46 protein-coding genes and 1 riboswitch (1 of these 47 running past the window's edge) are annotated in these 57,671 nt (G+C 66.8%); of the genes, 22 read left to right on the top strand and 24 right to left on the bottom strand.

Features of this window, described 5'->3' with window-relative positions:
- The 3 genes from acs to truA form a co-directional block, all read right to left on the bottom strand.
- Positions 1–1,387, bottom strand: the 5' portion of a protein-coding gene (gene acs / locus GV832_RS15365) for an acetate--CoA ligase (RefSeq protein WP_168775778.1). Its footprint begins 575 nt before the window's first position; 1,387 of the gene's 1,962 nt are visible here — the first part of the coding sequence; its start codon is at positions 1,385–1,387; its stop codon lies beyond the left edge, outside the window.
- A 249-nt stretch (positions 1,388–1,636) separates the two neighbouring features.
- Positions 1,637–3,250 (bottom strand): SulP family inorganic anion transporter, encoded by a 1,614-nt coding sequence (locus GV832_RS15360; RefSeq protein ID WP_168775777.1) that lies wholly within the window; start codon positions 3,248–3,250, stop codon positions 1,637–1,639.
- Between the two features lie 84 nt (positions 3,251–3,334).
- Positions 3,335–4,099, bottom strand: a complete 765-nt coding sequence (gene truA, locus GV832_RS15355; protein ID WP_168775776.1) for a tRNA pseudouridine(38-40) synthase TruA — start codon at positions 4,097–4,099, stop codon at positions 3,335–3,337.
- A 504-nt stretch (positions 4,100–4,603) separates the two neighbouring features.
- Here truA and GV832_RS15350 point away from each other — a divergent pair.
- The 3 genes from GV832_RS15350 to GV832_RS15340 are packed head-to-tail and all read left to right on the top strand — an operon-like array spanning position 4,604 to position 7,364.
- A complete protein-coding gene (locus tag GV832_RS15350) occupies positions 4,604–5,983 on the top strand; it encodes a YcjX family GTP-binding protein (RefSeq protein WP_354001971.1) in 1,380 nt (459 codons plus the stop codon).
- Positions 5,980–6,417: a GNAT family N-acetyltransferase gene (locus GV832_RS15345; protein ID WP_168775774.1), complete on the top strand. Its 438-nt coding sequence runs from the start codon at positions 5,980–5,982 to the stop codon at positions 6,415–6,417. Before GV832_RS15350 ends, GV832_RS15345 begins: the two co-directional genes overlap by 4 nt.
- Positions 6,405–7,364, top strand: a complete 960-nt coding sequence (locus GV832_RS15340) for a YcjF family protein (RefSeq protein ID WP_168775773.1) — start codon at positions 6,405–6,407, stop codon at positions 7,362–7,364. The genes GV832_RS15345 and GV832_RS15340 overlap by 13 nt, the downstream gene beginning before the upstream one ends.
- 472 nt (positions 7,365–7,836) lie before the next feature.
- Here the strand turns inward: GV832_RS15340 and pth are convergent, their stop codons facing one another.
- Both pth and GV832_RS15330 read right to left on the bottom strand, forming a co-directional pair.
- Complete coding sequence (pth, locus tag GV832_RS15335; RefSeq protein ID WP_168775772.1) at positions 7,837–8,538, bottom strand: aminoacyl-tRNA hydrolase; 702 nt, start codon at positions 8,536–8,538, stop codon at positions 7,837–7,839.
- Positions 8,539–8,599: 61 nt separating this feature from the next.
- Entirely contained in the window at positions 8,600–9,190 is a 591-nt protein-coding gene (locus GV832_RS15330) for a 50S ribosomal protein L25/general stress protein Ctc (RefSeq protein ID WP_168775771.1), read from the bottom strand.
- 111 nt (positions 9,191–9,301) lie between these two features.
- On the opposite strand from GV832_RS15330, the gene GV832_RS15325 reads away from it, so the two are divergent.
- The 4 genes from GV832_RS15325 (at position 9,302) to GV832_RS15310 (ending at position 14,372) form a co-directional block, all read left to right on the top strand.
- Positions 9,302–9,691: a cytidine deaminase family protein gene (locus GV832_RS15325; protein ID WP_168775770.1), complete on the top strand. Its 390-nt coding sequence runs from the start codon at positions 9,302–9,304 to the stop codon at positions 9,689–9,691.
- A gap of 309 nt (positions 9,692–10,000) precedes the next feature.
- Positions 10,001–11,035 carry a cysteine synthase A gene (locus GV832_RS15320; protein WP_168775769.1) on the top strand — a complete coding sequence of 345 codons (1,035 nt, stop codon included), beginning with the start codon at positions 10,001–10,003 and terminating at the stop codon, positions 11,033–11,035.
- Positions 11,032–13,659 carry a DUF3772 domain-containing protein gene (locus GV832_RS15315; protein WP_168775768.1) on the top strand — a complete coding sequence of 876 codons (2,628 nt, stop codon included), beginning with the start codon at positions 11,032–11,034 and terminating at the stop codon, positions 13,657–13,659. Before GV832_RS15320 ends, GV832_RS15315 begins: the two co-directional genes overlap by 4 nt.
- On the top strand, positions 13,656–14,372 hold the full coding sequence (locus GV832_RS15310) for an alanyl-tRNA editing protein (RefSeq protein ID WP_168775767.1): 717 nt from the start codon (positions 13,656–13,658) through the stop codon (positions 14,370–14,372). The genes GV832_RS15315 and GV832_RS15310 overlap by 4 nt, the downstream gene beginning before the upstream one ends.
- A gap of 113 nt (positions 14,373–14,485) precedes the next feature.
- On the opposite strand, the gene GV832_RS15305 is transcribed toward GV832_RS15310, so the two are convergent.
- Entirely contained in the window at positions 14,486–16,843 is a 2,358-nt protein-coding gene (locus GV832_RS15305; RefSeq protein WP_168775766.1) for a glycoside hydrolase family 3 N-terminal domain-containing protein, read from the bottom strand.
- A 134-nt stretch (positions 16,844–16,977) separates the two neighbouring features.
- On the opposite strand from GV832_RS15305, the gene trxC reads away from it, so the two are divergent.
- The 7 genes from trxC to folE2 all read left to right on the top strand — a co-directional run bounded on the left by trxC (position 16,978) and on the right by folE2 (position 23,347).
- A complete protein-coding gene (trxC, locus tag GV832_RS15300; protein ID WP_168775765.1) occupies positions 16,978–17,391 on the top strand; it encodes a thioredoxin TrxC in 414 nt (137 codons plus the stop codon).
- 52 nt (positions 17,392–17,443) lie between these two features.
- A complete protein-coding gene (gene ftsY / locus GV832_RS15295) occupies positions 17,444–18,427 on the top strand; it encodes a signal recognition particle-docking protein FtsY (RefSeq protein ID WP_168775764.1) in 984 nt (327 codons plus the stop codon).
- Entirely contained in the window at positions 18,428–19,324 is an 897-nt protein-coding gene (locus tag GV832_RS15290) for an EamA family transporter (RefSeq protein WP_168775763.1), read from the top strand.
- Positions 19,321–19,899 (top strand): inner membrane-spanning protein YciB, encoded by a 579-nt coding sequence (locus GV832_RS15285; protein WP_168775762.1) that lies wholly within the window; start codon positions 19,321–19,323, stop codon positions 19,897–19,899. Before GV832_RS15290 ends, GV832_RS15285 begins: the two co-directional genes overlap by 4 nt.
- A gap of 66 nt (positions 19,900–19,965) precedes the next feature.
- On the top strand, positions 19,966–20,595 hold the full coding sequence (locus GV832_RS15280) for a hypothetical protein (RefSeq protein WP_168775761.1): 630 nt from the start codon (positions 19,966–19,968) through the stop codon (positions 20,593–20,595).
- Between the two features lie 106 nt (positions 20,596–20,701).
- Positions 20,702–20,777, top strand: a riboswitch (SAM riboswitch).
- Between the two features lie 44 nt (positions 20,778–20,821).
- Positions 20,822–22,000 (top strand): O-succinylhomoserine sulfhydrylase, encoded by a 1,179-nt coding sequence (gene metZ, locus GV832_RS15275; protein ID WP_168775760.1) that lies wholly within the window; start codon positions 20,822–20,824, stop codon positions 21,998–22,000.
- Between the two features lie 264 nt (positions 22,001–22,264).
- Positions 22,265–23,347, top strand: a complete 1,083-nt coding sequence (gene folE2 / locus GV832_RS15270; RefSeq protein ID WP_168775759.1) for a GTP cyclohydrolase FolE2 — start codon at positions 22,265–22,267, stop codon at positions 23,345–23,347.
- Positions 23,348–23,555: 208 nt separating this feature from the next.
- Here the strand turns inward: folE2 and glmM are convergent, their stop codons facing one another.
- The 8 genes from glmM to GV832_RS15230 form a co-directional block, all read right to left on the bottom strand.
- The gene (glmM, locus tag GV832_RS15265; RefSeq protein ID WP_168775758.1) at positions 23,556–24,899 is read right to left on the bottom strand and encodes a phosphoglucosamine mutase; all 1,344 of its coding nucleotides are present in this window, start codon (positions 24,897–24,899) and stop codon (positions 23,556–23,558) included.
- A complete protein-coding gene (folP, locus tag GV832_RS15260; RefSeq protein WP_227754454.1) occupies positions 24,896–25,873 on the bottom strand; it encodes a dihydropteroate synthase in 978 nt (325 codons plus the stop codon). Before folP ends, glmM begins: the two co-directional genes overlap by 4 nt.
- Before the next feature lie 148 nt (positions 25,874–26,021).
- The gene (locus GV832_RS15255) at positions 26,022–26,930 is read right to left on the bottom strand and encodes a dihydroneopterin aldolase (protein ID WP_168775756.1); all 909 of its coding nucleotides are present in this window, start codon (positions 26,928–26,930) and stop codon (positions 26,022–26,024) included.
- Between the two features lie 110 nt (positions 26,931–27,040).
- A complete protein-coding gene (locus tag GV832_RS15250) occupies positions 27,041–27,709 on the bottom strand; it encodes a cell wall hydrolase (protein WP_168775755.1) in 669 nt (222 codons plus the stop codon).
- A 200-nt stretch (positions 27,710–27,909) separates the two neighbouring features.
- Positions 27,910–30,486 carry a putative PEP-binding protein gene (locus GV832_RS15245; protein ID WP_168775754.1) on the bottom strand — a complete coding sequence of 859 codons (2,577 nt, stop codon included), beginning with the start codon at positions 30,484–30,486 and terminating at the stop codon, positions 27,910–27,912.
- Positions 30,487–30,721: 235 nt separating this feature from the next.
- On the bottom strand, positions 30,722–33,088 hold the full coding sequence (gene glyS / locus GV832_RS15240) for a glycine--tRNA ligase subunit beta (RefSeq protein WP_168775753.1): 2,367 nt from the start codon (positions 33,086–33,088) through the stop codon (positions 30,722–30,724).
- A complete protein-coding gene (locus GV832_RS15235) occupies positions 33,089–33,574 on the bottom strand; it encodes a DUF6446 family protein (protein ID WP_168775752.1) in 486 nt (161 codons plus the stop codon). It lies immediately after the preceding gene.
- On the bottom strand, positions 33,571–34,497 hold the full coding sequence (locus tag GV832_RS15230) for a glycine--tRNA ligase subunit alpha (RefSeq protein ID WP_168775751.1): 927 nt from the start codon (positions 34,495–34,497) through the stop codon (positions 33,571–33,573). Before GV832_RS15230 ends, GV832_RS15235 begins: the two co-directional genes overlap by 4 nt.
- A 181-nt stretch (positions 34,498–34,678) precedes the next feature.
- Here GV832_RS15230 and GV832_RS15225 point away from each other — a divergent pair, with 181 nt between their 5' ends.
- On the top strand, positions 34,679–36,430 hold the full coding sequence (locus GV832_RS15225; protein ID WP_168775750.1) for a serine protease: 1,752 nt from the start codon (positions 34,679–34,681) through the stop codon (positions 36,428–36,430).
- 790 nt (positions 36,431–37,220) lie between these two features.
- On the opposite strand, the gene ilvC is transcribed toward GV832_RS15225, so the two are convergent.
- A complete protein-coding gene (gene ilvC, locus GV832_RS15220; protein ID WP_168775749.1) occupies positions 37,221–38,243 on the bottom strand; it encodes a ketol-acid reductoisomerase in 1,023 nt (340 codons plus the stop codon).
- 123 nt (positions 38,244–38,366) lie between these two features.
- Between ilvC and GV832_RS15215 the strand changes: the two genes are divergently transcribed.
- The gene (locus tag GV832_RS15215) at positions 38,367–38,822 is read left to right on the top strand and encodes an Lrp/AsnC family transcriptional regulator (RefSeq protein ID WP_168775748.1); all 456 of its coding nucleotides are present in this window, start codon (positions 38,367–38,369) and stop codon (positions 38,820–38,822) included.
- Positions 38,819–39,277: an Lrp/AsnC family transcriptional regulator gene (locus tag GV832_RS15210; RefSeq protein WP_168775747.1), complete on the top strand. Its 459-nt coding sequence runs from the start codon at positions 38,819–38,821 to the stop codon at positions 39,275–39,277. The genes GV832_RS15215 and GV832_RS15210 overlap by 4 nt, the downstream gene beginning before the upstream one ends.
- 59 nt (positions 39,278–39,336) lie before the next feature.
- Here GV832_RS15210 and GV832_RS15205 read toward each other — a convergent pair whose 3' ends face one another.
- The 4 genes from GV832_RS15205 to GV832_RS15190 form a co-directional block, all read right to left on the bottom strand.
- Positions 39,337–39,789: an RbsD/FucU family protein gene (locus tag GV832_RS15205; RefSeq protein ID WP_168775746.1), complete on the bottom strand. Its 453-nt coding sequence runs from the start codon at positions 39,787–39,789 to the stop codon at positions 39,337–39,339.
- Positions 39,789–40,703: a carbohydrate ABC transporter permease gene (locus GV832_RS15200; protein WP_168775745.1), complete on the bottom strand. Its 915-nt coding sequence runs from the start codon at positions 40,701–40,703 to the stop codon at positions 39,789–39,791. The genes GV832_RS15205 and GV832_RS15200 overlap by 1 nt, the downstream gene beginning before the upstream one ends.
- 15 nt (positions 40,704–40,718) lie before the next feature.
- Positions 40,719–41,825 (bottom strand): carbohydrate ABC transporter permease, encoded by a 1,107-nt coding sequence (locus GV832_RS15195; RefSeq protein ID WP_168775744.1) that lies wholly within the window; start codon positions 41,823–41,825, stop codon positions 40,719–40,721.
- A 149-nt stretch (positions 41,826–41,974) separates the two neighbouring features.
- On the bottom strand, positions 41,975–43,609 hold the full coding sequence (locus GV832_RS15190; RefSeq protein ID WP_168775743.1) for an extracellular solute-binding protein: 1,635 nt from the start codon (positions 43,607–43,609) through the stop codon (positions 41,975–41,977).
- Between the two features lie 216 nt (positions 43,610–43,825).
- Here GV832_RS15190 and GV832_RS15185 point away from each other — a divergent pair, with 216 nt between their 5' ends.
- The 4 genes from GV832_RS15185 to GV832_RS15170 all read left to right on the top strand — a co-directional run bounded on the left by GV832_RS15185 (position 43,826) and on the right by GV832_RS15170 (position 46,955).
- Entirely contained in the window at positions 43,826–44,872 is a 1,047-nt protein-coding gene (locus tag GV832_RS15185) for an ABC transporter ATP-binding protein (RefSeq protein WP_168775742.1), read from the top strand.
- A complete protein-coding gene (locus GV832_RS15180) occupies positions 44,869–45,486 on the top strand; it encodes an SGNH/GDSL hydrolase family protein (RefSeq protein WP_168775741.1) in 618 nt (205 codons plus the stop codon). Before GV832_RS15185 ends, GV832_RS15180 begins: the two co-directional genes overlap by 4 nt.
- Before the next feature lie 81 nt (positions 45,487–45,567).
- Positions 45,568–46,038, top strand: a complete 471-nt coding sequence (locus GV832_RS15175; protein ID WP_168775740.1) for an RbsD/FucU family protein — start codon at positions 45,568–45,570, stop codon at positions 46,036–46,038.
- On the top strand, positions 46,035–46,955 hold the full coding sequence (locus GV832_RS15170; RefSeq protein ID WP_168775739.1) for a ribokinase: 921 nt from the start codon (positions 46,035–46,037) through the stop codon (positions 46,953–46,955). Before GV832_RS15175 ends, GV832_RS15170 begins: the two co-directional genes overlap by 4 nt.
- A gap of 344 nt (positions 46,956–47,299) precedes the next feature.
- Here GV832_RS15170 and GV832_RS15165 read toward each other — a convergent pair whose 3' ends face one another.
- Positions 47,300–53,281: a calcium-binding protein gene (locus GV832_RS15165; protein ID WP_168775738.1), complete on the bottom strand. Its 5,982-nt coding sequence runs from the start codon at positions 53,279–53,281 to the stop codon at positions 47,300–47,302.
- 253 nt (positions 53,282–53,534) lie between these two features.
- Here GV832_RS15165 and GV832_RS15160 point away from each other — a divergent pair, with 253 nt between their 5' ends.
- Positions 53,535–53,984 carry an RrF2 family transcriptional regulator gene (locus tag GV832_RS15160; protein WP_168775737.1) on the top strand — a complete coding sequence of 150 codons (450 nt, stop codon included), beginning with the start codon at positions 53,535–53,537 and terminating at the stop codon, positions 53,982–53,984.
- Positions 53,985–54,294: 310 nt separating this feature from the next.
- On the opposite strand, the gene GV832_RS15155 is transcribed toward GV832_RS15160, so the two are convergent.
- The 4 genes from GV832_RS15155 to GV832_RS15140 form a co-directional block, all read right to left on the bottom strand.
- Complete coding sequence (locus tag GV832_RS15155) at positions 54,295–55,572, bottom strand: NAD(P)/FAD-dependent oxidoreductase (RefSeq protein ID WP_168775736.1); 1,278 nt, start codon at positions 55,570–55,572, stop codon at positions 54,295–54,297.
- A complete protein-coding gene (gene xth / locus GV832_RS15150; RefSeq protein WP_168775735.1) occupies positions 55,569–56,348 on the bottom strand; it encodes an exodeoxyribonuclease III in 780 nt (259 codons plus the stop codon). The genes GV832_RS15155 and xth overlap by 4 nt, the downstream gene beginning before the upstream one ends.
- Positions 56,345–57,064, bottom strand: coding sequence for a hypothetical protein (locus GV832_RS15145; protein ID WP_168775734.1), 720 nt, complete (start codon positions 57,062–57,064; stop codon positions 56,345–56,347). Before GV832_RS15145 ends, xth begins: the two co-directional genes overlap by 4 nt.
- A gap of 190 nt (positions 57,065–57,254) precedes the next feature.
- Positions 57,255–57,590, bottom strand: coding sequence for a HesB/IscA family protein (locus tag GV832_RS15140; RefSeq protein ID WP_168775733.1), 336 nt, complete (start codon positions 57,588–57,590; stop codon positions 57,255–57,257).
- Positions 57,591–57,671 lie beyond the last annotated feature (81 nt).

Here is a 57,671-nt window from a genome sequence, read left to right as displayed (position 1 = left end):
CGGTCTCTTCCTGCACCTTGCCGGTCGCGGCATCGAGCACCACGGGCTTGACGCCAAAGAAGGGCTTGGTTGCGGAACCCGGCTTTTGCGGGATCGCGCCGGGCAGGGGGGTGATGATATGCCCACCGGTCTCGGTCTGCCAGAAGGTGTCGACGATGGGGCAATTGCCCTTGCCGATGTTCTTGAAATACCAGTTCCAGGCCTCGGGGTTGATGGGCTCGCCCACAGAACCCAAAAGGCGAAGGCTGGACAGGTCGTGCTTTTCGACCAGCTCGGTCCCCATGCCCATCAAGGACCGGATCGCGGTCGGAGCCGTGTAGAACTGCGTCACCTTGTGCTTGGCGATGACCTCCCAGAAGCGGCCCGCGTCCGGGTAGGTCGGCACGCCCTCGAACATCAGCGTCGTCGCGCCATTGGCCAGGGGGCCATAGACGATGTAGCTGTGGCCCGTGACCCAACCCACATCGGCGGTGCACCAGAAGACATCGCCCGGCTTGTAGTCGAAGGTCATCTCATGGGTCATGGCCGCATAGACCAGGTAGCCGCCCGTGGTATGAACGACGCCCTTGGGCTTGCCGGTCGAGCCCGAGGTATAGAGGATGAAGAGCGGATCTTCCGCGCCGACCTCGGCATAGGGGCAATAGGGCGAGGCCTGCTCCATCTCGGCCTTGAGGTCGAAGTCGCGGCCCTCGACCCAATGGGTCTCATCGCCGGTGTGCTTGACCACCAGGCATTTGACATTGTCCTTGCAGTGCAGAAGCGCCTGGTCGGTGTTCGACTTCAAGGGCGTCTTCTTGCCGCCACGCGGGCCGTAGTCGGCGGTGATCACCACCTTGGCCTCGCAGTCGTTGATCCGGTTGGCCAAGGCGTCGGGAGAGAAGCCGCCGAAGACCACGGAATGGACCGCGCCGATGCGGGTGCAGGCCAGCATGGCATAGGCCGCCTCGGGGATCATCGGCAGATAGAGGACGACGCGGTCGCCCTTCTTCACCCCATGCTCGCGCAGCACATTGGCCAGGCGCGAGACCTGCTCCAGAAGCTCGCGATAGGTGATGTGGCGGGCGGGGGTGGCGGGGCTGTCGGGCTCCCAGATGATCGCGGTCTGCTCACCGCGCGTCACCATGTGGCGGTCGATGCAATTGGCGCTGACATTGGTCGTGCCATCCTCGAACCACTTGATCGAGACATTGCCGCGCTCGAACGAGGTGTTCTTGACCTTGGTGAAGGGCTTGATCCAGTCGATCCGCCGCCCCTCGGCGCCCCAGAAGGCATCCGGGTTGGACATCGACGCGCCATAGCGCTGGGCATAGCCCGCAGGCGTCACATGGGCCTTGGCCGTGAAATCTTCGGTTGCGGTATAAACCGTGGGCGCACGTTCCGTCATCATCCCTCCCTGAGCCCGATGGCACCGCTCCTCCAGTGCCGCCGGGCTTCCCTCGCTTGAAGCCTCTATCGCAGCTTTGGCATTCCGAAAGCTACAATTCTTTTGGCTATACTGGCGCGCGGAAATCTCAAAGCGCCAGATTGCCGCAGGGGAATGTTTCGCGCAAACCTGCGTGGGGGAAAGATAATTTCGCAAGGCCCCGCTTGTGTCGCAGGGGATTGCGACACTTTGCCCCAGCGGGGCCCCAGGGTTTCAGACCCGGTCCAGTGTTGCCAGATCGGGGATGAAATCGACGGCTTGCGGGGTCAGACCCGCCTGTTCCAGGACGATCCGCTGCGCAGGCTTGACCCCCGACAGCACCATCCGCCCGCCCTTTCGCGTGACACGTCGGGCCAAAAGCTCCAGCGCGCGGGCGCCGGAGGAATCAAGGTAATCGAGGTCCTTCATGTCGAGGACGAAGTGCCTGGGATGCTCGGCCAGCTGCTCCAGCAGAGCCCCGGTCTGGGCGGCCGCGCCAAAGAACCAGGGGCCGGAGAGATGGACCACGACGCGGTCGGGGTCGTCGCCGATATCGGTCTCCAGCGCCACGGCTTTCGACATGCGGTGCAGGAAGACGAGGCCCGCCAGGGCAAAGCCCATGACGATCCCTTCGGTCAGGTCGCGGAAGACGACGAGGCCGAAGGTGGTCAGCAGGATCAGACCGTCACTGCGTGAGGCGCGCAAGAGCATGACGAATTGCGCCCGCGCCGCCATGTTCCAGGCCACGACGCAGAGGATGCCCGCGAAGACCGCCATGGGGACAAAGGCGATGAGCGGGGCGAGGACCGCCAGGAAGCCCAGGACAAAAAGCGCATGCAGCATCCCCGAGATGGGCCCTCGCGACCCCGCCGCATGGTTGGTGACGGTCCGCGCCACGGCCCCGGTCGCATAGACCCCGCCGAAGAAGGACACCGCGATATTGGCCGTCCCCTCGGCGAAAAGCTCGATCGAGGGGCGGTGGCGGTTGCCGGAAATCCCGTCCGCCACCTGCGCCGACAAGAGCCCGGTGATGGCGCCGAGCAGGGTGAATTGCAGGGCAAAGGGCAGGGCGGCCCAAAGGCTGCCAGCCGAGAGGTCCGGCATCTGCGGCGCGGGCAGGAAATGCGGCAGCGCCCCGAAGCGGTCTCCCACCAGATGCACCGGAAGCCCCAAGCCCCAGACCGCAAAAGTCATCCCGCAGGTGACGAGCAAGAGGTTCGGCCAATGCGGCCGCAGCCGCTTGATCCCCTGCAAGAGCGCGATGGTGATCAGCGAAACCCCCAAAGCCTCGGGCGAGAACCCTTCCCGCGCCTGCCACAAGGCCATCAGTTTCGGCAGGACCGAAGCAGGCTCGGCCTGGGGGGAGAGGCCCAGCACCTCCTTGATCTGGCTGACGAAAATGATGACCGCGATGCCCGCGCTGAAGCCGATGGTGACCGGATAGGGCAGGAAGCGCACGTAATGTCCCAGCCGCAGCGCCCCGGCCGCGATCAGCAGAACGCCCGAGATCAGGGTGGCCACCATCAGCCCCTGCACCCCGATCTCCGCCACGCAGGCCGAGACGCCGACGATGAAAGCCCCCGCAGGCCCCCCGATCTGATAGCGCGAGCCCCCCAGCGCCGAGATCAGGAAGCCGCCGAGGATCGTGGTGAAAAGCCCGCGCTCGGGCCCGAGGCCGCTGGCGATGGCGATGGCCATCGAAAGCGGCAGGGCCACGATGGCCACGGTCAGCCCCGCCATGGCATCGGCGCGCAAGGCAGCCAGCCCATAGCCCTCCCGCAGCACGGTGAGGAGCTTGGGCATGAAGTCGTTCTCGCCCCTCGGGGCGGGCGGGGTCAGGTCCGTCATGATGCGTCCCCGGTCCCGGGGCCTTTGCCAGCGCGGCGAAATGGCCGCTATCAAGGGCGTAATGCAGGAAGCCCGAAGAAATCCTTAACCAAGATCAGCGAAAGGATCATCCGGATAGGACACGCCTGTCAAGCAGAGCCCCTGGGGCGGCGCCACCGGCCCGCAGGCGCGGCGGTCCCGCGCGGCCAGGGCTCTGGCCATGTCATCGGGGCTCCAGGTCGCGTGGCCGACCTGCACGAGCGAGCCCATGATCGACCGCACCTGGTTGTGCAGGAAGGACCGCGCGCGAAGCCGGACGTGGATTTCCTCTCCGATGGTGGAAAAGCTGATTTCGTCCAGGGTCTTGACCGGGGAATTGGCCTGGCAATAGGTCGAGCGGAAGGTGGTGAAGTCGTGGTTGCCCACCAGATGCGTTGCCGCCTCCTCCATGGCAGCGAGGTCGAGCCGGGATTTCACATGCCAGACCCGGCCGCGCTCCAGCACGGGCGGCGCGCGGCGGTTGAGGATGCGGTAGAGATACCGCCGCTCCAACGCGGAAAACCGCGCGTGGAAGTCGTCCGCCACCTGGGCCACCGCCCGGATCGCCACCGGGGCGGGGCGCAGATGGGCATTCAGCGCCTCGAGCAGCCGGAACGGGTCCCAATCGCGGGAGAGGTCGATATGGGCGACCTGGCCCGTGCCATGAACCCCGGTATCGGTGCGCCCGGCTGCGGCCAGGAGATGCTCGCCCGGCTCCAGCCTGGCCAGGGCCGCCTCGATCGCACCCTGGACCGAGGGCCCGTTGACCTGCCGCTGCCAGCCCGCAAAGGGCGAGCCGTCATATTCGATGAGCAGGGCGAAGCGGGGCATCTTTTCCTTCCAGGGGCGCTTTTGCGGCGGCGGGCAGAGCGGGGGTTTCACACCCCCGCACCCCCGTGGGATATTTGAGCCAAGGTGAAAGGGAAAGAGGGCGCGGTGGACAGGGGCGCGCTTCATGCTTTCAACTGGCCCAAATACTCCCGGGTGCGGAAAGTCCAGTGGCCCTGGGCACAGCCTGCCACCAACGGATTTTCTCCCCGTGGTCTTTCATACTTGCGCAAATATCCCGGGGGAGGTCTGGAGGGGCCCCGCGGGTCCCTCCAGCTTTCTTGCCCGCTCAAATGGCACGCCGCTTCAGCGCCCATAGCCCCCCGCGACTCCCCTTCGTTCCTTTCAATTTGGCCCAAATACTCCCGGGGAAGGTCTGGAGGGGGCCCGCGGCTCCCTCCAGCTCTTGCTGCGGTTTGCCGAATTTTCCCATGGATTTGGCCTGTTGCGGGGCGGTTTTCCTGCCTATGTTCAGGGGAAAGGCGAAAAGGGCAGGAATTGGGCGGCATCGGCGATCTGGCGGAGGGGTTCCTGCGCGGCTTGGGGGGGCTGGCGCTGCCCGATCCGGTCGTGCGGCTCGGGGTCACGGGGCTGTCGCGGGCGGGCAAGACGGTCTTCATCACCTCTCTGGTGGCCAATCTTCTCGAACGCGGGCGGATGGTGCAGTTCGCGCCTTCGGGGCGGATCGACTCTGTCCTCTTGCAGCCGCAGCCCGACATGACCCTGCCGCGCTTTGCCTATGAGGACCACCTCGCCGCCCTGACCGGGGATGCGCCGCATTGGCCGGAGAGCACGCGGGCGGTGTCGGAGCTGCGGCTTTCGTTCCGCTACAGGGCGGAGGGGATGGCCTCGGTCCTGGGGCCCCGGACGCTGCATCTGGATATCGTGGATTACCCGGGGGAATGGCTTCTGGACCTCTCGCTTCTGGACAAGAGCTATGAGGACTGGGCCGAGGCCACGCTTTCCCGCATCGCCACGCGGGCCGAGGCGCGGGATTACCTGGCGCTGGCCCGGGCCGAGGATGGGGCCCTGGACCTTGACGAGCCCAAGGCCATGGAGCTGGCGGCGCGCTTCACCGCCTATCTCCAGGCCGCGCGGCGGGCGGGCTGGTCGGATTGCACACCGGGGCGGTTTTTGTTGCCGGGCGACCTTGCGGGCTCTCCGGTCCTGACCTTTGCGCCCTTGCCCAGGCCTGCCATGGCAGGGCGGGGCTCGCTTTACGCGGCGATGGAGGCGCGGTTCCAGGCCTATCAGGCCAAGGTGATCCGGCCCTTCTTCCAGACCCATTTCGCCAGGATCGACCGGCAGCTCGTGCTGATCGACCTTCTCGGCGCGCTCGACCGGGGGCCGCAGGCGGTCGAGGACCTGCGCCGGACGCTGGCGGAAGTCCTCGGCGCCTTCCGCCCCGGGCGGCGGGGCTGGCTCGACCTGATCCTGGGCGGCAAGCGGGTGGAGAAGATCCTTTTCGCCGCCACCAAGGCCGATCACCTGCACCATGGCCAGCACGCAAGGATGACCGCGATCACCGAGGCGCTTTTGGCCGATGCAAGGGCGCGTGCCGATTTCGCGGGGGCCGAGACCCAGGCGCTGGCCCTGGCCTCTTACCGCGCCACGGTCGAGGAGGAGATCGCCCGCGCAGGCGCCGTCCTGCCCGCCGTCAAGGGGCGGCTTTCGGATGGGCGGCTGGTCGCGGCCTATGCGGGGGAACTGCCCGAGGACCCGTCCCGCATCCTCGCCCCCGCCCGCCAGGGGGCCGAGGGCTGGATGGGGGCCGAATACCGGATGATGGACTTCCTGCCCGCCCGCATGACCCGCCGCCCCGGCGAGGGGCCCGCCCATATCCGCCTCGACCGGGCGGCTGACTTTCTGATCGGAGACCTGATGTGATCCTGCGCGATGCCGACGAAGCCGACCTGCCCGTGGTTGCGCGTATCCTGGGGGAATGGGTGGCGGAAACCCCCTGGATGCCCAAGCTCCATACGGCGGAGGAGGATCTGTGGTTCGTGACCAAGCTGCGCCACGAGGGCCGGATGCGGGTGGCGGCCCTGGGGCCACGGGCCATCGACGTAATGGGATTCCTCGTGCGGCAGGGCGGCGAGGTCCTGGCGCTTTACGTGGCCTCGGGCGCGCGGGGGCGGGGGATCGGGCGGGCGCTGATGGCCGATGCCATGCAGGCCAGCCCCGAGGGCGGGCTTTGGACCTTCCAGGCCAATGCGCAGGCGCGGGGGTTTTACGCTGCCATGGGGCTGAATGAGGTCATGATGACCGATGGCGAGAACGAGGAAGGTTTGCCGGATGTGAGGCTGGAATGGAGCCGCTGAAACAACCCCTGGTGATCGAGGCCGAGGGCGAGGCCGATCCGGGGCTGGCGGCGCCGGTCGATCTCGTGCCGATTCTGCCCCGGCTGGCGCGGCGGCCCTCGGTTCTGGGACGGCTCGCGGCCTGGGTCTTCGGGCTCTTGTTCGGGCTGGTCCTTGCGGTCTCGGGCTGGAATTTCGTGACCGGGCTTTTGGTCTCCGTCCCGGCGCTGGGCTGGGTGGCGGCGGGTCTGGTGGCAGTGGCGGGGGTTCTGCTCCTGGTCTGGCTGATCGGTGAGGCCAGGGCCTGGGCGCGGCTCGCCCGGGTCGAGGCGATCCGGGAGGCGGCGCTTGGGGCGAAAGACCTGGCCTCGGCCCGGGCGGTCTTGGGGCGGCTTATGGGGCTCTATGCGGGGAGGGCCGACCTGGCCGAGGCGCGGGCGCGGCTTGACCGGCGCGGGGCGGAGGTCTTTGACGCCGATGCCCTGGTCTCTTTGGCCGAGGTCGAGCTTCTGGCGCCGCTCGATGCCTTGGCGCGCGCCGAGGTCGAGGCGGCGGCGCGGCAGGTGGCCCTGGTGACGGCGCTGGTGCCCCTGGCCTTGGCCGATGTGGCGACGGCGCTGGTAGTCAATGTGCGGATGATCCGGCGCCTTGCCGAGATCTACGGCGGGCGGGCGGGGACGCTGGGCTCCTGGCGGCTCATGCGCCGGGTGATGGGGGCGCTGATGGCGGCGGGGGCCCTGGCCTTGACCGATGACCTGATCGGCTCGGTCGCGGGGGGAGGGATCCTCGCCAAGGTCTCGCGCCGGTTCGGCGAGGGGGTGGTGAACGGCGCCCTGACGGTGCGGGTGGGTCTCGCCGCGATGGAGGTCTGCCGCCCCTTGCCCTTCGTCGCGGTGTCGAAGCCCGGGGTGAGCGCCACGGTGAGCCGGGCGCTTGCGGGGCTCTTTGGCGGGGGCTCTGCCGACTGAGAGCTTGTGCGGTCAGGCCCGGGGGCGGCCCTGCCGACTGGGGGACGGGTCTGGCGGGGCGGTCTTCGGGGGCGGGCTTGCAAGAACGCACGAGGCGTTGCGCAGCCCGGGGCTTGGCTCGGGGCCGCATGAGCCCCGTCGGTTGGCGAGCCGCGCTGATCCGACCCCGGACCTTCAAGAGCTTTGATGACGCCGCGTAGCCCGGGGGACACCCAGGGGCATGGCTCGGGGGCGCATGAGACCTGTCGGTTAGCGGGTCGCGCTGATCCGACCCCGGCACTTCAAGCGCTTTGGTGACGCCGCGTAGCCCGGGGGATACCCCGGGGCTTGGCTCGGGGGCGCATGAGCCCCGTCGGTTGGCAGGGCGCGCTGATCCGACCCCGGACCTTCAAGAGCTCTCGCAGCGCTGCGTAGCCCGGGGTATACCCCGGGGCCGGGAGCGCCCCGCTTGCGCTGGCGCCTGGCGCGCGCCTCAGCCCTTGAACTTCTGCATCAACCGTTCCAGCGGCGAGAGCGCGGGCTCTGCCTCTGCCGTGGGCGCGGGCTTCGGCTCCTTCGGCACCGCGACCTTTTCGCCCCCCTCCGGCCCCTTGCCGGAGTTGCGCGGCGGGTTCACCCGCAGCGAGACGGCGTTGAGGAACTTCGCCTCCTCCCCTTGGGCGAGGAAAGGCGCGCCTTCCGAGATCCCTTGCAGCAGGAGCTCCAGTCCGTCGCGGTCGGATTTGGCGAAATCGTGCAGGACATAGCCCGCCACCAGGTCCTTGTGCCCGGGATGGCCGATGCCAAGCCGCACCCGCCCATAGGCCTCGCCGATCGCGCCATGGATCGAGCGCAAGCCGTTGTGGCCCGCATGGCCCCCGCCCATCTTGACCTTGATCTTGCCCGGGCCGAGATCCAGCTCGTCGTGAAAGACGACAAGATCGGCGGGCGGGATCTTGTGGAAGGCCATGGCGGCCTGAACGGCTCGGCCCGAGAGGTTCATGAAGGTCTCGGGCTTCAACAGAAGTAGCTTCTCGCCGCCCAGGCGCCCCTCGGACACCCGCCCGTGGAAGTCCTTCTTCCAGGGCCCGAACCCATGGTCCAAGGCGATGCGATCCAGCGCCATGAAGCCGATATTGTGGCGGTTGCCCTGATATTCGGGCCCCGGATTGCCCAGACCAGTCCAGAGTTTCATGGCGCCTCCAATGCAAACGGGCGGCCCGGCGGGGCCGCCCGTCCAGGTCAACGACCCGAAATCACGCCTCGGCCGACACCAGGCCCGCCGGGGCCGCGATATTGGCGATGACGAAGTTCCGCGCGATCGTGGGCTTCACGCCTTCGGGCAGGACGACGTCGGAGATGTGGATGACATCGCCGATGTTCTTGCCGGTCAGGTCGACCGTGACGTGATCGGGGATATCCCCGGCCAGAACTTCCAGTTCGACTTCCGAGCGAACGACGGTCAGCGTGCCGCCCTTCTTGATCCCCGGTGCCTTGTCGGCATTGTCGAAGTTCACATGGATGTGCAGGACGATGCGGCTTTCGTCGTGCAGACGCATGAAGTCGACATGGATCGGCTGATCCTTGACGACATCGCGCTGAACGCCGCGGCAGACGACATGCACGTCGTCATGGCCCGGCACCTTGAGGTTGAAGAGCGTTTGCAGGAAACGCCCGGCCTTCAGGTGCTTGAGCAGGTAGTAATAGGGAATGTTGATCGACACGGGCTCTTGCCCGTCGCCGTAAACCACTCCGGGAACTTTCCCGTCGCGCCGTGCTTGCCGAGCGGCCCCCTTGCCCGTCCCCGAACGAAGCTCGACATTGAGATCGTGGATCTCGCGTGCCATAGTCTTTCTCCTGATATAAGTCCGCCATCCTCCAAGGGTGCATGGCGCGACCGGGGGCGGATAGCCGGAATCGGGGGCGAAGAAAAGGGGGATTCTGTGGAGCCGGGGGATTTGGCACTGATTGAAGCCGCTCGTGCGGTCCTGGCGCCCCGGCGGCTTTCGCCCGTGGTCGAAGTGGCAGGCGTGGGCGCGGCCCTGCGCAGCACAAGCGGACAGGTCTATCGCGGGGTCTGTATCGACGCTGCCTCGGGCATCGGCTTTTGCGCCGAACATGCCGCAGTGGCCGCCATGATCACGGCGGGCGAGAGCCGGATCGCCTCCATGGTGGCGGTGGATTGGGATGGCACTGTCTTGCAGCCCTGCGGGCGGTGTCGGGAGCTTGTGGTGCAGATCGACCCCGGCAACGGGGCAACGCGGGTCATCTTGCCGGGTGGGGTGCGTCTGATGGCCGATCTCTTGCCCGATCACTGGCTTTTGGGGCGCAAGTTCCAGGCGGTCTGAAGGCGGCACGGGCGCTTGGGGGCGCTGCCCCCCGCCTTCGGCTCCCCCCGGGATATTTGGGAAAAGATGAAGGGGGAAAGGCCTTGGCCGCGTCCAGGGGCGCCATGGGGCCAGGCCGGTCAGGCTTTCCGGCGCGGCCCCTTGGGACGCGCCGCCCCAAGCCGGTTGGGCCGCAGGCCCAGAGGCGAGATAAAGCTCCTGCGCCGGCAGGCGCTCAATTTGGCAAGGGTCACGCGCGGGAAATGGCCGGGCTTGCTTGAGTTTCGGTCAACGCCCCCTTACACAGGGGCAAAGCGGAAGAGGTATCCCATGCGCATCCACAGCGATCTGGCCGACACGATCGGCAACACGCCCCTTTTGAAGCTCAAGCGGGCTTCCGAGCTGACCGGCTGCACGATCCTCGGCAAATGCGAGTTCCTGAACCCCGGCCAGTCGGTCAAGGACCGTGCCGCGCTCTATATCATCAAGGATGCCATCGCGCGCGGGGCACTGAAGCCCGGCGGGACCATCGTCGAGGGCACCGCCGGAAACACCGGGATCGGGCTGGCGCTGGTCGGGGCCTCGATGGGCTTCCGCACCGTCATCGTGATCCCGGAAACCCAGTCCCAGGAAAAGAAGGACATGCTGCGGCTGGCGGGGGCCGAGCTCGTCCAGGTTCCGGCCGTGCCTTACAAGAACCCCAACAACTATGTCCGCTATTCGGGCCGCCTCGCCGAGGCGCTGAACCGCACCGAACCCAATGGCGCGATCTGGGCCAACCAGTTCGACAACGTGGCCAACCGCCAGTCCCATATCGAGACCACGGGCCCCGAGATCTGGGAGCAGACCGGGGGCCGCGTGGACGGCTTCATCTGCGCCGTGGGTTCGGGTGGGACGCTGGCGGGCGTGGGCCTCGCGCTGCAGCCCAGGGGCGTCAAGATCGGCCTCGCCGACCCCGAGGGCGCGGCGCTGCATGCCTGGTACACGACAGGCGCCTTCGACAGCCCCGGGACCTCGATCACCGAGGGCATCGGGCAGGGGCGCATCACCGCGAACCTCGAGGGTTTCAAGCCCGATTACTCCTACCGCATCCCCGATGCCGAGGCTTTGCCCCTGGTCTTCGAGATGCTGGAGGATGAGGGGATCTGCCTCGGTGGATCGTCGGGCATCAACATCGCGGGCGCCATCCGCATGGCCAGGGACATGGGGCCGGGCAAAACCATCGTCACGATCCTGTGCGACTATGGCAACCGCTATCAGTCCAAGCTCTATAACCCTGCCTTCCTGAAGGAAAAGGGCCTGCCGGTGCCGGAATGGCTGGACCGCGCGCCCAAGGGCCTGCCCACGGTCTTCGAGGACGCATGAGCCAGGCGGGCCGGATCGCGGGTCTGGTCCTTGGGGCGGGGGGGGCCTCCCTCCGCCGCGCCGTCATGGGGGCCCTGGCGCTTGCGACGGCGCTGGCCCTGCCGCTTCCGGCCCTGTCCCAGGCCTCGGGCGGGGCGGCGCCGGGCCAGGCGCCCCTGACGGTCCAGGCCGACAGTTCCGGCGCCATCATCCCGATGAAGCCGGATGCCCCTGCCGAGGCGCCGCAGTCGGGCGGCTTTGCCCCCCAGGGCGGGGCCAAGCCTGCCGCGACCCAGTCGGGCGGCGGGGCGCCGACGGCAAAACCCGTGGCCTCGGGCGGCGCCTCCGGCGGGGCGCTTGACTACCAGGGGTGGGAGCGCATGGCGGTTCGCGCCGAAAGCGCGCTGACCAACCAGAGCCTCTCCAACCAGGGGCTGGAAAACCTGCGCACCGAGCTGACCCGCTGGCGCGAGCAGCTTTCGGGCGCGCAATCGGCCAATTCCACCCGCATCGCGACGCTCAAGGACCAGATCGACGCCCTCGGTCCGCCGCCCGAGGGTGACGCCGCCGAAGAGCCCGAGATCGCCACCCGCCGCGCCGAACTGACCGCGCAGATGGGCCGCCTTCAGGCCCCTGGTATCGCCGCCGAAGAGGCCTATCGCCGCGCCGATGGCCTGATCCGCGAGATCGACCGGCTTCTGCGCGAACGCCAGGCTTCCGAGCTTTTGAAACTCTGGCCCAACCCGCTTTACCCGCCGAACTGGACCGATGCGGCCAAGGCCCTCTCCGACACCGCCCTGGCGCTTTGGGACGAAACGGCGCGGCGCGTCACCGATGGGGTCGCGCAAAAGCGGCTGGTCGACAACCTGCCCCTGATCCTGCCGCTGCTGCTTTTCGCCCTGGCCGGGCTCTGGCGCGGCGGACCGATCACGCGGCGGCTTCTCTCCTATCTCCCCGGGCCCTCCTCGGCGCGCGGTCGCCGCATCTGGGAGACCCTGGCCTCGCTGGGCCCGGTCCTCGTCCCCGTCCTCGCCTGCCTCGCCCTGGCCGAGGCGCTGCGGCTGACGACCATGCTGGGCCCGATCGGGGGCCATATCGCCGATGTCCTGGGGCAGACCGGCTTTGCCATCATGGCCGCGGCCTGGCTGGGCGGCAGGGTCTTCCCCGCCGACGAGGGCCCGACGCTTCTGCCCCTGCCGCCCGAGCGCCGGGCCGAGGGGCGCTTCCTGACCTCGCTCTTCGGCGTGCTGATCGCGGTGGCCATGCTGCGCCGCGCCGCCATGGCCGAGATCGACGTGACCGATGCCGCGACTTCGGTCTTGAACCTGCCGATCATCCTGGCCGGCGCGGTCGTGCTGGTGCGCCTTGGCCAGCTGTTGAACCGCGCCGATCCGGGCAGCGATGAGGGCCGGGCGGTCTATCGCACCCGTCTTGTCCGGCTCTTGGCGCGCGGCGTGATCCTCTTTGGCGCCATCGCGCCGCTTCTGGCGGCGGCGGGCTATATCTCGGCCGCCTCGGCTCTGGTCTTCCCCTCGGCCATGACGCTGGCCCTGGCGGCGCTTCTCTATCTGGCCCAGGGGCTGGTGGGCGATATCTATGCCCTGGCCACGCGCGGAGAGGACCAGGACGCCCTGGTCCCGGTGCTGATCTCCTTCGGCCTGGCGCTTGCCACGCTGCCCCTGGTCGCGCTGATCTGGGGGGCGCGGGTCGCCGACCTGACCGAGCTTTGGACACGGTTTCAAGAGGGCTTCCGGCTGGGCGAGACGCAGATTTCGCCCACCGACTTCCTGTTCTTTGCCGTGCTCTTCGCCATCGGCCTGACGCTGACGCGCCTCTTGCAGGGGGCCTTGAAGAACACCGTCCTGCCGCGCACCTCTTTGGACCAGGGCGGGCAGAATGCCATCGTCTCGGGGCTGGGCTATGCCGGGATCCTGGTCTCGGCCCTGGTGGCGATCAATGCCACGGGGATCGACCTCTCGGGCCTGGCCATCGTCGCCGGTGCCCTCTCGGTCGGCATCGGTTTCGGCCTGCAGACCATCGTGTCGAATTTCGTCTCGGGCATCATCCTTCTGATCGAGCGGCCCGTCAGCGAGGGCGACTGGATCGAGGTGGGCTCGGTCCAGGGCGTGGTCAAGGCGATCTCGGTGCGCTCGACCCGGATCCAGACCTTCGACCGGTCGGATGTGATCGTGCCCAACAGCGACCTGATCACGCGGCAGGTGACCAACTGGACGCGGTTCTCGCTGACCGGGCGGCTCATCGTTCCGGTCTCGGTGCCCTTGACCGAGGACAGCCGCAGGGTCTCGAAGCTCTTGCGCGAGATCGCCGAGGCCCAGCCGCTGGTCCTCTTGTCGCCGCCGCCCGCCGTGGTGCTCACCGGCTTTGCGGGCGATGCGCTGAATTTCGAGATAAGGGTGATCCTGCGGGACGTGAATTTCCAGCACGAGGTCCGGACCGAGATCAACCACCAGGTCGCCGCGCGCTTTGCCGCCGAAAGGGTGGCCTTTTCGGCCGCTCACCGCGATTACCTGGCCAAGAAGGCCGATGACGCCGCCGCCGAGGCCGAGAAGAAGGCCGAAGAGGCCGCCCATATCGCCGCCGTCGAGGCCATCCTCGGCGCGCCCCTGCCAAAGGCCAAGCCATGACCGAGCTTCTGTTCCGTGACGATGCCTATCTGACCGAAGCCGTCTCGGCCGTGGTGGCGCATACGCCCGAGGGCGGCATCGTGCTTCGGGCCTCGGTCTTTTACCCGACGGGCGGGGGGCAGCCGGGGGACAGCGGCTGGCTGGAATGGGGGCGAAGCCGCATGGCCATTGCCACGGCGGTCAAGCACGAGGGCGGGGTGGCGCTGGTGCCGGGCGACATCACGCCGCCCTTGCCGCCGATTGGCACGGAGGTCCGCCAGGTGCTGGACTGGGACCGCCGCTTCCGTCACATGCGCGTCCATACCGCGCTGCATCTTCTGTCGGTGGTGATCCCTCTGCCGGTGACCGGGGGCCAGATCGGCGCCGAGCGCGGGCGGCTCGATTTCGACATGCCCGAGCCGCCCGAGGACCTGGCCGCGATCGAGGACCGGCTGAACCGGCTGATCGACCAGGACCTGGCGGTGACCGAGACCTGGATCACCGATGAGGAGCTTGCGGCCAATCCGGGGCTGGTGAAGACCATGTCGGTGCGGCCTCCGGTGGGCCAGGGGCGGGTGCGGCTGGTGCGGATCGGGGCGGGGGAGACCCAGGTCGACCTGCAGCCCTGCGGCGGGACCCATGTGGCGCGGACCTCGGAGATCGGGCGGGTGGCCTTGACCAAGGTCGAGAAGAAGGGCCGCCAGAACCGCCGGGTGACGCTGGAACTGGCCTGAGGGCTTTTTCGGCGGGCGCCCTCGGATGTCTTGCGAAATCCTCGGGCCGCGCGGCGGCGGGGGGGCCTTTGGCCGGGGCATCGAGCCCCCGCCAAAGGCTGCTGCCGCGGGGTTCAGACCACGGTCGCGCGGGACTGCATGCGCCAGTCTTTCGGCAGCGCGCGGGGGGAGGGGCCCGTCACCTCGACCTCGCCCTTCAGCTTGATATCGGCGGAAGAGGCGCCGAGCATCACGTCGAACCAGCCGGGCTCCACGATGCGATGGCCCTGGTAGCCGGTGAAGTTCAGCATGTCGACCGGGACTTCCAGCGTCACCCGCTTTGCCTCGCCCGGGGCCAGGTCCAGCCTTGCGAAGGCTTTCAGCTCCTTGACCGGGCGCACCAGGCTTGCCACCCGGTCGCGGATGTAAAGCTGCACCACCTCGACCCCCTTGCGGGCGCCGGTGTTGCGCACCGTCAGGCTGGCGGTCACCGTGCCATCCAGGGTGACCTGGGGAGAGACCTCCAGCCCTTCCCAGGCGAAGGTCGTGTAGGAGAGCCCATGGCCGAAGGGGTAATCCGACCCGAAATGCCGGGCGACCGGGGTGCCCGAGGCCTTGAACTTGTGGTTGTAGAAATAGGGCGAGGCGCCAGCCGAACGCGGCACCGACAGCGTCAGGCGGCCCGAGGGCTCTGCCGCGCCGGTCAGGACGCGGGCCACGGCATGGCCGCCCTGCTCGCCGGGGAAGAAGGCATAGACCTGGGCGGCCAGGCGGGATTCGAGGCCGCCGAGGTTGTAGGGGCGGCCCGAGGTCACGATGACCACCGTGGGCGTGCCGGTTTCGACCACGGCTTGCAGGAGCTCTTGCTGGACGCCGGGGAGGTCCAGGGTCTCGGCATCTGACCCCTCGCCCACCGTGCCGGTCTGGAAGATGCCGGAGAGGTCGCCGACGCAGACAATCGCCAGTTCGGCCTTGCGCGCGGCCTCGACGGCTTCGGGGATCAGGTCCAGCTTGGTCGAAAGCGGCGAGACCTGGTGAAGTTTGGTCGGATCGGCCACGTCGCCGGGGAAGACCGGGGCGCCTGCGCTGCGCGTCTCCAGGATATGGCAGCCCTTGGCATAGGTGACATCGGGGCAGAGGGCGCGGAAGCCTTGCAGGAGGGTGACGACGGAGGAGGCATCCTCCTTGGCGTCCATGTTGATCAGGTGGACGGGGAAGGAATAATCGCCCAGCAAAGCCAGCGGGTCATCGGCGCAAGGCCCGATCACGGCCAGCTTGGTGGCAGGCGCAATCGGCAGGGCGCCCCGGTTGTCGAGGATGGTCACCGATTGCTCGGCCACCTCTCGCGCCAGCTCCAGCGCCTGAGGCGTCCGCAGCGCCACGGCGCCGTCATCGGCGTAAGGCTTCTCGAAGAGACCAATGCGGAACTTCTCGCGCAGGGACCGACGGACAGTCTCGTCCACCTCCTCCATGGTGATAAGGCCACGGTCCAGGGCCTGGGCCAGCATGGTCGCGCATTCGTCGGCGGGCAATTCCACGTCCAGCCCCGCGCGGAAGGACAGGGCCGCCGATGCCGCCGCATCCGGGGTCACGCCGTGATGGGCATGCAGAAGCGTGACCCCGATGTAATCGGCCACCACGATGCCCTCGAACCCCCATTCGCCGCGCAGCACATCGGTCAAGAGATGCCGGGAGCCATGGACCGGCTCGTTGTCGATGTCATGATAGGCGGGCATCACCGAGGAGGCCTGGCCCAGCTTCACCGCCATCTCGAAGGGCAGCATGAAGTCGTCGTTCAGCTCGCGCCAGCCGAGGTGAACCGGGGCATGGTTGCGCGCGCCTTCAGAATAGCTGTGGCCGACGTAATGCTTCAAGGTCGCCAGCCGCCTGCGGTCGGGGCCCTGCAGCCCCCGCACATAGGCCAAGGCCATCTCGCCCACGAGGTAGGGGTCTTCGCCGAAGGTCTCTTCGGTCCGGCCCCAGCGCGCATCCCGCGCCACATCCAGCACCGGGGCCAGGCCCTGGTGACCGCCGACCGAAGCCATCTCGTCGCCGATGGCCGCGCCCACCCTTTGGATCAGCCCCGGATTCCAGGTCGCGCCATAGCCCAGCGACGAGGGAAACAGCGTCGCATCCCGCGCCATCAGCCCCGACAGGCATTCCTCGTGGGAGAGCACCGGGATGCCCAGCCGCGTCTCCTCCATCATCAGCTTTTGCAGCCGGTTCAGCGCGCGCACCCCCTTGCGCGGCTCGACCGCCGCCGTGCCCAAGGGCCGCGTGATCTGGCCAAGCCCCAGGAGCAGCCTTTGCCGCAGGGTCTCGGCCTCGGTCCCCTTGATGAAGGCATCGCCGCGCACCTTGTGGTTGCCCTCCTCGTCCAGGATCAGCCACATGGCATGCATCTGGGCGAATTTCTCTTCCGGGGTCATCCGGGCCAGAAGGTCCTCGACTCGGGTCTCGATGGGGGCGTTGGGGTTCTGATAGGGGTGCATCTGGGGTCTCCTCTGGGGCGGCACCCTAAACGGCCCCCCCGCGGGATGCAAAAGGTTTCCTGTAACGATTACGGAGCCCTTGTGCGCCGGGTTCCGTGATATATATCAAGCGCGGAATATAAGCGGAGGCCAGGATGCGACTGACATGCACGGACTGCGGGCAGGCCAACCGGGTGCCCGAGGAAAAGCTGGCCCAGGGGCCGAAATGCGGGGTCTGCGGGGCGGGTCTGGTCACGGGCAAGGTGGCCGAGATCGACCCTGCCACCCATGACAAGCTCATCCGCGACGAGATGCCCGTGGTCATCGACTATTGGGCGCCCTGGTGCGGGCCCTGCCGGATGATGGCGCCCGAGTTCTCCAAGGCCGCCCAGGCCACCCCGGCCACGCGCTTTGCCAAGATCGACACGCAGGACCATCCGGCCATCTCGCAGCGGTTGGGGATCCGGGGCATCCCCCTCTTGATCCTCTGGCACCGGGGGCGCGAGGTCGCGCGGCTTGCAGGGGCCCGCCCGGCCGCCGAGATCGCGGCCTTCGCCAGCAAGGCCTGACTTGCATCGCGCCCGCGCCCGTCTTAGGTGAGAGAAAACCGCCGAGGGTGACATGGCCTTTTTCTCCAAGCTGCGCGACCGCCTCTTCCGCTCTTCGGCCAAGCTCGAGGCGGGGCTGGATGCCTTGGTGGCCGAACCGCAGCCCGAGAAACCCCAGGCCGAGAAGCCCGGCCTGATCGGGCGCCTCCTGGGGCGTGACGAGAACACCCGCGTCGTCGACGATGCCATGCTGGAAAGCCTGGAGGAACTCTTGATCCAGTCCGACATGGGGGTCGAGACCTCGCTCAAGGTCACGGCCAATATCGCGGAGGGTCGCATGGGGCGGCGCGTGACGACCTCCGAGATCAAGGGCGCCCTAGCTGCCGAGGTCGCCCGCATCATGGAACCCGTCGCCCGCCCCTTGCCGCTTTACCCGCAAAAGCCGCAGGTGGTTCTGGTCGTGGGCGTCAATGGCTCGGGCAAGACGACGACGATCGGCAAGCTGGCCTCGCAGTTCAAGGCCGCCGGAAAGAACGTCGTGATCGCCGCCGGAGACACGTTCCGCGCGGCGGCGGTCGAGCAATTGCAGGTCTGGGGCAAGCGGGCGGGCGTTCCGGTGCTGACGGCGGCAGAGGGCTCCGACCCCGCCTCGCTGGCTTTCGACGCCCTGACCCGCGCCCAGGCCGAGGGCGCCGACCTTCTGATGATCGACACGGCCGGGCGCCTGCAAAACCGCGCCGACCTGATGGAGGAGCTGGCAAAGATCGTCCGCGTCTTGCGCAAGGTCGACCCTTCGGCGCCGCATAACACGCTTCTGGTCCTGGATGCGACGACGGGGCAGAACGCCCTGACCCAGGTCGAGATCTTCCGCAAGATTGCCGATGTCTCGGGGCTGGTGATGACCAAGCTCGACGGCACGGCGCGGGGCGGCGTCCTGGTGGCCCTGGCCGACAAGTTCGGTCTGCCCATCCATGCGATTGGCGTGGGCGAGCAGATCGACGACCTTGCCCCCTTTGACCCGGAAGACTTCGCCAAGGCCCTGGTGGGCCTGGAGTAAGTGGGCGCCACGATCACGGGGCTTGCGGGCACGCCCGAGGGGCACAGGCTGGCCATAGGCCTGGCCATCGCGGCGGCCTTTCTGCATGCCCTGTTCGGAGCGCTGCAAAAGGGCCGCGATGACCCCTGGCTGGCGCGGGCCGCCATCGATGCGAGCTACGGGCTGATGGCGCTGCCGGTGGCCCTGTTCCTGGTGCCCTGGCCGACGCTCTCGCAGGCGCCGATCTTCCTGGGCGCCTTTGCCATCCATGCGGGGTATAAAATCGCCCAGGCCATGACCTATGACCGCGCGCCCTATACGGTGGTCTATCCCATCGTGCGCGGCACGGGGCCGGTGTTCACGGTGATCTTCGCGGGCGCGGTCTTTGGCGAGCATTTCGCGCCGGGTCAATGGCTTGGCCTTGGTCTTCTGGTGGCAGGGATCTTCGGCCTGGCCGTCGTGGCCCTGGCGCGGATGGAGCGGCCCATGAGCCTTGCCCCCGCCCTGGTCCTGGCCCTGGTGACCGGGGGCTTCGTCGCGGCCTATACGACCTATGATGCCTGGGGGATCCGGGCGGTCGAGAACCCCTTCACCTTTCTCGCCTGGTTCTTCGTGGTGGATTCGGTCTTCATCCCGGCCGTGACCTGGCGGCGCTGGCGGGGCGTGCCGCGCGACCGGCTGCGCGGTCTTGCGGCCAGGGGCATCTTCGGCGCGCTGGTGGCCTTCGCCTCCTTCGGCTCGGTGATGATCGCCACGCGGCTCGATCATGTGGGCCTTGCGGCGGCGCTGCGCGAGACCTCGACGGTGTTTGCGGCCTTGATAGGCCGGGCGGTTCTGGGTGAGAAGGTGGGGCCGGGGCGTGCGGGTCTCATGGGATTGATTGCGCTGGGCGCTGTGGTGATGGAGTTGGGCAGATGACCAAGATGAAAGCCGTGCTGGAATATGGGCCCCTGGTGGTCTTCCTGGCCGCCTATGTGCTCTTGAAGGATCAGACGATGACCTGGGGCGGCGTGACCTACACGGGTTTCATCCTGACGACGGGGATCTTCGTCGTCCTGCAAACCGCGGCGACCCTGGCCCTGTGGAAGCTCACCGGCAAGCTCTCGGCCATGCAGCTGCTGACCCTGGCCGTCGTGCTCTTCATGGGCGGGCTGACGGTCTGGTTCAACGACGGGCATTTCATCAAGATGAAGCCCACGATCATCTACATCTTCTTCGCAGGGCTGCTGGGCATCGGCCTCTTGCGCGGGCAAAGCTGGTTGAAGCTGGTGATGGGCGAGCATCTGCCCATGGCCGAGGAGGGCTGGCTGATCCTGACCCGCCGGATCTGCGTCTTCTTCCTCGCCATGGCCGTGCTGAACGAGATCGTCTGGCGGAACTTCTCGGACGGGACCTGGCTGACCTTCAAGGTCGTGGGCCTGACCGTGGCGATGTTCGGCTTCCTCTTGTCCCAAGCCAAGCTCTTGCAGAAATACGGGCAAGACAAGGACTGAATCCCGCCGCGTTCCTGCCGCAATCCTTTGCCAAGCTGCGCCTGTGACAACGCGGGGGCGTGGGATATGTGGGACGAGATCAACCAGACCTGGGCCGGCTTCAAGGCCGTGTTCCGCAAGGAGGACCGCAGTCCCTGGACCGCGATGCTGCCGCTTCTGGTCATGGCGGTGGCCTGGCCTGTCTTGACCTCGCTCCTTTCCTCCGAGCAAGAGGCCTTCATGGTGGCCTTCGTCCTGGCCGTGGCCATCCGTCTGGCGATGCGGGCCGATGTGACGGTGCGCAACCTCAGCCTCTCGGTCTCGGGGCGCTGGAGCCTGATCTTTGCGCTCCTCTTCGGCCCCCTGGTCTTTGCGGGCCTGGTGGTGGAGGGCGAGCCGATCTGGTGCCAGCGCTTCCTCTCGGGCTATTTCCTCATGATGGCGGGGCTTTACCTTCTGGACGTGATCGCGGGTGGCCATGCGATGACGCGCCATTTCGTGCCCGGCACGCGGCCCCTGCAATCGGATGCGCTGATGGCGCGGGTCATGGCGGTCTTCTACCTGGGGTTGGTTCTCTTGAACGAGGCGATGATCCAGCAGTCCCTGGCGGTCTGGCTGATCTATTTCGGGCTTCTGCCCATGGGCGTGAACCGGGTGGCCCAGGCCCTGTCGCGGACGGTCGAGATGGCCTGGATCAAGGGTTACGGCCGGTTCTGAGGCGGAACGCCCGGAGGGTTTCACACCCTCCGGACCTCCCGTGGAGGTATTTGGGCCAAGGTGAAAGGGGCAGGGGGCGCTTGACGGTTCCCGGGGCGCCTGCTAGGCCAATCCCCGTGGCGCTTTGAACCGGATTGCGGGCCACGTTAAACATACCGCTAAAAGGTGGGGCATATGGCCCCTCTATCCGGGCAACCCGGGCTGCAAAGCCCCTATGGAGGACCGGATGAGCGACTGGAACATCCGCACGAAACTGGTGCATGAAGGCACGCGGCGCAGCCAATATGGCGAGATGGCCGAGGCCCTGTATCTGACCCAAGGCTTTGCCTACCCGGACGCCGAGGCGGCCGAACAACGCTTCATCAAGGCAGGCGATGACGAGTTCATCTATGCCCGTTACGGCAATCCCACGACCCGCATGTTCGAAGAGCGCATCGCGGCGCTGGAGGGCACCGAGGATGCCTTCGCCACGGCCTCCGGCATGGCAGCGGTGAATGGCGCCCTGGTGAGCATGCTGCGGGCGGGGGATCACGTGGTCTCGGCCCGGGCGCTCTTCGGCTCCTGCCTTTACATCCTGGAAGAGGTCCTGACCCGTTATGGCGTCAAGGTGACCTTTGTCGATGGCGCCGACCTCGACCAATGGCGCGCGGCGGTGACGCCCGGGACCAAGGCGGTCTTCTTCGAATCGATGTCCAACCCGACGCTGGAGCTGGTCGATATCAAGTCGGTCTCCGCGATTGCCCATGCCCGGGGCGCGCTGGTCATCGTCGACAATGTCTTTGCCACGCCGATCTTCTCCAAGGCAGTGTCGCAGGGCGCCGATGTGGTGATCTATTCCTCGACCAAGCATATCGACGGCCAGGGCAAGGCCTTGGGCGGGGTCATCTGCGGCACGAAGGAGTTCGTGCGCAAGGTGGCCGAGCCCTATCTCAAGCACACCGGCGCCGCGATTTCGCCCTTCAACGCCTGGCTGCATCTGCAGGGCATGGTGACGCTCGACCTGCGCTGTCGGGCCATGGCCGATGCCGCGCTAAAGGTGGCCACCGCGCTCGAGGCCGAGCCGAAAGTGACCAAGGTCATCTACCCGGGCCTCGCCTCCCATCCCCAGCATCAGCTCGCCATGGCGCAGATGGGCACGGGCGGCACCTTGGTGACCTTCGAGGTCGCAGGCGGCAAGGAGGCGGCCTTCCGCTTCATGAACGCGCTGGAGATCGCCAAGATTTCCAACAACCTCGGCGATGCCAAGTCGATCGCGACCCATCCCGCCACCACGACCCACCAACGCCTGCCCCAGGAGCAAAAGGACAAGCTGGGCATCACCCCCGGCCTGATCCGCTTCTCGGTCGGGCTGGAGGATGCGGGCGACCTGATCGCCGATCTGAAACAGGGCCTCGCAAAGGCCTGATTTCATTGGTCCGCAAATATCCACGGGGTTTCCAAAGGGGAGCGTGCTCCCCTTTGGGCAGGGGGCTCGGGGGGCGGCAGCCCCCCGCCTCCTCCGGTAGAAAAAGCAGGGCCCTGGCCCTGCTTTTTCTACCGGACCCCGACTTTCGCCCAAAGGCCAGTGATCCGATGTCGCCTTTCCGCCGTAACACTTCGGTAAGTCTTGGGCAACGACGCCCAATGCCCTATATACCGAACCTTGCGACCTGACCCAGGGGAAGCCGCCATGAACATCCACGATCCCGAACTCGACCGCAAACCCGGCCGGGACGAGGCAGAAGCCGCCCTCCACCTCTTGAAGCGCTGGGCCGATCGGGCGACCGAGGCCGATATCGTGGCGCTCGATCCCGCCGTGGGGCGGCTCCTCGCGGGCTATCCCGTGCTGTCGCGCGACTACCCCGAGACCTTCCGCCCCGATGCCGCCTACAAGGCCGCCATGCCCGACCTGCAGAACGGGCCCTCCAGCCTGATCGTGGGGGCCAAGCAGGTCATCCAGCATGTCGGCATCTCGAACTTCCGCCTGCCGATCCGCTACCGCACCCGCGACGCGGGCGAGGTCGTGCTGGAGACCTCGGTCACCGGCACCGTCAGCCTCGAGGCCGAGAAGAAGGGCATCAACATGTCCCGCATCATGCGGTCGTTTTATGCGCATTCCGAGCGCGACTTCTCCTTCCAGGTCATCGAACATGCGCTGGACGACTACAAGCGCGACCTCGGCAGCTTCGACGCTCGCATCCAGATGCGCTTCTCCTTCCCGGTGAAGGTGGGCTCGCTGCGCTCCGGCCTCTCGGGCTGGCAGTATTACGACATCGCGCTGGAGCTCGTCGAAAAGGCCGGCGTCCGCAAGAAGATCATGCACCTGGACTTCGTCTATTCCTCGACCTGCCCCTGCTCTCTGGAACTGTCGGAGCACGCCCGCATGATGCGCGGCCAGCTCGCGACGCCGCATTCGCAGCGCTCGGTCGCGCGGATTTCGGTCGAGACCGTCGGCGATATCCTGTGGTTCGAGGACCTGATCGAGCTGGCCCGCCAGGCCGTGCCGACCGAGACGCAGGTCATGGTCAAGCGCGAGGACGAGCAGGCCTTTGCCGAGCTGAACGCCGCCAACCCGATCTTCGTCGAGGACGCGGCGCGCAGCTTCTGCGCCGCCCTGCAAGCCGATGACCGGATCCGCGACTTCCGCATCGTGGCCTCGCACCAGGAGAGCCTGCATTCCCATGACGCCGTCTCGGTCCTGACCGAGGGGCCGACCTTCGCGGCGGAAAGCCTGGATCCGCGGTTGTTTGCGTCGCTTTACCACGTCGGTTGAATTCGGGGGCCATATTCGGGGGGCTGCGCCGCCCCCCGATCCCCCCGCGCCGGGGGGGCTCGCCCCCCCGGACCCCCGGTGGAGTATTTGTGCAAGTATGAAAGTGAAAGGGGCGCTCCGGGGGGACCGGGGCGCCTCAACTTTGCGGCGAAGGCATCAGGGGCTTTCGCCCCCCCCGTAGCCCGGGGGATACCCCGGGTTCGGCCCTTTAACCGGCAGCCTTCTGCACGGCAAAGACGATTTCGTCGACCACTTCCGCCAGAAGCCCCCGGTCCTCGCATTCGGCCATGACGCGGATCAGCGGTTCGGTGCCGCTCTTGCGGATCAGAAGCCGCCCCTTGCCGGTCAGCCTGGCCTCGGAGGCCGCAATCGTGGCCTTGACCGTGTCATGATCCAAGGGGCGCTGGCCCTCGCCATACCGGACGTTCTTCAACAGCTGCGGCACGGTTTCGAACTGCCGCACCAGGACCGAGGCCTTCTTCCCGGTCCGCACCATTTCGGCCAGGAAATGCAGCCCTGCGAGGAGCCCATCCCCGGTCGTGGCATAATCGGTCATCACGATATGGCCCGACTGTTCCCCGCCCAGGTTCCAGCCGCCCCTGCGCATCGCCTCCACGACATAGCGGTCGCCCACCGCCGTGCGTTCCAGGTGGAGCCCCTTGGCCCCCAGGAACCGCTCCAGCCCCAGGTTCGACATGACCGTCGCCACCAGGGTCCCGCCCTTCAGCTTGCCCTCATCGGCCCACCGCGCGGCCAGAAGCGCCATGATCTGATCGCCATCGGCCACCGCCCCGGTCTCGTCCAGGATCATCACCCGATCGGCATCGCCATCCAGGCTGATCCCCACATGCGCCCCATGCGCCACCACCGCCTCGGCCGCCGTCTGCGGATGGGTCGAGCCCACGCGGTCGTTGATATTGGTCCCGTTGGGCGAGACCCCCACCGGGATCAGCGTCGCCCCCAGCTCCCACAGCACTTCCGGCGCCGCCTTGTAGGCCGCCCCATTGGCGCAGTCGATCACGACCTTCAGACCCTCCAGCGTCAGGCCGGGCGGGAAAGTCGTCTTGACGAACTCCTGATAGCGGCCCCGGCCATCCTCGATCCGCCGCGCCCGACCGATCTCTTCGGGCAGGGCAAGGCCGATCTCGCCCGCCACGATGGCCTCGATCTCCGCCTCCGCCTCGTCCGAGAGCTTGAACCCGTCGGGGCCAAAGAACTTGATGCCATTGTCCTGGTGGGGATTGTGGGAGGCCGAGATCATCACCCCAAGGTCCGCCCGCATCGACCGCGTGAGGTATCCCACGGCGGGCGTCGGCACGGGCCCCAGAAGCAGCACATTCATGCCGGTCGAGGTGAGCCCCGCCGTCATCGCATTCTCCAGCATATAGCCCGAGAGCCTGGTGTCCTTGCCGATCACCACTCGATGCGCGCCATGCCCGCGCCGGAAATAGCGCCCGGCAGCGGCGCCGAGCTTCAGCGCCATCTCTGCCGTCATCGGATGGGAATTGGCCCGCCCCCGCACCCCATCGGTGCCGAACAGCTTCCTCGTCATGGGTTATCTCCTGTCTGGGCCGCCTGCCAGAGGCGGAGCGCCTGGCGGGTCTCTGCCACATCATGCACGCGGATCATCTGCGCCCCCTGGGCCGCGCCCCAAAGCGCCACGGCAAGCGACCCCGGCACGCGCTTGGCCGCCTCGGCCTCAGCCCCGATGGTCCCGATAAAGCGCTTGCGGCTGGCGCCCAACAGGACCGGCAAGCCGAGGTCGTGAAACAGCGTCAGGCCCCGCAAGAGCGTCAGGTTATGCGCCAGCGTCTTGCCAAAGCCGATGCCGGGGTCGATGGCGATCTTCTCCCGCGCAATCCCCGCCGCCTCGGCCACGGCAACCCTTTCGGCCAGGGCGTCATAGACGTCCAGAAGCACATCGTCATAGCGCGGATCGTCCTGCATGGTCTGCGGATCCGCCACCGAATGCATCAGCACGACCGGAGCCCCCGACCGCGCCACAACCCCCGCCATCGCCGGGTCAAAGCGCAAGGCCGTCACGTCATTGACCCAGGAGGCCCCCGCCGCCAGCGCCGCCTCCGCCACCGCCGCCTTGCGGGTGTCAATCGAGATCGGCCCCTCCAGCCCGCCTTCCCGCAGCGCTGCAATCACCGGCACCGTCCGCGCCACTTCGTCAGCCACCGAGACTTCGACCGCGCCGGGCCGCGTGCTCTCACCGCCCACGTCGATGATCTCGGCCGCCCCCGACATGACCCGCGCCTGCATCACCGCTGCCTCTGGCCGCAGGAAGAGCCCGCCATCCGAGAAACTGTCCGGCGTGACGTTCAGGATGCCCATCAGCCGCACCCGGTCCATGCCCAGCCCGCCGAAATCCCCGCGCGGCCCCGAGAGCCTGTCGCGCACCTCGCCCGGCAGCTCACTCACGGCAACCACACGCCCGCCCTGACGCGTCAGAACCTCGACCTGGGCGAACCACTGGCCCCCCCCCGCAAGGGGCAGCGCCCCCGGCACCCGCTCCGTCATCGCAATGGGTCGAAAATACTCCCGCACCCTTGCCCCTTTCATCTTTTCACAAATATCCCACGGGGGTCCGGGGGTGTGAAACCCCCGGGCGTCCCGCAACACCCACATTCGGATTAGGCCCCCGCACCCCCGGCCTCAAGGCCAAACCTCAGGCGCGCTCGACGCTCACGCGGCTTCCCGCCGGAAGTGCAACATCGCCGTGAACGATCATCCGCGAGGCCGCCATGACCTCGGCCAGCCACAGCGCCAGGGCCACCGGATCGCGCGAGGAGGGCCCGTCCACCGCATCCAGCACCATCTTGGAGGGCGCCCAGACCATGACCTGGCCGCGCTTCACCGCCCAGTCGATCTCGGTCCGCGTCGCCATGACCACGCAGCGCGGGTCGCGGGCGGCGAGGCGCCAGGCATTCTGCTCGATGGATAGCATATCCACCCGGCGCTGGGTCGGCTTGTGGCCGGTCTGGGGCCGGTCAAGATCGGGCAGGCCCACGCACAAGATCACCGAAGGCCCCGCCGCCTGCCACTGGTCCAGCCGGGCCGAGAGGTCCGGGGCCTCCAGCGTCGCATTGTCGAGATAGACCACCAGCGGATGGACGGAAGAGGCCTCGCCATCCTGGCCCACGACCTGCAAGGCGGTCTCGGCGCGGGACCGCACGATCTCGACCCCGAGCTTGTAGGGGCCGATGTCCAGCTTCTCGATCCGCACGAAGGCGCGCATGGCCTGCGGCTCGGCGAGGATGCGCTCGGCCACGCGTTCGGCCAGGGTCTCCAAGAGGTTCAGGCGCTCGGCCGCCAGTTCCGCCGCGATGGCCCAGGTCAGCCGGTCATAGGAGAGGATCCGGTCCACGTCGTCGTTCAGGGGCTGCGCCACGGGGCGGACCTCGACGACCACGTTGAACATCAGCCGCTGGCGATGGCCGCGCTCTTGCTGAAAGGCGCCGATATCGGCTTCGACGATATGGTCGCGCAGCGAAATCCGGTCGCGCGGATCGGCGCTGGCCGAGGCGAGGCTGCGTTCCTCGGGATGGGCGAAGGCAAGGCGGACATCGGTGCTCATGGCTTCCCCACAAGATCGGGGCAGTCTGGCCCCAAAGTTTCGGGGCCAGACTAGCGCCTGGCCCCGTGGGTGATTTGCCTCATGCCGACCGCTTGTGCAAGCGGGGCGACTTAGTTGGCGCGATAGAAGAGATGGCCGCCGATCGCCGCCGTCCGCGTCACATCGCCGAAGTTCGGGCTGACATAGGTGGCGTGAAAGAAGGTGGCGCCTCCGGTCAGGTTGCGCGGCGCGCCGTCCAGCATGGCGCGGGCGATGCGGCTGGCGCGGTCGATGGCCAAGGGGTCGCGCATCACATCCGCCATGCCGTCGCAGACATAGGAAAAGGCGCATTCGCCCGAGCCCCTGGAGTTCACCACCCCGCAAACCGTCTTGGGGAAGCCCGCGCTGTCGACGCGGTTCAGGATGACCTCGGCCACGGCGAATTGGCCGGTCAGACCCTCGCCCCGGGATTCGAAATAGATGGCTTCGCGCAGGCAGTCGTAATCTTCGCCGCCCTGGGGTGCGGGCAGGGAGGCCAGCCAGGCGTCGGAATAGTCGATCACCGGGGCCTCGGTTTTGGCCTTGGGCTTGGCGGCGGCCTCGGGCCCCTTGGCCAGGGCGGTCAGCTGCGCCTCGGGCAGGGCATTCACGGTCTCATGTTCGGCGCCAAAGAGCGTGGCGAATTCGGCTCCCATCGCGCGGGAGGGGTCGTTGGACTGGCTCACCGTCACATCGGCGTGGGCCGCGCCCGAGAGCATGATGGCGGCAGCCGCCATTGTCTCCGAAAGGTGCAAGCGCATGGATCTTTGTTCCCGGTTGTTTCCAAAACGTCGCCGGTCAGGCAGCGACCGGGCAACGACATACCGGGCTAATGGCGAAACTGTGACCGGTCTATGGCGGGGAGGGATTCCCGCGGATTCCCCGCAAATTTGCGCGGAAATCCGCCGAAAATCTTAAGGTAGTCTATGAGCTTTGCGCCGCAAATTCATGATATTGTGGTTTAATTCGACTTATCCACAGCATCGGCCAAAGCCAGGTGCGCCGCCGCCAGGCGTGCCAGGGGCACCCGGTAGGGGCTGCAAGAGACGTAATCGAATCGGGCCTTGCGGCAGAAGGCGATCGATTCGGGGTTGCCGCCATGCTCGCCGCAGATGCTGAGCGTCAGGTCCTTGCGGGTCTGCCGACCGCGCTCGGCGCCGATCAGAAGCAGCTCTCCGACCCCGTCGACATCCAGGCTGTGGAAGGGATCTTCCGGGAAAACCCCCTGCGCCACATAGGTCCCCATGAAGCGCCCGGCGTCGTCTCGGCTCAGGCCATAGGTCATCTGCGTCAGGTCATTGGTGCCGAAGGACAGGAAGGCCGCGTGATGGGCGATTTCCCCCGCCCGCAGCGCGGCACGCGGGGTTTCGACCATGACGCCCAGCTTGTATTCGAAAGCGACCCCGGTCTTGACCCGCACCGCCGCCGCCACCTTGTCGATATTGGTCTTCACCAGCTCGACCTCGCGCGAGGCCGAGACCAGCGGGATCATCACCTCCGGCACGACCGGCGTGCCCTGCTTGCCCGCCTCGACCGTGGCTTCAAAGATCGCCCGCGCCTGCATCTCGTAGATCTCGGGCAGGACGACGCCAAGCCGCACCCCGCGCATGCCCAGCATCGGATTGGCCTCGGACAGGGCCTCGGCGCGGCGGGTGACCTCGGACAGGGGCAGGGCCAGCGCCTCGGCCAGCTCGCGCAGGCCCTCTTTCGACTGCGGCAGGAATTCGTGCAGCGGAGGGTCAAAGAGGCGGATGCAGACCGGAAGCCCCTGCATGATCGCGAAAAGCTGCACGAAATCAGCGCGCTGCATGGGCAGAAGCCGCACCAGCGCCGCCGCGCGGTCGGGCGCAGAGCCCGCGAAGATCATCTCGCGCATGACGACAAGGCGGTCCTCGTCAAAGAACATGTGTTCGGTCCGGCAGAGGCCGATCCCCTCGGCCGCAAAGCGCCGCGCGGTCGAGGCATCGGTGGGCGTATCGGCATTGGCCCGGATGCCGATATCGCGCACGGCATCGGCCCAGCCCAAAAGCTTCTGGAAATTGTCGTCCAAGGCCGCCGCCAGCATGACCGGGGCGCCGCCAAGCACCTCTCCGGTCGTGCCGTCAACGGTGATCAGGTCGCCCTCGTTGAAGATGCGGCCATCGGGCGCGGTGATGCGCCGCTCGCGCCAGTCGATGCGCAGCCCATTGGCCCCCACGACCGCAGGCACCCCGATCCCCCGCGCGATCACGGCGGCATGAGAGGTCGTGCCGCCCCGTTCCGTCAGCACGCCCACCGAGGCATGCATGCCCCTGATGTCCTCGGGCTGGGTCTCGCGCCGGCACAGGATGCAATCCTCGCCCCGCGCCTGACTGGCCTGGGCGGCCGTCGAAGAGAACACGATCCGCCCCGTGGCCGCGCCGGGGGAGGCCGCGATGCCCTTGGTCACCACGTCACGGGCCACCCTTGGGTCGACCTGGGGGTGCAGAAGCTCCGTCAGGCTGCGAGGCTCCACCCGCAACACCGCCTCGTTGCGCGAGATGATCTCGTCATCGGCCAGCGCCACCGCGATGCGCAGGCCGGCCCGGGCCGAGCGCGCGACCTTGACCGCGTCGATGATGGCCAGGCGCCCGTCCTCGATGGTGAATTCGATCTGCATCTCCTCGCGCAGCCGGGCGCGGGTGGCGACGCCGTAAGCCTCGAGCCGTTCGAAGATCGCGGGCGAGAGGTCTTGCAGCGAGGGACCGCGCGGGTCCTGCGTGAGGTAAAGCGCATCCTGCTCGCGCAAGGCCGCGCGGCCCTGGGATTGGCCGAGGTAGCGCCCCGTCACCTGCGGCGCGCCCGTGACGGAATCGACAAACTGGATCACCCCGGCGCCCGAAAGGCCCGGCCCGATGCCCTGGGCCATCTCCTGCACCACAAGCCCCAGCGCCGCATCCGCAGGCGCCCCCTTGGCCTGGCGCAAAAGCCGCGCCGAAGTGCCCTCCCAGGCCCGGGCCATCGAGCGCAGAACCTCGGTCAGCTGCCGGGCAGGGTCTTCCGGGAAGGGCTCGTCCATCTCGCGCTCATAAGACCGCAGCGCCTCGCGGAGCGCATCGGCGGTGTTGAGCCCGGTCTGGAAGGCATCGGGATCAAGGCGCGCGACATGGGTGGAATAAGAAGTGACGAAGCGCAGGAAAAGCGCATCCGCCGCCTCGGCCCCATGGCTCTCGCGCAAGGCACGGTGGCGGGCGGCGTTCATGCCCACGTTCAGGATCGTCCCCGGCCCGCCCCAGAGCGGATTGGCCGGAGAGGGCCGGACCGAGACCAAGGGCGCCGCGCCAAAGAGCCGCAAGATGGCCGAAGTATCGACCGCCGTCCCCTGGGCTATGGCGCGCACGGTCTGGGCGGGCAGGGCCACGGTCTTGGGGACAGGCAGGTCCAGCCGGATCAACCGTTGCAGGCATTTCGCCCGCCAGCCATGCGCCTCGGGCCGGATCGAGGCCGTGGGCGTGATCTCGGTATGATCGACAAGGAGGGGGATTTCCGGCTTCTGCACTGCGGCGCCTTTCGTTTGCAAGCGCAGGATAGCAGGGCAAGGGCCCGGGCGCCAAGGGTTTTGGCCCCGGGCTTTGGTCTTGGGCCCCGGGGGGGGCGCTATCGGAACGCCCGGGAGGGTTTCACACCCTCCCGGACCCTCCCGTGGGATATTTATGAAAAGATGAAAAGCAAGAGGCGGTCGCTCGTTTTCATCTTTTCCCAAATATCCCGGGGTGAGGCCCGCAGGGCCGAGGGGCAGCGCCCCTTGATCCTTGTCAGCCCTCGATCCGGGTCAGGTCGGCCACGCCCGAGCAGATCGCCCGGATGCGGTGGAGGAGGTTCAACCGGTTGCGGCGCAGGACCTGGTTGTCGGAGTTGATCTGCGTCGCGGTGAAGAAGGCATCGATGGGGGCGCGGAGCGTGGCCATGGCGGCCATGGCTGCGGGGAAGTCCTCGGCGCGCATCGCCGGGGTGATGGCCTTTTCGGCGGCATCCAGGGCGGCGAAGAGGGCGCGCTCCTCGTCGGTCTCGGCGAACTTGATGTCGGCGCCGAAGGAATATTCCACGCCGTCCTTCTGTTCAGCCTGGGTCAGGATCGTATTGGCCCGCTTGAAGCCTTGCAGCAGGTTTGGGCCGTCCTCGGATTTGAGGAAGGCCGCCAGGGCCTCGGCGCGTTTGACCAGCAGGGTCAGGTCGTCGTTGCCGGGCAGGGCGAGACAAGCGTCGATGACGTCATGGCGGATGCCCTGGTCCTTCAGGAAGACCTTGAGGCGGTCGTGGAAGAAGGCGAGGAGGCTCTCTCCGTTGGCAAAAACGGTCTGAAACGCAACTTGCATCTCGCGAGCTAAGTAGGCTTGCGCCATCTCTTCTGCGGCTTCTTTGGAAACAGAGCCTTCCGCGTCAATTTTTTCCCAGATTTTCCAGAGCGATGCGGAAGAGGTCAGCTCACCTGCTTGCGCCGCTTCGTATTCCTTTGCCACCCGGCGTGCTTCATCAATATCGTTGATAAGCTGCCGCGTGAGAGAAGCGCGCCGTTTTTCGAAGTGTTGCTCGATGGCGACATGAAGGGAGTCAACAGTGATTTCTCGGAGACTCCAATGCACCTCATTCCCCAGTACCAGCCGGATCACCCCCAGAGCCGCCCTCCGTAGAGCAAACGGGTCCTTCGACCCCGTGGGTTTCTCATCAATCGCCCAGAACCCCGTCAGGGTGTCGAGCTTGTCGGCCAGCGCCACGGCGACCGAGACGGGCTCGGTGGGCACGGCATCCGAGGGACCGAGCGGCGAGTAGTGGTCGCGGGCGGCGTTGGCGACTTCGGGGGATTCCCCGGCCTCCAGCGCGTAGTAGCGGCCCATTTTGCCTTGAAGCTCGGGGAACTCGCCGACCATGGCAGAGCGCAGGTCGGCTTTGGCCAGACGGGCGGCGCGGGCGGCGACTTCGGGATCGGCGCCGACCAGGGGGGCGATTTCGCGGGCGAGCGCCTCGATGCGGGCGATGCGGTCGGCTTGGCTCCCGAGTTTATTGTGGAAGGTCACCGGGCGCAGGCCCTCCAGCCATTCGCCCATGCCGGCTTTCGCCACCCGCAGGTCCTTGTCCCAGAAGAAGCGGGCATCCGAGAGGCGGGCGCCGAGGACCTTAAGGTTGCCCTTCAGGATCGTCGCGCCATGGTCCACTGTTTCCGTATTGGCAACAGTCACGAAGGCCTCGATCCGGCCGGTCCGGGGATTGCGCACCGAGAAGAACTTCTGATGCTCTTTCATCGAGGTCTGCAGAACCTCGGGCGGCAGGTGCAGGAAATCCTCGGCGATGCGGCCCATCAGGGGGACGGGCCATTCCACCAGGCCCGCGATTTCGGTCAGGAGGCCTTTGTCCTCCACAAGCTCCAGCCCCGCCGCGAAGGCGAGGTTCTGGGCGCCTTGCAAGATGGCGGCCTCACGTTCGGCCTGGTCCAGGACCACATGGGCGCGCTTCAGCTTCACCGCGTAGTCGTCAAAGCCCGTCACCGGGAAGCGGCCTTTCGAGAGGAAGCGGTGGCCCTCGGTCGTGTTCGTGGAGGTGATCCCGTCGACGGTCAGCGGCACGACATGGGCGCCGGTTTCATCGGACAGGAGGCACAGGATCGAATGCAAAGGCCGCACCCAGCGCAGGGAGCCGCTGCCCCAGCGCATCGACTTGGGCCAGGGGAAGGTCCGGATCGTGGCTTCCAGCACTTCGGCGATGATCTCGGGGGCTTTGCGGCCGGGACGATCAATAATTGCGAATAGAATGCGCCGATCTTTTACGAGTCTGTCCTCGAAGCGCACGCCCCTGAGTTCCACTGCACCCGGAGTCTCTAAAAGACTCTGAACGTGTGCCGAGGCCGTCGGGTGACTAATGCCAAAGGTTCTTAGGAAACCTTCAATCGCTGGAGGCGAGGCTTCGACCGGCGGCCCCTTGCGTTCCTCGCGCACGGGGCGGCTTTCCGCAGACAGGCCCTCGACCGAGAGGGTCAGGCGGCGCGGCGTGGAGAAGGCGCCCGCCGAGGCATAGGTCAGGCCCGCATCGACCAGGCCTTGCGTGACCATGGACTTCAGGTCCTCGCGCGCCTTGGGCTGCATGCGGGCCGGGATTTCCTCGGAGAAGAGCTCGATCAGCAGGTCCATTTATTTCTCCGTTCCGGGGGCAAGCTGGTTCCAGGCAAAGGCCCGGCCATCGGGGAAGACCGCCACGACGCGGTCGATTTCGACATCGTTGCTGTTGGGCACGACATTGGCCTGGGACAGGAAGGCCACGGCCTCGCCGGAGTCCAGGGCCTCGCCGATGCGGTCGGCGTCGAAACAGTCGAACCAGCCGGGCGCGTTCAGGGGGGTGGGTGCCTCGTAGACCCTGTAGGTCTCGGTCAGGGTGGCCAGGCTCTGCTCGGTCACGAAACAGGCGCGGAACTTCAAGGGCGAGGAATTGCCGTCGATGCCCTGGATGTCGCGCACCGGAATGGGTTCGGGCGTGCCGGAAAGCGCGGTCAGGACGATTTCGGCGCCTGGCGTGAAGCTGACGGCGGCATAGGGGCCGTATTCCTGCATGTAATAGACGACCGCCCCTGCGGCGAGGGCAGTCAGCACGATGGACCCCACGACGAGCTTGCCATTCACGCATCTGCTCCCGCTTCGGTGAGCCGGAAGGCATCGGCGCATTTCTTGGCCAAGGCGCGGACGCGGCCGATATAGGCCTGGCGCTCGGTCACCGAGATGACGCCGCGCGCGTCCAGCAGGTTGAAGAGGTGGCTGGCCTTGATCGTCTGGTCGTAGGCCGGATGCGCCATGATGATGCGCTTGCCGGTCTTCGGGTCGATCTCGGGCTGATCCAGCAGCCGGGCGCATTCCTTTTCCGCGTTCTCGAAATGCTGGAACAGCATGGCCGTATCGGCGCCGTCGAAATTGTGGCGCGAGTATTCTTCCTCGGTCTGGCGGAAGATATCGCCATAGGTCAGCGGGATCGGCGACTGCGGATCGTTGAAGGGCATGGTCATGACATGGTCGATGCCCAGCACATACATGGCCAGGCGTTCAAGCCCATAGGTCAGCTCGCCCGACACGGGTTTGCAGTCATGGCCGCCGACCTGCTGGAAATAGGTGAACTGCGAGACTTCCATCCCGTCGCACCAGACTTCCCAGCCCAGGCCCCAGGCGCCGAGCGTCGGGCTCTCCCAGTCGTCCTCGACGAAGCGGATGTCATGGACGGAAGGGTCCAGCCCGATGGCGGCCAAGGAGCCCAGATAGAGCTCTTGCAGGTCCGGCGGCGAGGGTTTGATGATGACCTGGTACTGGTAATAGTGCTGAAGCCGGTTGGGGTTCTCGCCATAGCGCCCATCGGTCGGGCGGCGCGAGGGCTGCACATAGGCCGCCGCCCAGGGCTTGGTGCCAAGGCTCCGCAGCGTGGTCGCCGGATGGAACGTGCCCGCGCCGACCTCCATGTCATAGGGTTGCAGCACGGCGCAGCCCTGGCCTGCCCAATAGGTCATCAGCCGCAGGATGATCTCCTGGAAGCTTTTCGGCGGGGTCAAGGTTGCGGTCATGGATGGGCCCTCTTCGCGAATGCCGCTTCTCCATAGGCAAGCCCCGTCGCGTGGTCAATGTCACGCGCCCTTGATTTGAAGGGATATCGGCATTTCAGGGGGTGACCTTGCGCAGGATTGTTTCTAGTGTCGCAACCCGACGGGGGGCCGCAATGGCTCTGGCCTTGGAACAGAAGAGACGATGCGGATTTTCAGCTTCACGCGGGTAATGGCCCTTTTGGCGGCAGTTTTCATGGGGGGCGGGGCGGCCCAGGCCCAGGACCAGGTCTGGTTGCAGGTCGAGGCCCAGCCCAACCTGGCCAAGGCGCAGGAACGCGCCGGGGCCTATGCGGCGGCCTTGCCCGAGGTGCAGGGATACCAGCTCGACAGCGGCTGGTATGGCATCGCGATCGGGCCCATGGGGTCGGACCGCGCGGTGGAGCTTCTGCAAAGCCTGACCGCCTCGGGGGCGATCCCGCCCGACAGCTACATCACCGATGGCGCAAGCTTCGGTCCCGCCTTCTGGCCCGCCGAGGGGCAGGACCCCGCCGCAGCGCTGCCCGAACAGTCGGCGGAGCCTGCGGTCGAGGCCCCGGTGGCGGCGGACCAGTCGGCAGAGCCCACCCTTCCCGATGAGACCCCCGCCGAGGCCAAGGCCTCCGAGGCCGCCCTGACCGATGCCCAGCGGCAAGAGCTGCAGATGGCGCTGAAATGGTTCGGCTTCTACGAGGGCAAGGTCGATGGCCGCATCGGCTCGGGCTCGCGCAAGTCGATGGCCGCCTGGCAAGAGGCCCAGGGGCTCGAGCCCACCGGCATCCTGACCACCGCGCAGCGCGGCCAATTGGTCGAGGGCTACAAGTCCGAAGAGGGCCTCTTCGGCTTCGCCATGGTCACCGAGCCCGAGGCCGGGATCGAGCTGACCCTGCCCATGGCCATGCTGGAGTTCGACGGCTATTCCCCGCCCTTCGTCCGCTACAAGGGCAAAGACGGCGCCCAGGTCTCGGCCATGCTGATCTCGGAGCCCGGGACCAAGGCGACGCTGGCCGGGCTTTACGACATCCTCCAAAGCCTCGACACGATGCCCACCGAGGGCGAGCGTGCGCTCGGCGAGGACAGCTTCACCATCACCGGGCGCAATGACCGGATCGAAAGCCTGGCCTATGCGATGATCGCGGGCGGCAACGTCAAGGGCTTTGTCCTGACCTGGGACGCGGCGCTTTCGGCCCAGATGCAGCGCGTCCTGCCCCTGGTGCAAAGCTCCTTCCGCTCGACCGGCGAGAAGTCGATGGATCCGGGCCTGGTGCCCTTGGACGAGGCCGTCAAGCGCGGGCTGATCGCGGGGATCGCCGCCAAGCAGCCCAAGGCCTCGGCCACGGGCTTCTTCGTCGACCCCAAGGGGGCGGCCGTGACCCTGGCCTCGGCGGTGGCCTCTTGCGGCAAGGTGACGCTGGATCACCGCACCGAGGTGACGGTCAAGGCCCTGGGCGACCTCGCGCTTCTGACGCCGAAGACCCCGGTCGCCCCCCGCGCCTTTGCGAGCTTTGCCCCCGCCGCCCCGGTGCCGGGCACGCCGGTGACGCTGGCCGGCTATTCCTGGGGCGAGCGTCTGTCTGCCCCGGTCCTGACCCGCGGCACGCTGGAAGAGGCCCAGGGTCTGAACGGCGAGCAAGGTGTCGCGCGGCTGAACATCGGCGCCATGGCGGGCGACCTCGGTGGCCCGGTTCTGGATGCGAGCGGCGCCGTCCTCGGCATGCTGATCCCGGCCCCTGCGGGCAAGGAGCTGCCCGGAGACGTGGGCTTTGTCGCCACATCGGCCACCCTGTCGCAGGTCCTGGCCGATCCGGCGGGCGGGGCCTTGATCCTGACGCCCGCCACCGCGACGGGCAAGGCCACGCCCGATGCCCTGAACGCGGCGGCGCGGGGGATGACGGTCCTGGTCTCCTGCTGGGAGTGAGGTTGGTCGTGATGCCAAGAGAAAGGCCCGGAGCAATGCTCCGGGCCTTTCTCTTGGCGGGGGCGCCCGCTGCGCGGGCGGGCCCTGCCGACTGTAGGGGCCCGGAGCTGCGCCGGGCGTCGCCCTGCCGACTGGGGGGGCATCGTGCTTTGCCTGCCAGATCAATTCAGGGGCGAAATGCGCAAAGACCTGGGCTTGCTGGGCGCGCAGGAAGGCAGTTGGATCCCCGATCGGGATGTGAAGTCCTTCCGCTGCACGGATGAAGCCCCTCAGAGTCTCGGGTTCCATCATCCCATCCCCGAAGTGCTCCTTGTTCACGATCACCGCCGTAACCAAGAAGCCCCACTGTGAATGACTGTCGCGGACGAGGTCCCACAGATGGTCGGGGATGATCCGCCGCGCCCGGTTCCAGTCGATTCCATTGGCGTCGGAAATGTCCTTGTAGCAAACGAAGCGCTTGCTTGCTGCGGCGCTTGCGATCACCTGCAGCGACACCTTGCAATCGAACCCCGTGATCTGGTCACGTGCTCGGCACAGTGCCTCGAAGCGGTCCTTGCTCTTGAGGAAAGCCGCGAGACGGCCTGGATCTTTCGATATCCGGTACTTGTCGAAATTGGCCAGCTCGGTGGCGATCTGGGCCGCGGTCATCTCGGAAATTGGTTTTGGCATGGTCGAGGTCCCGCGGATTTCTCGCTGAGCCTGACATCCTCTTGCCTGCCAATCAAGCCAAGGGCCGGAGGTTTCCCCCCGGCCCATGGTCTTTCGTAGGCTGCGCTTCAGCGCACCGCGTTCAGTTCCGCGACTTGTCGACCATCTTGCCCTTGGAAATCCAGGGCATCATGGCGCGCAGCTTCTCGCCGACCTTCTCGATCTGGTGCTCGTCGTTGATGCGACGGGTCGCCTTGAAGAAGGGCTGGCCCACGGCGTTTTCCTGCATGAAGTCACGCACGAACTTGCCGGTCTGGATGTCCTTCAGGACCGCCTTCATCCGCGCCTTGGTCTCGTCATAGGGCAGGATGCGCGGGCCGGAGACATATTCGCCATATTCGGCCGTGTTCGAGATCGAGTAGTTCATGTTCGCGATGCCGCCCTCATAGATCAGGTCGACGATCAGCTTCACCTCGTGCAGGCATTCGAAATAGGCCATCTCGGGCTCGTAGCCCGCTTCGACCAGGGTCTCGAAGCCCATGCGGATCAGTTCGACCAGGCCGCCGCAGAGGACCGCCTGCTCGCCGAAGAGGTCGGTTTCGCATTCCTGGCGGAAGTTGGTCTCGATGATGCCCGAACGGCCGCCGCCGATGCCCGAGCAATAGGAGAGGCCGATTTCCATGGCCTTGCCGGAGGCGTCCTGGTGGACGGCCACGAGGCAGGGCACGCCGCCGCCCTTGGTGTATTCGCCGCGCACGGTGTGGCCGGGGCCCTTGGGCGCCATCATGATGACGTCGACGCCGGGCTTGGGCTCGATCAGGCCGAAGTGGACGTTCAGGCCATGGGCGAAGGCGATCGCGGCGCCTTCACGCAGGTTGTCATGGACGTATTTCTTGTAGGTCGCGGCCTGCAGTTCGTCGGGCATGGTGAACATGATCAGGTCGCACCAGGCGGCGGCTTCGGCGATGCCCATGACCTTGAGGCCTTCGGCTTCGGCCTTCTTGGCCGAGGGCGAGCCTTCGCGCAGGGCGATGACCAGGTTCTTGGCGCCCGAGTCGCGCAGGTTCAGCGCATGGGCGTGACCCTGGCTGCCGTAGCCCAGGATGGCGACTTTCTTGTCCTTGATCAGATTCACATCGCAATCGCGATCGTAATAGACGCGCATGGCGTTCTCCTTCTTTGATGGCGGCAGAATAGGGGAATTTTCGCGCGGATCGGTGCAATCTTTGACAGTTCGTGAGATATCTGCGAGAAATCATGCGCGCCTATACGAATTCATGAGGATTTCATGCTGGACGAGACCGACCGTCGCATCCTGCGCCACTGGCTGGGAGAGCCCGACGCGGCCCGCGCGGTCCTGGCCGAGAGGGCCGGGGTGACCCAGGCGACCCTGGGGCGCCGGATGGAGCGGCTCCGCCAGGCGGGCGTGGTCAAGGCGGTGCGCGCCCGCATCGACTGGAAGGCCCTGGGCTTCGCGGTCGAGGTCTCTTTGCGCTTCACGCTGGACAAGACCAATCCCCGCGCCTTTGACGAGTTCATCGCGGCGGCGCGGGATGTGCCCGAGGTCGTGGCGATCCAGACCTTTCTGGGCCGCGTCGATGTGCGTCTGAACGCGGTGGCGCGCGATATGGGGCATTGGCAAGAGGTCTACCGCGAGAAGATCCTCGCGCTGCCGCATATCGCCGAGGTCGAGGCCTTGATGCTGATCTCGACCATCAAGGAATCGGAGGGCTTGCCGCTGTGATCGACCTGGATGACACGGACCGCGCGCTTCTGCGGGCGCTGAGCCGGGAGGGCGACCTCTCGGCGGGGGAATTGGGGCGGCGGCTGGGGCTCAGCCAGCCCGCGGCCTGGCGCCGGGTGAAGCGGCTCACGGAAGCCGGGGTCCTGCGGGGGCTTGCGGTCGAGACCGACCGGGCTGCACTTGGCTTCGGTGTCACGGTCTTCCTTGGGGTGAAGCTCGCGGCCAAGGGGCGCGGCAGTTTCGAGGATTTCGAGCGCGCGGTCATGGCCATCCCCGAGGTCCAGGTCGTGCAGCATGTGCTGGGGCTTTTCGACTATCGCTTGAGGGTCGTGGCGCGGGATATCCCGGATTTCGAACGCGTGTTGCGGCGGCGGATCATGACCCTGCCCGGGGTGGGCAATGTCGAAGCCAATGTGCTTCTCTCGGAAGAGGCGCGGCCGGGGCCTATCGGGTAGCGGTGGGTTTCACCCACCCTACGGCAGGCGCCCGGCGTAGGGTGGGTGAAACCCACCGCTTATCGGGGCAGGTCGATGACGCCCTTCTTCAGGATGAAGCAGCCATAGGGCCCGGGGTCCGAGGTGCGGATCACCGCGAAGGCGCCCTTCGCGCGGCTGTAGAAGGCGAAGCGCTCCAGGGGCTCCAGCGCGATGGCGCGGCCCTCCATGCGGGTGCAAAGCGCCTGGAACTCGTCGAAGAGCGGCAGGGTGCGCTCGGGGGCGTCCACGACCTGCATGCGCGCCACGGGGGCGGGGACGAAGCTGTCCAAGGGCATCAGCGAAAGCACGGCCTCGGCGGCTTGCAACAGGTCGCAGCCGCCCATGTCGATGAGCCGCCCATGGGTCGTCTGGGCGGCAATCGTCACGGCGGGGTGGTTGATGTCGCACAAAAGCAGGTCGTCGCCATGGCCCATCTGCATCAGCACATGCAGGATCTCGGCCGAAAGCCTGCGGTCGATGCCCTTCAGCATTACTTCACCGCCCCCGCCGCCATGCCCTTGATGATGAAGCGCTCCAGCGCCACGCCGATGATGATCAGGGGCAGGATCGCGGCAAAGCTCAGGGCCGCCATCGACCACCAGGAGATGCCCTGCGACCCGGTCTGGCTCGCCACCATGACGGGCAGGGTATTTGCATGGGTCGAGGTCAGGAGTGCTGCAAAGAAATACTCGTTCCAGGTCAGGACCAGCGAGAGGATCAGCGCCGCCACCATGCCGGGCAGCGCAATCGGAAGGATGATGGTCAGAAAGGCGCCCCAGATCGACAGGCCATCGACCATGGCGGCCTCTTCCAGCTCGGTCGGGATCGATTCGAACTGGTCCTTCATGATCCAGATGACGATGGGCAGGACCGAAAGCGTGTAGATCGCGATCAGGCCCACGTGGTTGTCCAGAAGGTCCAGCTCCTTGTAAAGCACCAGGAAGGGCAGGGCGAGCACCACGGGCGGCAGGATCAGCTGGCTGAGGAAGAAGAAGGAGATGTCCTGGTTCTTCATCCACAGGAATTTATAGCTGAAACGGCTCAGCCCATAGGCCGCCATCGACCCCAGCGCGGTCGCCAGCACCGAAGAGGTCCCCGCGATGATGGTCGAATTCCAGAACCGCCGCAGGAACTCGTCGCGGACCGTGCTGTCCTGCATCAGGGTCTCGGGCGAGAGGCCAAGCGACTTCCACCCCAGCCATTTCGGCGCGAAATCGACCCATGGGATCATCGAGCCCTTCATCACATCCGCCGCCGCCTTGAACGAGGTCGAGAGCGTCCAATAGATCGGGAAGAGGCAGATGAAGGCCCAAAGGATGAGCGCGCCGTAGATCACCAGGCGGCCGGTGAACCATTTGGCCCGGAAGTTGCGGTCGGCGGGGGCGTCGTGGAAGATCTGGGTCATGTCAGGTGAGGCTCATCAGGTCCGGGGCCTCACGGCCTTGTCGGCGAATTTCATCAGCACGGTCATCACGATGATGATCAGCACGAGGTAGACCATGGCCAGAAGCGTGCCGTAACCCACGTTCGACCGGTCGCGGTATTCGCGGAAGATGAAGGAGGTGACAGAGTCGGTCGCTCCTCCGGGCCCTCCGCTGGTCACGTTGATGATGATGTCGGCGAGCTTCAGCTTGAAGATCAGCCGGATCAGGAGGGCGGTGACGGTGACGGGCAGCATGAGGGGGAAGGTGACCTCCCAGAAGCTTTTCCAGCCCGTGGCGCCATCGACCCGGGCGGCCTCTTGCAGCTCTTTCGGGATGGCCTGCAGGCCCGCAAGGATCATGATCATCATGAAGGGGATGAAGGTCCAGGCATCCATCGCCATGATGACCGCCTTGGCCGTCCATCCGGTGGAGAAGAGCGCCGGGCTCTCGACGCCCACGAACTTCAACAGCCGGATCACGGGGCCCGCAGGTTGGATCACCAGCATGGACTTGCCGATCATCCAGGAGACGGCGACGGGCGACAGCATCAGCGGCAGAAGGAAGGCCACGCGGAAGAACTTCCGCGCCCGGATCTGGGCGTTCAGAAGCAGCGCGAGGCCGAAGGCGACGACATATTCCGGCAGGATGGCCAGGCAATACCAGACCATATTGGTCAGGGCATTCCAGTAGAACGGGTCGGCCCACATCTGCCAGACATTGTCCAAGCCGTTGAATTGGCGCCCGTCGGGGTTCGACAGGTTCCAGTTGGAAAAGGCGATGATCAGACCGAAAAGCAGCGGAAAGACCGTCAAGGAGACGACAAACAGCGCGGCCGGCAGGACGAAGAGCGTGCGCTTGCCCTGCTCTCCGCGCAGGATCACCTGCGCCCAGCAGAGGCAGATGGAGAAGACCAGATAGGCGTAAAGCGTCGGCCGCCAATTGGCGAAGCCATGATCGACCCCGCCCCAGACCTGCTGGCTTTGCAGCATGGCCACCAGGACCAGGAGCGCCAGCGAGCCCCAGATCAAGCCCCGCCCGAGGAGCCTGCGCCCCGAAGAGATATCGTCAACCGTGACGACATGCAGAAGATCGCCGCTGCTCATGCTTCCATCCGATAGAAAAGGTGCGTGCAAGCACGCACCCTACGACGTTCTGTAAAGGTGCGCTGAAGCGCACCCTACGGTGTTTGGGTAGGGTGCGCTTCAGCGCACCGCTGGCAGGGGTGGGGCGCGGTCTCCCGCGCCCCGTTCCATCACATGCCCAGGCTGGCCTTGTACAGCTTCACCTGGTTGTCGCGCCCGATCTGGTCGGTGATCTTCTCCCAGGCGGCGGCGATGGCATCGGCGGTCTCTTGCGCCGAGGCATATTGCCCCGCGAAGCCCTTGGCCAATTCATCCTCGGCGACCGAGTAGTACTGGAAGATCCCCGGGATCCGCGGTTCGATGGCCGCGTTCGGGTGGTTGTAGCTGTCGGCGTTGGAGCCCAGGTAATCCTCGACAAAGGCCTTGTCATAGCCCGCCGCCGCCCATTCGTCGTAGTTGAAGTGGCTGTTGCGGTAGGGCTGGAAGCCCGAGGGGTAAGCGGCGGTCCACAGCGAAATGTCCTTGCCGCCCAGATGCGCCGCAGCCGACCAGGCCGCCTTGCGCTTCTTCTCGTCGCCCGAGACACGGTTGGTCACATAGATGCCCCAGCCGAGGTAAGCCATGTTGGGCGCGAAGTTTTCCTTCTCTTCCCAGGCAGAGGTCTTGGAGTTGTAGACCTTCTTGGCGCCCGGGTTGATCGAGAAGCCCACGACATCGCCGATGACCGAGGAATCCGAGGTCTTGGCGTTCGAGCCCACGTCACCCCACCAGGTGATCATCGAACCCGTACCTGCCAGGAACTGCTGGAAGGCGGTCGTGCCGGGGTCGGCGTTGATCTGGTCGGGGGGCAGGGCGTTGCCCTTGATCATGTCCATGACGTCCTGGATCGCCTGGACCCAGGCCGGGTTGTTGACGCGCGGCTTCATCGTGTCGGGGTCGAAGAGCCATGCCGGATCGTCCGGGTGCTTGGCATAGGCCGAAGCGCGGTCTTCCAGGAAGTAGAAGCCAAAGCCGCCCCAGCCCTTCAGCGGGTCCAGGAAGCCGAAGGCCGGCGCGCCGGTCAGCGGGTCATTCTTGCCCAGGACGGCCAGCGAGGCCGCGTTGACGTCTTCCCAATGGGTCGGCGCCTCGGCCATGCCCGAAATCGAGCCCTCGCCGAAATAGTCCTTGCGATAGGCGAATGTGTGGCAGTCGCCGTCCACCGTGATCCGGTAGGTCTTGCCATCCCAGGTGCCGACGGGCGCCTTCAGGTAGTTCACATAGTCGTCCATGTCGATCTGGGCCTTGACCCAATCCGGCATCTCGTCCAGCAGGCCCTTGCCCGCCGTGTCGCCCTCGAACGGAGCGCCCATTTCGACGATGTCGAAATCGACCGTGCCCGTGGCGATGGCCTGTTGCAGGCGCGGGTTATAATCGGCCTGGGCCAGGTCGACCCAGTTGATCTTGGCGCCCGTGTATTTCTCCCACGAGGTCAGGAAGCCGCGGAACAGGAAGTTGTGCAGGTTCTGGTTGTTCAGCCCCAGGAAGGTCAGTTCGACGCCCGCGAACTCGCCCTCGGCCACATTGGCCTTGGTGGCGCCGAGGCAAAGCTCGCCCACCTTCTGCCAATCCGCATCGGTCGGAGACCCGTTCCCCACGCCCGGAATCGCCAGGATCTGCGCCCGCAGATCGTCCTGCGCCAGGGCGGCCTTGGGCTTCAACGCCCCGCCCATCATCGACAGCGCCGCCACCGAGGCCGCGCTTTGCAGCACGCCGCGCCGGGTCATGCCCCGACGCACGGCATATTCGTAAAGTCCGGTTTTCATCTCTTCCTCCCAAGAGCCCCCGGGGTTTCCCCGGGTGTTTGTCGTCCGCCCCAGACCCCCCGCAGGGTCCTCTGGCCCGGTCAGACTTGACCCGACTTTCACCACGAAGCCGCCCCAAGTCAAGCACTGACATGTTAGCACGCCAGAAGACGTGTTCGCTGTGGACAGGGCCAGCGGGCGCGGCTACGAAAAGGGGCAAAGAGGGGGGAGGCAGCGATGGCCGAAGTGAAAATCCGCGACCTGGTCAAGTCCTATGGCGGCTTGCAAGTCGTGCATGGGGTGAATGTCGATATCCCGGATGGAGAGTTCGTCGTCCTCGTCGGGCCCTCGGGCTGCGGCAAGTCGACGCTTCTGCGGATGCTGGCGGGGCTGGAGGCAATCTCGGGCGGGACCATTTCCATCGGGCCGCGCGTGGTGAACAACCTCGCGCCCTCGGAACGCGACATCGCCATGGTCTTCCAGAACTACGCTTTGTATCCGCACAAGACCGTGGCCGCGAACATGGGCTTCCCCCTGAAGATGGCGGGGATGCCCAAGGAGGAGATCGACCGCCGTGTTGCGGAAGCCGCCGAGATCCTCGGCCTGACGCCTTACCTCGCGCGCTATCCCCGCGCCATGTCGGGCGGCCAGCGCCAGCGCGTCGCCATGGGCCGCGCGATTGTCCGCAACCCCCAGGTCTTCCTTTTCGACGAGCCGCTCTCGAACCTCGACGCCAAACTCCGCGTCCAGATGCGCACCGAGATCCGCGAGCTGCACCAGCGGCTGAAGACCACGACCGTCTATGTCACCCATGACCAGATCGAGGCCATGACCATGGCCGACCGCATCGTCGTCATGCGCGAAGGCCGCATCTCCCAGATCGGCGCGCCCTTGGAGCTTTACGACCGCCCCGCCAACACTTTCGTCGCGGGCTTCATCGGCTCTCCGGCCATGAACCTCATCGAGGGCGTGGTGAAGAACGGCCGCTTCACCGCGCCCGGCCTTGACCTGCCCATGCCCCCCGGTGCCGCCGAAGGCCGCAAGGTCACCTATGGCATCCGCCCCGAACACCTCTCCCTGTCGCCCGAGGGCACCGAGGTCCAGATCGTCGTCGTGGAACCCACCGGCGCCGAGATCCACCTCGTCCTGCGGGCGGGCGAGACCGAACTCGTCGCCGTGGTCCGCGAGCGCCAGGCCTTCAAGCCGGGCCAAAGCCTGCGCGTGACGCCCGACCTCTCCCTCGTCCACCTCTTCGACACCGCGACCGGAGAGCGCATCGGATGACGATCCTCTGTTTCGGCGACAGCAACACCCATGGCACCATGCCGATGCCCTCGCTCGATTTCGAGGGCCGCTTCGGCCATGAGGCCCGCTGGCCCTCGGTGCTGGCCAAGGCGACGGGCCACGAGGTGATCAACGAAGGCCATCCGGGTCGCACCACGGTCCATGACGACCCGATGTCGGGGCCGCATCGCAACGGGCTGACGGTGCTGCCCGCGCTTCTGGAATCCCACAAGCCGCTGGACCTTGTGATCGTCAAGCTTGGCACCAATGACCTGAAACACTGTTTCCACGTTTCGGCCCATGACATCGCCTTCTGCCTCGAACGCCTGGCCAATGTGATCCGCACCCAGGCCCCAAAGGCGAAAATCCTGATCGTCGCCCCGCCGCCGATCCTGGAACAGGGCTGCCTCGCCCAGATGTTCAGCGAAGGCGCGGCAAAGTCCCGCCAACTCGCCCCCGCCATCGAAGCCATGTGCCAGCGCACGGGCCTGAACTTCTTCGACGCGGGCGCCCATGTCCAGGTCTCCCCCGTGGACGGCATCCATTACGATGCCGAGGCGCAAGTCACCCTCGGCCTTGCCTTGGCCGACGCCGTGCGCGACATATTGGCCTGAGGGCCTTTCAATTTGGCTCAAATATCCTGCGGGGGTCCGGGGGTGCAAAACCCCCGGCGGTGCCGCAAAGGGGGAGGATCCATGCTCAAGAACTTCGACAACCGCCTCAATGCCGAGGTCATCCAGGTGCTCCGCGCCATGGGTCACGGCGACACCTTGGTCCTGGCCGACACCAATTTCCCCAGCGATTCGGTCGCCCGCCACACGATCACGGGCCAGCTTCTGCGGATGGAGAACCTGACGACCGCCGAGGCCACCGAGGCCATCCTCTCGGTCCTGCCCTTGGACACCTTCGTCCCCGACCACGCCGCCCGCATGGAAGTCGTGGGCGCCCCCTCTGACATCCCGGCCGTGCAACAAGAGGTCCAGGCCGCGATTGACGCCGCCGAAGGCCAGCCGCGCCCCATGGTCTCGATCGAGCGCTTCGCCTTCTACGAGGCCGCCAAGGAGGCCTATGCCGTGATCCAGACCGGCGAGCGCCGCTTCTATGGCTGCTTCATCTTCCGCAAGGGCGTCATCCCTCCCCCAGTTTCTTCGGCGGAGGCGAAATGATGGGTAAAGTCGTCAACCTCGGCGTTTTCGTCGCCGACACCGCCTATCGCGCGCCGCGCCAGCCCAAGATGGGCGAGACGATCCTGGGCCGCAGCTTCGTCCTGGGGCCGGGCGGCAAGGGCTCGAACCAGTCGGTGGCCTCGGCCATGGCGGGGGCCGAGACGCATTTCATCTCGCGCCTCGGTGCCGATGCCTTTGCCGATATCGCCATGGCGACCTGGAAGAAGGCGGGCGTCCATCCGGCGGTGACACAGGACCCCAAAAGCTATACCGGGGCGGCCTATATCTTCATCGAGGATGCCACGGGCAATAATGCCATCATCATCTCTCCCGGGGCGGCGGCCGATATCTCCAACGCCGATATCGACGCCAACCGGGCCCTGATCGAGGGCGCGCAGGTCTTCATCACCCAGCTGGAGCAGCCCATCCCCGTGGCGCTGCATGCGCTGCAGATGGCAAAGGCCGCCGGGGTCACCACGATCCTGAACCCGGCCCCTGCGGCCTCCCTGCCCGAGGGCATGCTGGCCTTTTGCGATTACGTGACCCCGAACGAATCCGAGGCCGAGGCCCTGACCGGCCTGCCCGTGACCTCGGTGGCCGAGGCCGAGACGGCGGCCCGCCGCCTGCGCGAGATGGGGGCAGGGGCCGCGATCATCACGCTGGGCGACAAGGGCGCGCTCTTCCATGACGGCGCCCGCACTGTCCATATCCCGCCCTTCAAGGCGGGCCCCGTGGTCGAGACCACCGGCGCGGGCGATGCCTTCAACGGCGGTTTCGCCGCAGCCTTGGCCGAGGGCCAGGACCCGGTCGAAGCCTGCCGCTTCGGCTCGGCCACGGCAGGGATCTCGGTCACCCGTCCAGGCACGGCCCCCTCGATGCCCGCAAGGGCCGAGACCCTGGCGCTCTTGAAAGGTTGAGGGGGGCGCTGCCCCCCGCGCTGCCGCGCCCCCCCCGGGATATTTGGGCAAGTATGAAAGGGGGGGCGGTTTGAGTATTTGGGCCAAATTGAAAGCCCGGACTCAAGGCGCATATTTGGGCAAGTCTGAAGTCGAAAGGGGCGCGGGCCTCCGGCGCGCCTTTGTCGTGAAGCTCGGGCGCTGCAACCCGCGCCCTTTGCACCTGTTCCCGAACATCCCCGCCAAGGGCCGCCTGAGCCCAAGCCCCCTGCGTCTTCGCAGGGGGCTTGGGTGAGGCAAAAGTCTTGCGCCGCAGGCGCTCCGCAAGGTCAGGCGGGCGCGATCTTCTCGCGCCCGCCTGGGGATCAGCTCCAGAGGAAGTCGGCCAGGGTCAGTTGGCCCGCCGAAGTCATGCCCGACATCACGATCGAGATATCCGCCACCCCGTTGCCGTCGCAGTCGACATAGAGCATGCCGCCCGAGAACCGTGCTTCGGAATTGTCGAGCCCGCCGGTGAAGGTGCCCGAACCCAGGTAGGCGAAAGCGCCCTTCAAGAGGCCCACGAACTCCAGCACGTCGCCTTCCGCCGCCCCGCCATCCAGCGCGTTGAAATCGGTGACCGTATCCGTGCCGTTGCCCGAGGCCGAGGCGAAGACGAAGTGGTCCGCGCCGATGCCGCCGGTCAGGTTGTCGTTGCCGCCATTGCCCTGCAGGGTGTCATCCCCGCCCGCGCCCTGCAGCTGGTTGGAGCCGCCATTGCCCGTGATCTGGTTGTTCAGCACATTGCCCGTCCCCGAGAGGCTGGTGGTGCCGGTCAGGACCAGGTTTTCGAAATTGGCCTGCAAGGTCAGGCTGATGCTGCTTTGCACCGTATCCGTGCCGCCCGCGGCCCCTTCGACCATCACATCGGCCTGGCTGTCGATGACGAAGGTGTCGTTGCCGGTGCCCCCCGTCATGCTGTCGTCGCCCTTGCCGCCATCCAGCGTGTCGTCGCCCGCGCCGCCCACCAGCGTGTCCGTCCCATCCAGGCCCTGCAGCAGGTTGGCGCTCGAGTTGCCGGTCAGCACGTTGTGCAGCGTGTTGCCGATCCCGTCGATCGCGGTGCCGCCCGTCAGCGTCAGGTTCTCGACATTGGCCGCCAGGGTATGGGTGACCGAGGCGCTGACCGTGTCGGTGCCGCCGCCTGCGACTTCGATGACCTTGTCGGTCGCGCTGTCGACGATATAGCTGTCGTCGCCCGCACCGCCCGTCAGGCTGTCGTTGCCCGCCCCGCCGTCCAGCGTGTCGTTGCCCGCGCCTCCGGTCAGCGTGTCGTTGCCCGCGAGGCCCGAAAGCTCGTTGGCGCCGTCATTGCCCAGAAGGATGTTGTTCAAGGAGTTGCCGGTCCCCGCCAGGCCCTCGAGCCCGGTCAGCGTCAGGTGCTCGAAGTTCGAGGCCAGGGTCCAGGACAGCGACGAGATCACCGTATCGGTGCCGCCCGCCCCTGCCTCGACCAGGGTATCGGCCGAGGAGTCGACGATGAACGTGTCGTTGCCCGTGCCGCCGACGAGGCTGTCGTTGCCCGTGCCGCCGTCCAGCGTATCCGCGCCATTGCCGCCGTTCAGCGTGTCGTTGCCGTCGCCGCCGGTCAAGAGGTTCGCCCCGCCATTGCCCAGGATCAGGTTGGACAGGCCGTTGCCCGTTCCCGCGACCGAGGAGGTCCCGGTCAGGGTCAGGTTTTCAAGATTGGCGCCCAGGGTGAAGGTGACGCTCGATTGCACCAGGTCGGCGCCCTCGTTCAGGGCCTCGGTCACCGTGTCGCCCAGGCTTTCGACCACATAGGTGTCGTTGCCCGCGCCGCCCGCCATCTGGTCCACGCCCGCGCCGCCGATCAGCGTGTCATCGCCGCCCGCGCCGACCAGCGTGTCGTTGCCCGTCGCCCCGTCAAGGACATTGGCCGTGCCATTGCCGGTCAGGATGTTGTTGCCCGAAGAGCCGGTGGCATTGGTGCCGCCATCCAGCAGGGTCAGGTTCTCGACATTGGTGGCCGAGCCCAGCGAATAGGTGACCGCGGCATAGACCGTGTCGAGGCCGGCATTCAGCGCCTCGGTGATCTTGTCGCCCGAGGAGGAGACATAGTAGATGTCGTCGCCCGCCCCGCCCGCAAGGCTGTCGTTGCCGTCGCCGCCGTCCAGCGTGTCGTTGCCCGCGCCGCCGATCAGCGTATCCGCACCCAGCCCGCCCGACAGCGCATTCTTGCCGTCGTTGCCGGTCAGGATGTTGTTGACCTCGTTGCCCGTGGCATTCAGGTCAGCCAGCCCGGTCAGGGTCAGGTTCTCGACATTGGCGGCCAGCGAGATGGCGAAGGAGCTGACAACCGTGTCGGTGCCGCCATTGGCCAGTTCGACGATGATGTCGTTGGCGCTGTCGATGATGAAGGTGTCATTGCCGGTGCCGCCGGTCATGCTGTCATCGCCCGCACCGCCGTCGATCGTGTCAGAGCCCGAGCCGCCGTCCAGCGTGTCGTTGCCCGCCATGCCCAGGATCTGGTTGGACCCGGTGTTGCCGACGATGACATCGTTCAGCGCGCTGCCGGTGCCGGTATAGCCCGAGCTGCCCGAGAGGATCAGCTTCTCGATCGAACCGGTGATGGTGAAGTTCGCCGCCGCCGTGACCTGGTCATAACCCTGGCCATCGGCCTCGATCACCACGTCGCCCGCGCTGTCCACGACATAGCGGTCGTCGCCCGTGCCGCCGGTCATGCTGTCGTTGCCCGTGCCGCCGTCCAGCGTGTCGTTGCCCGCATCGCCCGTCAGCGTGTCATTGCCGCCAAGGCCGGTCAGCAGGTTGTTGGAGGCATTGCCGGTGATCAGGTTGTCGGAGGCATTGCCCGTGCCATTGGCGGCCGTGCCCGTCAGGAAGAGGTCTTCGACATAAGAGGACAGGGTATGGCTCACCGAGGCATAGACCACGTCGTCGCCGCTGCCGATCGTCTCGTTGACCTTGTCGCTGATGTTGTCGACGTAGAACGTATCCGCCCCGGCGCCGCCGATCATGCTGTCGACACCCACGCCGCCGATCAGCGTGTCATTGCCTTCTCCGCCGTTCAGCGTGTCATTGCCATCGCCGCCCGAGAGGACATTGGCCCCGGTGTTGCCGGTCAGCCCATTGGCGCCGACATTGCCGGTGCCGGTCAGGTCGCTCGAGCCGGTCAGGGTCAGGTTCTCGACATAGGCCGAGGTCAGCGTCCAGCTCAGCGAAGAGACCACGGTGTCGATGCCCTGGCCCGAAAGCTCGACGACCACGTCATCCAGGCTGTCGACGATATAGGTGTCGTTGTCCAGGCCGCCGGTCATGCTGTCGTTGCCCGTGCCGCCGTCCAGCGTGTCGTCGCCATTGTTGCCGACCAGCGTATCGTTGCCCGCCAGGCCCTCCAGCAGGTTCCAGCCGCGCATCCCCACGAAGCCCGAGAGGCCCGAGTTGCCGGTGATGACATTGTCCAGCGCATTGCCGGTGGCGCGCAGGTCAAGCTGGCCCGAAAGGGTCAGGTTCTCGAAGTTGTCGCCCAGGGTCGTCTCGACATTGGTGATGACCGTGTCGGTGCCCTCGCCCGCAGCTTCGGTGATCACGGTGTCGGCCGAGGTCACGGTATAGAAGTCGTCGCCCCTGCCGCCCAGAAGCGTGTCGTTGCCCGCATGGCCGTTCAGATCGTCATTGCCGTCGCCGCCTTGCAGGAGGTTGTTGGCCGTGTCGCCGGTCAGCGTGTCATTGTGGCTCGAGCCGATCAGGTTCTCGACATTGACCAGGTTGTCGCCTGCCGCCGCGCCGCCGATGCCCCAGCCGCCGGTCAGCGACATGTTCACCCCATCGGCCGACCCGGCATAGGACACCGTGTCCGACCCGTCGCCGCCGTTGATCGTGTCCGCGCCCTCGCCGCCGATCAGAAGGTTGTTGCTGTCGTTGCCGATGATGCTGTCGGCGCCCGAAGAGCCGATGGCATGGGTCATGCCGACGATCGTGTCGCCCGTCGCATCCCCGCCCGAGACGGTCTGGCTCATCAGGTCGACCGTGACGGCCTCGGACGATCCGGTGTAGTCGATCGTATCCGTGCCGCCGTTGCCGGTGATCAGGTCGGCCCCCGCGCCACCGCGGAAGATGTTGTCGCCCGTGGACCCGGTCAGCGTGTCGTTGAAGGCCGTCGCCGCGACGCCCTCGATCGAGATCAGCGTGTCGGTGCCCTCGGTCGCCCCCGTCAGGACGCCGGTGGAGATGTTGTAGTTGATCGCATTGGTGCCGGCCGAGAAGTCGATGAGGTCGATGCCCGCGCCGCCGTCCAGCAGGTCATTGCCCGCGCCCCCCGTCAGCACGTCGTTGCCATCGCCGCCGTAAAGCGAGTCGTTGCCGGTTCCGCCGGTCAGGACGTTGCCAGCGCTGTTGCCGGTCAGGGCATCGGCCAGGGCCGAGCCGATGACATTCTCGATGTCGGTCAGCGTGTCGCCCGCCGCATCGCCGCCCGTGCCGCCGCCCGTGGCCAGGTTGACCGTGACCCCGACCGAAGAGGCCGAGTAATCGGCCGTGTCGACCCCGTCGCCGCCGTTCAGCACGTCGTTGCCCGCGCCACCGATCAGCCGGTCGTCATCCGCCCCGCCGTTCAGCGTGTCGTTGCCCGACCCGCCCGACAGGTTGTCGTCGCCGCCATTGCCGCCCAGGATGTTGTTGCCGCCATCCCCGCCCAGCGTGTCGGCCTGCTGCGAGCCGAAAAGACCCTCGATATTGGTCAGCACGTCGCCCGTGGCATCGCCACCCACGCCCGCTCCGCCGCCGACGGTGATCGAGATCCCGACCGTGGAGCCGGAATAGTCCACCTGGTCGATGCCCGCTCCGCCGTCGATCGTGTCCGCGCCCTCGCCGCCCGACAGGATGTCGTTGCCCGAGCCGCCGTAAAGCGCGTTGTTGTTGGTGTCGCCGGTCAAGGTGTCGTTGAAGTTCGACCCGATCAGGGTCTCGACATTGACGATGATGTCTCCGGCGGCGTCTCCGCTGGAAGACACTCCGCCCAGGGTCACGTTGACGGCCGAACCGGCGCTTGTGTAATCGACCGTGTCATTGCCCGCGCCGCCGTCCAGGTAGTCGGCGCCCGCGCCCCCCACCAGGCTGTCGTTGGCAAGGCCGCCGTAAAGCGCATTGGCCCCGGCATCGCCGCGCAAGGTATCGGCCAGGGCCGATCCCAGGAGGTTCTCGATCCCGGTCAGGACGTCGCCCGCCGCGTCGCCGCCGGTGTTGGAATTGCCGTTGACCGTGACGTTCACGCCCAGGGACGAGGCGCTGTAATCGGCGAGGTCCGTGCCCGCGCCGCCCGAAAGCGAGTCGTTGCCCGCGCCGCCGATCAGCGTATCGTTGCCGTCGCCCGCATCCAGGCTGTCATTGCCAGCCGCTCCCGAAAGGCTGTCGTTGCCCGCGCCGCCGATCAGCGTGTTGGCATTGCCATCGCCGCCCAGGGTATCGCCCAGGCCCGAGCCGATCAGAACCTCGACCGTGGTGATCAGGTCGCCCGCCGCATCGCCGCCCGTGCCCGCCGCTCCGCCGATGGTGATCGCGACCGCCGAGGAGGATGCCGCGTAAGACACCGTGTCATTGCCCGCGCCGCCGTCGATCGTGTCGGCGCCGAGGCCGCCCACCAGGCTGTCGTCGCCATTGCCGCCCGAAAGCGAGTTGGCCCCGCTGTCGCCCGTCAAGGTGTCGTTGTTGCCCGAACCGATGATGCGCTCGACATTGGTCAGGACATCGCCCGCCGCGTCGCCGCCGGTGTTGGTGGCGCCCGCCACCAGGCTGACGTTGACCGCAAGGGTCGAGGCGCTGTAGTCGACCACATCGGCCGTCCCGACCCCGCCGTCGATCGTATCCGCCCCGGCCGCGCCGATCAGCGTGTCGTTGCCGTCGCCGCCGTTGAGCGTGTCATTGCCCGCGCCGCCGTTCATGCTGTCGTTGCCGGCCCCGCCGCTGAGCGTGTTGGCCACGCCATCGCCGGTCAGGGTGTCATTGAGGTTCGACCCCAGGATCGCCTCGACCGTCAAGGCCGTGATCGTGTCGCCCGCCGCATCGCCGCCCGTGTTGGTCGCGCCCGAAACCAGGCTGACGTTGACCGCCGCGGTCGAGGCCGAGTAATCCACCCAGTCGAAGCCCGAACCGCCGTCGATCGTGTCGTTGTTCGCCCCGCCCGAAAGCGTGTCGTTGCCATTGCCGCCGAAAAGGCTGTCGACGCCGCTGCCGCCATAAAGGATATCGTTGCCATCGGCACCCGTCATGCTGTCCGCAGAGGTCGTGCCGGTAAAGGTGTCGTTGCCTGAGGTGCCGGTGTAGGTCGCCATGGGGTTCTCCAATCGAATGCGGCCCGGATGCGGATCGGGGCGATTGGAGCAAGGGCTAAGGGTCGGCTGCGGCACAAGTTGGACGCCTCGGGCAAGGCTAAAGGTCATTTCGGGGCTCAAATGTGGCACTATTTCCCAAATTGCCAGAAATCGCCGGATTTCGCGGCCATTGTCGTGAATGTCGCAACAATTGCCCCACTTTGCCCGCAAGCTGCGCGTTGATTCCCACCCGCGATCCGTCTAGGTCTGAGCCATGATCACGCAGAAGATGAAATACGCGCTCAAGGCACTCCTGACCCTGGCGGATGAGGCGGCCAAGCCGCAACCCGAGGCCCTGACGATCGAGGAGATCGCCAAGCGGTCAGGCGCGCCCAAGCGCTTCCTGGAACATATCCTGCTGGAGATCCGCAACGCGGGCTATATCGCCTCGACCCGGGGGCGGACCGGCGGCTACCAGATGATCAAGCCGCCCGAGGCGGTCTCGGTGTCAGAGCTCTTGCGGATGATCGACGGGCCGATCGCGCCGCTGCAATGCCTCTCGCGCCGCGCCTATCAGCGCTGCGAGGATTGCTCGGACGAAGAGACCTGTCGGATCCGCAAGGTCTTTGCCGAGGTCTTCTGGTCTTACCTGGTGCTGATCGAAAGCCTGACGCTCGCCGATATCCAGAAATCGGCCGAGGTCAGCGACCGCATCCTCGGGTGATCCAATAGAGCACCTGCGGCGCATTCCTTTTGTCTCGCCTCTGGCGCTGGCGCGCCAACCGGCTCGGGAAGGGCCTCCGGCGGGGATATTTGGGAAAAGATGAAAGCAGGGGAGCCCCCGGCCCCTCCGCACCCGGCGCTTTGGGCGCGCAGCCGGGTCTTTGGTCCGAGCGATCATCCGGCAAAAGACGGCAAGAGGGCGGCGCCTTCCGCCGTGACAAGGCAAGGCCCGCACGACCGCCCCCTCCCTTTCATCTTTTCACAAATATCCCGGAGGGGTCCGGGGAGGCAGCGCCTCCCCGGGGCTGGGGTCAGAGCTTCGGGCTGGATCTTTCGCGCCACTTGTCCTGCGCTTGCAGCCCCCAATAGGTCAGCTGCGCGGCGATGAGGCCAAGGCGGCCCCCCGCCCAGTCGAGGCCGAAGGGTGCAAAGGCCTTGATGCGGTCCGACTGGCCCAGGATCGCCTCGGCCAGGACCTTGCCTGCGATGGCGGTGGTGTTCAGCCCATGGCCGCCAAAGGCGGTGATGTGCCACAGGTCAGGCGCAAGGCGGCCGAGTTGCGGCATCCGGTGGCGGGCATAGCCCATCTGGCCCGACCAGGCCTGGTCGACCTTCAGCCCCGCGAGCTGCGGATAGACCTCGACCATGGCGCGGTGCAGGTCCTTTGCCACGGCGCGGTCCGAGGCGGCGCGGGTGGTGATCCGCCCGCCCCAGAGGAGCCTGCCCTGGCTGACCCGGTAGTAGTCGCTGGCCCGGCGGTCATCGAGCACCGCCATGGGCGTGCGGATCACCTCGGCCAGGAGATCGGGCGCGGGCTCGGTGGCCATCATGTAGGTGGCGATGGGGAGAACCGCCTTTTGCAGCCGGGGGAAGAGCGGCCCGGTATAGCCCCCCGTCGCGATCACGATGCGCCGGGCGGTGGCCATGCCCTTGGGGGTCTTGATCCTTTGGCTGATGCCAAAGTCGGTCGCCGTCGCCGGGGTGTTCTCGAAGATCCTCACCCCCAGCCCCTCGGCCGCCCGCGCGAGGCCGCGCAGGTAGTTCAAGGGATGGATGTGGAAGGCCTGGGCATCCTCGATCCCGTGGTAATAGCGCGTGGTCTCCAGGCGGTCGCGGATCGCCCCCGCGTCGAGATAGGTCACCGGAAGGCCCTCGGCGGCCAGCTCTTCGGCCTCGGCGCGCAGATCGGCGCCCTGGTCGAAGCGGCGCAGGTGCAAGAGGCCCTTGACCGGCTCGGCCCCCGTGATCGCAAATTCGTCGATATGGCTGCGCAGGCGGTTCACGCCCTCGACCGACAGGTCATGGAGCCGTTTCGCGCCCTCCACCCCCGCCCGGGCGCGGATTCCGGCCGCCCCGCAGGCATAAGAGGCCGAGACGATGCCGCCATTCCTGCCGGAGGCGCCAAAGCCCACCGATTGCGCCTCCAGCACCGTGACCTTGACGCCCGCGCGGGCCAGTTCCAGCGCGGTGGTCAGCCCCGCGAGGCCCCCTCCGATCACCAGCGTATCGGTGTCATGCGACCCTTGCAGGGCAGGGCGCTCCGCCCGGTCGAGGCGGGTTTCGGCATACCAGGTTGCGGGATAGGTCATGCGTCCAGCTCGATCCAGACCGGCACGTGATCAGAGGGCTTGTCGCGGCCCCTTACGTCCTTGTCGATCCCCGCATCCTGCAAGAGATCGGCGGCTTGCGGCGACAGAAGCAGGTGGTCGATGCGGATGCCGTTGTTGCGCTCCCAGGCGCCGCGCTGGAAATCCCAATAGGAATAGACGCCGGGCCCCGGGTGCTTGGCCCTTATCGCATCGGTGAGCCCGAGGTTCAGGATGCGGCGAAAGGCCTCGCGCGAGGCGGGCAGGTAAAGCGCATCCTCGGCCCAGTCCTTGATATTGGCGGCATCCTCGGCCTGAGGGATGATGTTGTAATCGCCGCAGAGGACGAGCGGTTCCTCCAGCGCGAGAAGGTCGCGGGTCCGCGCCTCCATCCGCGCCATCCAGGCCAGCTTGTAGTCATATTTCGGCCCCGGCGCCGGGTTGCCATTGGGCAGGTAAAGCCCGCAGACCCGGACCGGGCGCTTGCCCATGACCGTGGCCTCGATCCAGCGGGTCTGTTCGTCGCTGTCATCCCCGGGCAGGCGGCGGGTGACATCCTCCAAGGGCAGCCTGGACAGGATCGCCACGCCGTTGAAAGCCTTCATCCCATGGAGTTCGACCTGGTAGCCCAGGGACTCGAACTCCGCGCGCGGGAAGTCGGCATCGACCTTCTTGGTCTCTTGCAGGCAGACGACATCCGGCTTGGCCTCGGTCAGCCAGGTCTTCAGCGCCTCTGCCCGGGCGTTGATCCCGTTGATATTGAAACTTGCGATCTTCATGCGCTGATTTGCGCCGCAGAGCGGGCGGCTTGCAACCACAAACTGTCGACCTCGTCCAGCAAAGCGGGATCGAAGCGGTGGCGCTCTTCCCAATAGCGGCCCGAGGGGACGACGTAATCAAGCTCGGCCTCGCGGGCCAGGGCCCGGTCGATCAGGGCGGGGTCAAGGTCCAGGGGGCGGACCTGGCCCAGCTCCTCCTGCCGGACGCGGGGCCAGATCAGCCGCGAGGGCGCCTGGGAGAGGTTCACCGCAGCGACTCCCTCACGCGCGGCAAGGCAGAGGAAGCGCGCCGATTTCGCCTCGAGCGAGCGGAGCGAGATGTCGTCGCGCAAGGGGTCGGGCGTGCCCTGGCCGTAGAAATGCGTGGGCCCCTGGGTGGGGTAGTGCATGTCGCAGCCAAAGGCCGCGACGACGGGCGGGCGCAGGGCGTCGAGGATCCAATAGGCCGTGGTGAAGGCCATGGTGCCCCCGCCATAGACGAAGCCGCCGAAGCGGTTTTGCGCCGCGACGAAGGCCTCCTCGGCGACCACCTTCTGGCCGGGGCCCGGGGTCGGATGGCGGTCGGGCGGGAAGTCCCAGGGGTAGATCGCCTGGTCCCAGTCGGGCCGGATGCGCCAGGCGTTGTTGATCACGACGATCTGGCCGAACTGCGCCTTGGGCCAGGCGGCGGCCTCGGTCGCAGAGGGGGCGGAGCCCAGCATGAGGACGGGTTGCATCGGGGTCTCCTGGACCTGGTGTCGCGGCTGGTGCCCTGCGGTCCCTGGCGGGCGTCTCTCTCCAAGGTAGCTTGTGCATCCCGCGATCAAGGGCGGCAACGGAAATTGCTGCGCGGCCGGGTTGAGAGACGGGGAGGGTGCCAGGTTCGGAGGAGGGGCCCTGGGCAATGGGCCCTTCGGTCAGGCGCGCTCAGGCCAGCGAGAAGGAGGTCCCGCAGCCGCAGGAGGCCACGGCATTGGGGTTCTCCACCACGAAGCGCGCCCCGATCAGCTCGGCCGAAAAGTCGATGACCGCGTTGGAGAGATAGGGCAGGGAGATGCTGTCGATCAGCACCCTCTGGCCATCCTTCTCGATGATCAGGTCATCGGCCGCAGGATCGTCGAGCTTGATGTCATATTGAAACCCCGAGCAGCCGCCGCCCTCGACCGCGATGCGCAGGGATTTCTGCTGGCCCGTGGCCTTGAGAATCTCCGCCAGGCGCTGAAAGGCGCGGTCCGTGACTTTGGGCGGCAGGGTGAGGGTCATGTTTGGGTCTCCTGCAGGGAAGATAGGCCGGGCGGGCGCCGGGTTCAAGGCTTGGCATCCTCTCCGAAGGCCGGGGGGGCT

The organism is Stagnihabitans tardus (assembly GCF_009925085.1).
Taxonomy (GTDB): domain Bacteria; phylum Pseudomonadota; class Alphaproteobacteria; order Rhodobacterales; family Rhodobacteraceae; genus Stagnihabitans; species Stagnihabitans tardus.
Note: the sequence above shows the minus strand (reverse complement) of the source record. Positions and strands in the feature narration are given on the sequence as shown.

Bases quoted from the DNA above. Each gene is read 5' to 3' on its own strand.
- GV832_RS15285 (WP_168775762.1), top strand. From the start codon at position 19,321: ATGACCAAGATGAAAGCCGTGCTGGAATATGGGCCCCTGGTGGTCTTC.
- GV832_RS15315 (WP_168775768.1), top strand. From the start codon at position 11,032: ATGAGCCAGGCGGGCCGGATCGCGGGTCTGGTCCTTGGGGCGGGGGGG.
- GV832_RS15340 (WP_168775773.1), top strand. From the start codon at position 6,405: ATGGAGCCGCTGAAACAACCCCTGGTGATCGAGGCCGAGGGCGAGGCC.
- truA (WP_168775776.1), bottom strand. From the start codon at position 4,099: ATGCCCCGCTTCGCCCTGCTCATCGAATATGACGGCTCGCCCTTTGCG.
- GV832_RS15280 (WP_168775761.1), top strand. From the start codon at position 19,966: ATGTGGGACGAGATCAACCAGACCTGGGCCGGCTTCAAGGCCGTGTTC.
- GV832_RS15330 (WP_168775771.1), bottom strand. From the start codon at position 9,190: ATGGCACGCGAGATCCACGATCTCAATGTCGAGCTTCGTTCGGGGACG.
- GV832_RS15165 (WP_168775738.1), bottom strand. From the start codon at position 53,281: ATGGCGACCTACACCGGCACCTCAGGCAACGACACCTTTACCGGCACG.
- folP (WP_227754454.1), bottom strand. From the start codon at position 25,873: ATGACGGAGCGGGTGCCGGGGGCGCTGCCCCTTGCGGGGGGGGGCCAG.
- folE2 (WP_168775759.1), top strand. From the start codon at position 22,265: ATGAACATCCACGATCCCGAACTCGACCGCAAACCCGGCCGGGACGAG.
- ilvC (WP_168775749.1), bottom strand. From the start codon at position 38,243: ATGCGCGTCTATTACGATCGCGATTGCGATGTGAATCTGATCAAGGAC.
- GV832_RS15155 (WP_168775736.1), bottom strand. From the start codon at position 55,572: ATGACCTATCCCGCAACCTGGTATGCCGAAACCCGCCTCGACCGGGCG.
- GV832_RS15190 (WP_168775743.1), bottom strand. From the start codon at position 43,609: ATGAAAACCGGACTTTACGAATATGCCGTGCGTCGGGGCATGACCCGG.
- GV832_RS15225 (WP_168775750.1), top strand. From the start codon at position 34,679: ATGCGGATTTTCAGCTTCACGCGGGTAATGGCCCTTTTGGCGGCAGTT.
- GV832_RS15305 (WP_168775766.1), bottom strand. From the start codon at position 16,843: ATGCACCCCTATCAGAACCCCAACGCCCCCATCGAGACCCGAGTCGAG.
- GV832_RS15310 (WP_168775767.1), top strand. From the start codon at position 13,656: ATGACCGAGCTTCTGTTCCGTGACGATGCCTATCTGACCGAAGCCGTC.
- GV832_RS15175 (WP_168775740.1), top strand. From the start codon at position 45,568: ATGCTCAAGAACTTCGACAACCGCCTCAATGCCGAGGTCATCCAGGTG.
- GV832_RS15145 (WP_168775734.1), bottom strand. From the start codon at position 57,064: ATGCAACCCGTCCTCATGCTGGGCTCCGCCCCCTCTGCGACCGAGGCC.
- GV832_RS15185 (WP_168775742.1), top strand. From the start codon at position 43,826: ATGGCCGAAGTGAAAATCCGCGACCTGGTCAAGTCCTATGGCGGCTTG.
- GV832_RS15250 (WP_168775755.1), bottom strand. From the start codon at position 27,709: ATGCGCTTGCACCTTTCGGAGACAATGGCGGCTGCCGCCATCATGCTC.
- GV832_RS15180 (WP_168775741.1), top strand. From the start codon at position 44,869: ATGACGATCCTCTGTTTCGGCGACAGCAACACCCATGGCACCATGCCG.
- glmM (WP_168775758.1), bottom strand. From the start codon at position 24,899: ATGACGAGGAAGCTGTTCGGCACCGATGGGGTGCGGGGGCGGGCCAAT.
- GV832_RS15255 (WP_168775756.1), bottom strand. From the start codon at position 26,930: ATGAGCACCGATGTCCGCCTTGCCTTCGCCCATCCCGAGGAACGCAGC.
- GV832_RS15160 (WP_168775737.1), top strand. From the start codon at position 53,535: ATGATCACGCAGAAGATGAAATACGCGCTCAAGGCACTCCTGACCCTG.
- GV832_RS15195 (WP_168775744.1), bottom strand. From the start codon at position 41,825: ATGAGCAGCGGCGATCTTCTGCATGTCGTCACGGTTGACGATATCTCT.
- glyS (WP_168775753.1), bottom strand. From the start codon at position 33,088: ATGGACCTGCTGATCGAGCTCTTCTCCGAGGAAATCCCGGCCCGCATG.
- trxC (WP_168775765.1), top strand. From the start codon at position 16,978: ATGCGACTGACATGCACGGACTGCGGGCAGGCCAACCGGGTGCCCGAG.
- ftsY (WP_168775764.1), top strand. From the start codon at position 17,444: ATGGCCTTTTTCTCCAAGCTGCGCGACCGCCTCTTCCGCTCTTCGGCC.
- xth (WP_168775735.1), bottom strand. From the start codon at position 56,348: ATGAAGATCGCAAGTTTCAATATCAACGGGATCAACGCCCGGGCAGAG.
- GV832_RS15140 (WP_168775733.1), bottom strand. From the start codon at position 57,590: ATGACCCTCACCCTGCCGCCCAAAGTCACGGACCGCGCCTTTCAGCGC.
- GV832_RS15230 (WP_168775751.1), bottom strand. From the start codon at position 34,497: ATGACCGCAACCTTGACCCCGCCGAAAAGCTTCCAGGAGATCATCCTG.
- GV832_RS15205 (WP_168775746.1), bottom strand. From the start codon at position 39,789: ATGCTGAAGGGCATCGACCGCAGGCTTTCGGCCGAGATCCTGCATGTG.
- GV832_RS15200 (WP_168775745.1), bottom strand. From the start codon at position 40,703: ATGACCCAGATCTTCCACGACGCCCCCGCCGACCGCAACTTCCGGGCC.
- GV832_RS15360 (WP_168775777.1), bottom strand. From the start codon at position 3,250: ATGACGGACCTGACCCCGCCCGCCCCGAGGGGCGAGAACGACTTCATG.
- GV832_RS15320 (WP_168775769.1), top strand. From the start codon at position 10,001: ATGCGCATCCACAGCGATCTGGCCGACACGATCGGCAACACGCCCCTT.
- metZ (WP_168775760.1), top strand. From the start codon at position 20,822: ATGAGCGACTGGAACATCCGCACGAAACTGGTGCATGAAGGCACGCGG.
- GV832_RS15170 (WP_168775739.1), top strand. From the start codon at position 46,035: ATGATGGGTAAAGTCGTCAACCTCGGCGTTTTCGTCGCCGACACCGCC.
- GV832_RS15215 (WP_168775748.1), top strand. From the start codon at position 38,367: ATGCTGGACGAGACCGACCGTCGCATCCTGCGCCACTGGCTGGGAGAG.
- pth (WP_168775772.1), bottom strand. From the start codon at position 8,538: ATGAAACTCTGGACTGGTCTGGGCAATCCGGGGCCCGAATATCAGGGC.